The organism is Ewingella americana ATCC 33852 (genome assembly GCF_000735345.1).
Classification (GTDB): domain Bacteria; phylum Pseudomonadota; class Gammaproteobacteria; order Enterobacterales; family Enterobacteriaceae; genus Ewingella; species Ewingella americana.
Genome location: NZ_JMPJ01000037.1, coordinates 57672 through 106430 on the forward strand (window position 1 = coordinate 57672; position 48759 = coordinate 106430).

The 48759-nt window shown below is 53.7% G+C and carries 40 protein-coding genes and 2 tRNA genes (1 of these 42 cut by a window edge); 24 read left to right on the forward strand and 18 right to left on the reverse strand.

Translation table 11 applies throughout. The annotated features are described in order from the left end of the window. The 7 genes from GEAM_RS05900 to GEAM_RS05930 all read left to right on the forward strand — a co-directional run. Positions 1-2174, forward strand: partial view of a type VI secretion system Vgr family protein gene (locus tag GEAM_RS05900; protein WP_156965798.1) — the 3' portion only. Its footprint begins 490 nt before the window's first position; only the last 2174 of its 2664 coding nucleotides appear in the window; its start codon lies off the left edge, out of view; its stop codon occupies positions 2172-2174. A 119-nt stretch (positions 2175-2293) separates the two neighbouring features. Continuing rightward, positions 2294-2554, forward strand: a complete 261-nt coding sequence (locus GEAM_RS05905; protein ID WP_034789455.1) for a PAAR domain-containing protein — start codon at positions 2294-2296, stop codon at positions 2552-2554. A 5-nt stretch (positions 2555-2559) separates the two neighbouring features. Beyond that, positions 2560-3402, forward strand: coding sequence for a TagK domain-containing protein (locus GEAM_RS05910; RefSeq protein ID WP_034789457.1), 843 nt, complete (start codon positions 2560-2562; stop codon positions 3400-3402). 23 nt (positions 3403-3425) lie between these two features. Next, positions 3426-4232 (forward strand): type VI secretion system accessory protein TagJ, encoded by an 807-nt coding sequence (locus GEAM_RS05915; RefSeq protein ID WP_034789516.1) that lies wholly within the window; start codon positions 3426-3428, stop codon positions 4230-4232. Then, positions 4232-4711, forward strand: a complete 480-nt coding sequence (locus GEAM_RS05920; RefSeq protein WP_034789459.1) for a type VI secretion system baseplate subunit TssE — start codon at positions 4232-4234, stop codon at positions 4709-4711. The genes GEAM_RS05915 and GEAM_RS05920 overlap by 1 nt, the downstream gene beginning before the upstream one ends. An 86-nt stretch (positions 4712-4797) precedes the next feature. Next, positions 4798-5319 (forward strand): hypothetical protein, encoded by a 522-nt coding sequence (locus GEAM_RS05925; protein ID WP_034789461.1) that lies wholly within the window; start codon positions 4798-4800, stop codon positions 5317-5319. An 11-nt stretch (positions 5320-5330) separates the two neighbouring features. Continuing rightward, complete coding sequence (locus GEAM_RS05930) at positions 5331-5738, forward strand: putative T6SS immunity periplasmic lipoprotein (RefSeq protein WP_034789465.1); 408 nt, start codon at positions 5331-5333, stop codon at positions 5736-5738. 258 nt (positions 5739-5996) lie between these two features. Here the strand turns inward: GEAM_RS05930 and GEAM_RS05935 are convergent, their stop codons facing one another. The 4 genes from GEAM_RS05935 to GEAM_RS05950 all read right to left on the reverse strand — a co-directional run bounded on the left by GEAM_RS05935 (position 5997) and on the right by GEAM_RS05950 (position 11299). Further along, positions 5997-6299 carry a DUF7716 domain-containing protein gene (locus tag GEAM_RS05935; RefSeq protein ID WP_034789466.1) on the reverse strand — a complete coding sequence of 101 codons (303 nt, stop codon included), beginning with the start codon at positions 6297-6299 and terminating at the stop codon, positions 5997-5999. A 10-nt stretch (positions 6300-6309) separates the two neighbouring features. Beyond that, positions 6310-10542 carry an RHS repeat-associated core domain-containing protein gene (locus GEAM_RS05940; RefSeq protein WP_034789467.1) on the reverse strand — a complete coding sequence of 1411 codons (4233 nt, stop codon included), beginning with the start codon at positions 10540-10542 and terminating at the stop codon, positions 6310-6312. Between the two features lie 18 nt (positions 10543-10560). Continuing rightward, entirely contained in the window at positions 10561-10998 is a 438-nt protein-coding gene (locus tag GEAM_RS05945; protein ID WP_034789468.1) for a DcrB-related protein, read from the reverse strand. 225 nt (positions 10999-11223) lie between these two features. Continuing rightward, positions 11224-11299: transfer RNA gene (locus GEAM_RS05950), tRNA-Asn, on the reverse strand. A 250-nt stretch (positions 11300-11549) separates the two neighbouring features. Here GEAM_RS05950 and GEAM_RS05955 point away from each other — a divergent pair. From GEAM_RS05955 to GEAM_RS05965, 3 genes are all read left to right on the forward strand, one after another. Continuing rightward, the gene (locus GEAM_RS05955) at positions 11550-12572 is read left to right on the forward strand and encodes an LLM class flavin-dependent oxidoreductase (RefSeq protein ID WP_034789470.1); all 1023 of its coding nucleotides are present in this window, start codon (positions 11550-11552) and stop codon (positions 12570-12572) included. 324 nt (positions 12573-12896) lie between these two features. Beyond that, positions 12897-13565, forward strand: coding sequence for a fimbrial biogenesis chaperone (locus GEAM_RS05960; RefSeq protein WP_051899421.1), 669 nt, complete (start codon positions 12897-12899; stop codon positions 13563-13565). A gap of 111 nt (positions 13566-13676) precedes the next feature. Then, positions 13677-14633, forward strand: a complete 957-nt coding sequence (locus tag GEAM_RS05965) for a fimbrial protein (RefSeq protein ID WP_034789471.1) — start codon at positions 13677-13679, stop codon at positions 14631-14633. Positions 14634-14813: 180 nt separating this feature from the next. Here the strand turns inward: GEAM_RS05965 and GEAM_RS05970 are convergent. The 3 genes from GEAM_RS05970 to GEAM_RS05980 all read right to left on the reverse strand — a co-directional run bounded on the left by GEAM_RS05970 (position 14814) and on the right by GEAM_RS05980 (position 17475). Beyond that, positions 14814-14889, reverse strand: a tRNA-Asn gene (locus GEAM_RS05970). A 144-nt stretch (positions 14890-15033) separates the two neighbouring features. Next, on the reverse strand, positions 15034-15810 hold the full coding sequence (mtfA, locus tag GEAM_RS05975; protein ID WP_034789519.1) for a DgsA anti-repressor MtfA: 777 nt from the start codon (positions 15808-15810) through the stop codon (positions 15034-15036). Positions 15811-15912: 102 nt separating this feature from the next. Continuing rightward, positions 15913-17475 carry an EAL domain-containing protein gene (locus GEAM_RS05980; RefSeq protein WP_128124538.1) on the reverse strand — a complete coding sequence of 521 codons (1563 nt, stop codon included), beginning with the start codon at positions 17473-17475 and terminating at the stop codon, positions 15913-15915. Between the two features lie 234 nt (positions 17476-17709). Between GEAM_RS05980 and GEAM_RS05985 the strand changes: the two genes are divergently transcribed. Further along, on the forward strand, positions 17710-18720 hold the full coding sequence (locus GEAM_RS05985; RefSeq protein WP_034789473.1) for an alpha/beta fold hydrolase: 1011 nt from the start codon (positions 17710-17712) through the stop codon (positions 18718-18720). A 47-nt stretch (positions 18721-18767) separates the two neighbouring features. On the opposite strand, the gene GEAM_RS05990 is transcribed toward GEAM_RS05985, so the two are convergent. Then, the gene (locus tag GEAM_RS05990; RefSeq protein ID WP_034789475.1) at positions 18768-20399 is read right to left on the reverse strand and encodes a phosphoethanolamine transferase; all 1632 of its coding nucleotides are present in this window, start codon (positions 20397-20399) and stop codon (positions 18768-18770) included. 343 nt (positions 20400-20742) lie between these two features. On the opposite strand from GEAM_RS05990, the gene lpxA reads away from it, so the two are divergent. Continuing rightward, positions 20743-21531 (forward strand): acyl-ACP--UDP-N-acetylglucosamine O-acyltransferase, encoded by a 789-nt coding sequence (gene lpxA, locus GEAM_RS05995; RefSeq protein WP_034789476.1) that lies wholly within the window; start codon positions 20743-20745, stop codon positions 21529-21531. A gap of 22 nt (positions 21532-21553) precedes the next feature. Here lpxA and GEAM_RS06000 read toward each other — a convergent pair whose 3' ends face one another. From GEAM_RS06000 to GEAM_RS06015, 4 genes are all read right to left on the reverse strand, one after another. After that, positions 21554-22558, reverse strand: a complete 1005-nt coding sequence (locus GEAM_RS06000; protein WP_419471225.1) for a DUF2891 domain-containing protein — start codon at positions 22556-22558, stop codon at positions 21554-21556. Positions 22559-22588: 30 nt separating this feature from the next. After that, the gene (locus GEAM_RS06005) at positions 22589-23539 is read right to left on the reverse strand and encodes a DUF979 domain-containing protein (protein ID WP_034789478.1); all 951 of its coding nucleotides are present in this window, start codon (positions 23537-23539) and stop codon (positions 22589-22591) included. Further along, positions 23536-24225: a DUF969 domain-containing protein gene (locus GEAM_RS06010; protein ID WP_034789479.1), complete on the reverse strand. Its 690-nt coding sequence runs from the start codon at positions 24223-24225 to the stop codon at positions 23536-23538. The genes GEAM_RS06005 and GEAM_RS06010 overlap by 4 nt, the downstream gene beginning before the upstream one ends. Before the next feature lie 363 nt (positions 24226-24588). Next, positions 24589-25248 carry an epoxyqueuosine reductase QueH gene (locus GEAM_RS06015; RefSeq protein WP_034789481.1) on the reverse strand — a complete coding sequence of 220 codons (660 nt, stop codon included), beginning with the start codon at positions 25246-25248 and terminating at the stop codon, positions 24589-24591. Positions 25249-25458: 210 nt separating this feature from the next. Here GEAM_RS06015 and GEAM_RS06020 point away from each other — a divergent pair, with 210 nt between their 5' ends. From GEAM_RS06020 to dsrB, 6 genes are all read left to right on the forward strand, one after another. Then, complete coding sequence (locus tag GEAM_RS06020) at positions 25459-26469, forward strand: AI-2E family transporter (protein WP_034789483.1); 1011 nt, start codon at positions 25459-25461, stop codon at positions 26467-26469. Between the two features lie 235 nt (positions 26470-26704). After that, complete coding sequence (locus GEAM_RS06025; RefSeq protein ID WP_034789486.1) at positions 26705-27763, forward strand: NAD(P)-dependent alcohol dehydrogenase; 1059 nt, start codon at positions 26705-26707, stop codon at positions 27761-27763. Between the two features lie 200 nt (positions 27764-27963). Continuing rightward, complete coding sequence (locus GEAM_RS06030) at positions 27964-28308, forward strand: hypothetical protein (RefSeq protein ID WP_034789488.1); 345 nt, start codon at positions 27964-27966, stop codon at positions 28306-28308. Between the two features lie 181 nt (positions 28309-28489). After that, positions 28490-29404, forward strand: coding sequence for an ion transporter (locus GEAM_RS06035; protein WP_051899423.1), 915 nt, complete (start codon positions 28490-28492; stop codon positions 29402-29404). A 259-nt stretch (positions 29405-29663) separates the two neighbouring features. Continuing rightward, positions 29664-29873, forward strand: a complete 210-nt coding sequence (gene cspE / locus GEAM_RS06040; protein ID WP_034789491.1) for a transcription antiterminator/RNA stability regulator CspE — start codon at positions 29664-29666, stop codon at positions 29871-29873. A gap of 200 nt (positions 29874-30073) precedes the next feature. Then, positions 30074-30274 carry a protein DsrB gene (gene dsrB / locus GEAM_RS06045; RefSeq protein WP_034789492.1) on the forward strand — a complete coding sequence of 67 codons (201 nt, stop codon included), beginning with the start codon at positions 30074-30076 and terminating at the stop codon, positions 30272-30274. A gap of 89 nt (positions 30275-30363) precedes the next feature. Here the strand turns inward: dsrB and GEAM_RS06050 are convergent, their stop codons facing one another. The 4 genes from GEAM_RS06050 to GEAM_RS06065 all read right to left on the reverse strand — a co-directional run bounded on the left by GEAM_RS06050 (position 30364) and on the right by GEAM_RS06065 (position 36713). Then, positions 30364-32073, reverse strand: coding sequence for a methyl-accepting chemotaxis protein (locus GEAM_RS06050; RefSeq protein ID WP_034789493.1), 1710 nt, complete (start codon positions 32071-32073; stop codon positions 30364-30366). 268 nt (positions 32074-32341) lie between these two features. Beyond that, entirely contained in the window at positions 32342-33532 is a 1191-nt protein-coding gene (locus GEAM_RS06055) for a glycoside hydrolase family 88 protein (protein WP_034789495.1), read from the reverse strand. 29 nt (positions 33533-33561) lie between these two features. Next, on the reverse strand, positions 33562-34854 hold the full coding sequence (locus GEAM_RS06060; protein WP_034789496.1) for an oligosaccharide MFS transporter: 1293 nt from the start codon (positions 34852-34854) through the stop codon (positions 33562-33564). 23 nt (positions 34855-34877) lie between these two features. After that, positions 34878-36713: a DUF2264 domain-containing protein gene (locus GEAM_RS06065; protein ID WP_034789497.1), complete on the reverse strand. Its 1836-nt coding sequence runs from the start codon at positions 36711-36713 to the stop codon at positions 34878-34880. A gap of 271 nt (positions 36714-36984) precedes the next feature. Here GEAM_RS06065 and GEAM_RS06070 point away from each other — a divergent pair, with 271 nt between their 5' ends. Further along, a complete protein-coding gene (locus GEAM_RS06070; RefSeq protein ID WP_034789498.1) occupies positions 36985-37836 on the forward strand; it encodes an AraC family transcriptional regulator in 852 nt (283 codons plus the stop codon). Between the two features lie 368 nt (positions 37837-38204). Next, complete coding sequence (locus GEAM_RS06075) at positions 38205-39860, forward strand: glucan biosynthesis protein D (protein WP_034789499.1); 1656 nt, start codon at positions 38205-38207, stop codon at positions 39858-39860. A 145-nt stretch (positions 39861-40005) separates the two neighbouring features. On the opposite strand, the gene GEAM_RS06080 is transcribed toward GEAM_RS06075, so the two are convergent. Beyond that, entirely contained in the window at positions 40006-40188 is a 183-nt protein-coding gene (locus tag GEAM_RS06080; protein ID WP_034789500.1) for a hypothetical protein, read from the reverse strand. A gap of 382 nt (positions 40189-40570) precedes the next feature. Between GEAM_RS06080 and GEAM_RS06085 the strand changes: the two genes are divergently transcribed. Next, complete coding sequence (locus GEAM_RS06085) at positions 40571-41668, forward strand: glycerol dehydrogenase (RefSeq protein WP_034789501.1); 1098 nt, start codon at positions 40571-40573, stop codon at positions 41666-41668. A 32-nt stretch (positions 41669-41700) separates the two neighbouring features. Here the strand turns inward: GEAM_RS06085 and GEAM_RS06090 are convergent, their stop codons facing one another. Then, positions 41701-42987, reverse strand: a complete 1287-nt coding sequence (locus tag GEAM_RS06090) for a DUF445 domain-containing protein (RefSeq protein WP_034789502.1) — start codon at positions 42985-42987, stop codon at positions 41701-41703. Positions 42988-43151: 164 nt separating this feature from the next. Here GEAM_RS06090 and GEAM_RS06095 point away from each other — a divergent pair, with 164 nt between their 5' ends. From GEAM_RS06095 to GEAM_RS06105, 3 genes are all read left to right on the forward strand, one after another. After that, complete coding sequence (locus tag GEAM_RS06095; protein WP_034789526.1) at positions 43152-44831, forward strand: multidrug ABC transporter permease/ATP-binding protein; 1680 nt, start codon at positions 43152-43154, stop codon at positions 44829-44831. Continuing rightward, positions 44818-45636 carry a hypothetical protein gene (locus GEAM_RS06100; RefSeq protein WP_034789503.1) on the forward strand — a complete coding sequence of 273 codons (819 nt, stop codon included), beginning with the start codon at positions 44818-44820 and terminating at the stop codon, positions 45634-45636. Before GEAM_RS06095 ends, GEAM_RS06100 begins: the two co-directional genes overlap by 14 nt. A gap of 181 nt (positions 45637-45817) precedes the next feature. Continuing rightward, complete coding sequence (locus tag GEAM_RS06105) at positions 45818-48256, forward strand: DUF3772 domain-containing protein (RefSeq protein WP_034789504.1); 2439 nt, start codon at positions 45818-45820, stop codon at positions 48254-48256. The last annotated feature ends 503 nt before the right edge of the window (positions 48257-48759 follow it).

Genomic DNA, 48759 nt, shown 5'->3' on the forward strand with positions numbered 1-48759 from the left:
TTCAGGTGCAGTACGGCGAGACTGACTTCAACTTTCTCCAGCGTTTAATGGAAGAGTGGGGCATCTACTGGTTCTTTGAGCACGATGACCACAAGCAAAAACTGATCTTGGTGGACCACGTGGGCGCCCATAAACGCTATTTCAGCGAAGCCTACCACACCATTGAATACCTCTCCGATGAGCCAAAAGCGGGCGAAGAGTACATCAGCCAGTTCCAGACGCAGGAAACCCTGACCACCGGGCGTTGGGTCTACAACGATTATGACTTCACCAAGTCCCGTGCAGATATTTTGAGCATGGACAGCAAGCCGCGCAAAACCAGCTTCAACGATCTCGAGATCTACCACTGGCCGGGGGATTACGACCAGCCGGATATCGGTGAGCATCTTGCTCGCGTGCGCATAGAGGAGCGCGGCGCGCTGGGCTCTCGCGCCACCGGCTCAGGTGAAGTGCGCGGTATTGTCTGCGGGGCAAACTTTGTTTTGCAGGGCTTCCCGGTGGACAAATCCAACCGCGAATACATGGTGATTTCCAGCCGCCTGTCGGTGTCAGAAGTCGCACAGCTGACCAATGGCGACGAGTTCCGCTACCAAACCAGCTTCTTGGTTCAGCCCACCACCAAAATCTACCGCCACCCACAACTGACCGTTAAGCCGAAAACCAGCGGCCCGCAGAACGCCATCGTGGTCGGCCCTGCGGGGGAAGAGGTGTGGACCGACGAATATGGCCGGGTCAAAGTGCGCTTTGTCTGGGACCGTTACGGCCAAAATACCGAGTCAGACTCATGCTGGCTGCGCGTCAGTCAGGCTTGGGCGGGCAACAGTTTTGGCGGCATCTACATTCCGCGTATCGGTCAGGAAGTGCTGGTCGACTGCATCAATGGCGACCCCGATCGGCCACTGGTTAGCGGTACTCTCTATAACAACATCACCCGTCCACCTTGGGATTTACCGGCCAACGCCACGCAAAGTGGCCTGATCAGTCGCACCATCGGCGGCGGTCAGAGCAACTACAACGGCGTGCGTTTCGAAGACAAGTCGGGCGAAGAGCAGTATTGGGAACAGGCCGAACGCGATATGTCGCGCCTGACCAAAAACGATGAAAAACAGGTGATTGGAGCCAATGCTGACCTGAGCGTGGGCAAAAACCGCACGGTGATTGTCGGCGCTAACCAAGACTCCACGGTGCTCGGCGCGGCGACGCAGTCTATCGCGGAAACCTCGGACATTCAGGTTGGCGCAAACCGAACCGTAGTAGTCGGCGCGGACCATAACCTCAGCGTTGCCTGCGCGCAATCGAGCATTATCGGTGCCGCCAACTCTACCGTGGTGGGGGCGCTGAACTCACTGGTGGTCGGTGCGGCCAACACCACCACCGTGGGCGCGGCTAACTCGCTGGTGGTCGGCGCGGCGAACTCTACTCAGGTCGGGGCGGCGAATATGCTGCTGGTCGGCGGCGCTAATCAAACGCAGGTGGGAGGCATTAACCAGACGATGGTTGGCGGCCTGAACTCGACTCTTGTAGGCGGAGCCAACCTGACGACCGTCGGCGGCTACGATTCACTGTTGGTCGGCGGCGCTCACCAGATGATGGCCGGTGGCGCGGCCACTTTCCAAGCTGGCGGCATCATGTCGATAGGGGCGGGTGGCGAGCTGATCATCAGTGCCAGCACCATTAAAATTATTGGTAAAAGCCAGGTGATCATTGAAGGCGGGCAAGTGTTGCTCAACCCAGGTTGCGGCGGTGGAGGCGGCGGGGCGGGTTCTGCTCTCGCCTTCGGCGGTGCCGTGGTTGCCGGAACCGGCGCGGCCTTACTGGCGCTTAAAGGTCTGGCCAAGATTGCACCGCTGGCGGGAGGCATGGCCTTGCCGTTGCCTCTACCGACCTTGCCGCTGGTGGTGATACCGCCGCCGGACCCATCAGGCAATCCAGACCCGACGCCGACCCCGACGGATACGCCAACACCGACGGATACGCCGACCCCGACGGATACGCCAACACCGACGGATACACCGACGCCGACGGATACGCCGACCCGACGGACTACGCCGACCCCGACGGACTACGCCGACCCCGACGGATACGCCGACCCCGACGGACACGCCGACCCCGACGGACACGCCGACCCCGACGGATACGCCGACCCCGACGGATACGCCGACCCCGACGGATGAGATCACCCCAGAACCTTAATCGGGTGAAATGAAAACCGCTCACCTCCTATTGATGTAACCCATTGATAGGGGGCGAGAATACCTACCTTGAGCGGCTAAGCCGCTAAGTGAGATGAAATATGTTTCCTGCTGCAAGAATAGGCGATGCCACCACCTACGGGGCCGTGACCAGTGGTTCATCTAATGTGCTGATTAACAATATCCCTGCCGGGGTGGCGAATATGAGCAATGCTTCGTCTTCATTGACTGGCACCACCACTGTCGTCAAAGGCTCGAGCACGGTATTTATCAACCAGCTCCCGGCGGCCCGGCAAAACGATGCGTGCGCGGACGGTGGCAATGTCACCTGCGGTTCCGGCAACGTTATAATTGGCGGTTAATCAACATGTTATTGGTGCTCACTTGGCCGCGCATGTCGCAACAGCTGCAACTCAATGAGTCTATCACGTGCGAAAAACCGGTCTGTTTCAACATCTTAAATGGGGAGTTCGCTCCCCACTCGATGGGCGACGGGCACGATGAAGTGCAGTTCTACTGGGATGTTTCTCAGCCGATGATGGTGAATCACAGCCATGACATGCTCTGTACCATCAATGGCACACAGCTCGCGCCGGGTGAGCACCATCCTCTGCCATTAGAGGCAGAGATTAAGTTTGGTTACTTTGTCATAACCACTAAACAGGCCAGCCAAGACGCCAATAGCCGTCAGTTTATCGACAACCTGACTTTGCTCGAACAACCCTCGGCGTTCGACGCGCCGGAGCTCCCGGCAATCGAAGATATTCTGACTCACGGCGGCTACTACGTTTCCTACCTTGATGATTTACATGCCGACCACGTCTACGGGCCTCAAGGGCCGGATATCTTAAAAAGTCTTGAGCTGGAGTACAAAAGGTTTTTGATGTGGGGCGAACAGGGCAAGCCGTTTTCCAGCAGCGCCGCGCCGCAAAAAAGCCAACTGTTGGCTAATGACGGCTTTCTGGAGAATGTCAGGGACAGCGTTAAAAACAAAACCGTTACCGAGTGCATTTTAGATTCCACCGGCCTCATCGATAAAGTGACCCGACAGCTCAATGTCATCGATGGGGTAGAAGAGTCTGCTCACGAAGAGCGTCAGGACATTTTAAAAGCGCTGGCACCAGAACATATTCTGACCAAAGAGCAAAATAGCGTCCCCGCACTGGTATTCCAAGAACTCTATAAATTAGGGCTGAACAGCCATCTATAACTTCAAATAGGGATATGAAAAAGATGAATGCGACCCATTTAAATGAATTATTAAAAACTCACTCGTTAACTGAAATACAGGCCGAGGTGATTGCAGCCCTCAAATCTAAACCAACGGATACCGAGGCTCGGGAATTATTATTCAAACTCTACAGCCTTGATGGCTTGTGGGAAAAAGCGCTATTTCAGCTGACCACGCTGATTCAATTTGCGCCCGATATGACCAAGCGCGCCGAGCTGTATAAAAATCTGATCCTGAGTGAAAAATTGCGCGAAGAGGTGCTGGCGGGCAACCGCACTCCGGGCAATCTCGGCGGCGAGCAGCCTGAGTGGGTGTTGCTGATGCAACAGGCTAACCAGTTTTTACAGCAGGGCGATCACCTGCAAAGTGAAGCCGTACGCCAGCAGGCATTTTCACAAGCCCCTGAAATATCAGGTGAGACTAACACCGGCGCTCACTTCACTTGGATTGCAGACAGCGATGGGCGAGTGGGGCCGGCCTGTGAGTTTATCAGCGCTGGCGGCTATCGCTGGGTGCCGTTCGCCGATATCCAGCTGCTCACCGTATCCAAACCGACCAGCATCACTGAGCTTATCTGGGCACCGGCGCAAATCACGGTGAATGACAAAATCTGGTACGGCTATCTGCCAGCACGCTATCCGCTGGCAGCCGACGCCGACAGCGACACTAAACTTGGCCGCAAAACCCAATGGGATCAGCCGTCTGAGTCTATTTATATTGGCTCAGGTCGAAAAATGTTTATGACCAATCAGGATGAATTCGCTTTATTTGATGTTGAAGAGTTTAGGTTCGATGAACAGGCGAAGTAATGGAAAAGAAAATTCAGTTTTTGCCGACTTTATTTGAACGTTTACTTGATGATGAGCCAAAAAAGAGTTCGGAGCCGCATGACAAGTTCTTTTATGACTCCAGAATGATGCGAAAACTGGTTCAGCTAAATATTGGTGAGATCCTCAACAATGCCAATATTGACAGTCAACTTGACGCCCAAAACCATAAATGGGTGGCCAAGTCAGTATTAAATTACGGCATTGCGCCGTTGGTGGGGAGTTATTCCACGCCTCACGGTTGGGCAAGTATTGAGCGAGTTATCCGCGAATCCATCATTCGTTTTGAACCTAGGATCATTGCGGAGTCGTTACTCGTCACCCAATTGCATAATGCCCGCAAAGGCATTGTGCAGTTTGAGATACGGGGGTTAATAAAGTGGAACCCTCATCCCATTGACCTCTGTGTAGAAGGTGCCTATGACGTGGAAACCGCTCACGCCGAATTACGCGCTCGCTAGTGGTTATAAGCATCAGGGCTGACTTGAGTGGCGCGAGGTTTTTAACGTCCCGTCAACTTTTGATATGATTAAAATAAAGGAATTCTATGGAAAGCGAAAACTCAGTTCGCCCCTTAACTACCGGGGAAATACGACTGGCCGAGAACATTTTCGGTAGCTCAATCGAATGGGGCAAAGTCTGGGTGCATTGTGAAAGCTATTTACCCTTCGGCTTGCAGGGTAAATATGTCGGAATGACGCCCAACGGAGAAATGTATTTCAGGAAAGAGACCTATCTTAAGGATTTCTCCATATCATCTAACTCCAATCAACACTTCTTTATTCATGAGATGGTCGATGTTTGGCAACAACAGCATGGGATGTGGGTAAAAACCAGAGGCCTATTCAGCTGGGCTTCAAGTTATAAATATACTCTGGATGAGAATAAAAAACTCAATGATTATGGCATGGAGCAGCAGGCTCAAATCATTGCCGACTATTTCTTATTAAAAACCTATGGCGTCAGAGGGTTAAAAAATGAAATCGGCAGAATGGCCGGGTTTCAGGGGACCTTAGATTCAAGTACAATGCCGCTTTATCGCAAGATATTGCCACCCTCTATCCTATAAGGAAGGCTACAATGAAGAATGTGATTCTATGTCTTCCCATTCTACTTATTACCGCCTGTCACGCGGGTGACCCTCGGCCTGCTAACCAGCGTTCTACAGTGAGCACGGTTGCCAATAAAATTTGTATTCTCGCCCCGGTATCCGAAAGCGAAGCAATACGCTCAATAAGTATCAGCGAAGTAGGCAATTACCAGAACCGCATGGAGAAGGCATTCACCACGGATAAAGCTCCAGAGTTGCGCTCAGATAAATGCGCTCCCAACTTTGATTTTAACTTTATCCCCGGGAAGTCCTATATTTCATCCATTCAATCAACGTACATCAACGGCAAAGACCGCGTACCCACCGGCAGCAATTACAGCGTAACCTTCTCCGTATGGATGGAAAAGGGCGCATTAAAGGCTGCAGATATTAATTAATGGATTATTACGAGCCCAAGAAGGGTTGTGCTTTGTTGGGCTTGTATTTTTAGCCGTAGAAATAGTCATAAAAGGCACTGAAGTTATGACTTCCTAATATCGGTGATACAGCATTACTTAATTCGTTAACGAAGGATTCTTTAATTTCATCATTATCGTCAGCAATGTCAAATACTAGTATAGATAATACATATTACTTTCTTTTACGGATCGATTTGACTAGCCAAATTTGTGGATTATTTGGCTAGTCAGAAGAAATCAGTCCAAGAAATCGTCCATTTCTAAATAGTAAATCACTGCCTCAAGCAGATCTTCGTTGGAGGAGGTAGGATGATGTTCTAGTTTATTCTCAATTATTGCCTTGAATGTTGGGTATTCGAGCCACGTGTCATAATCATCCTCCATATCCTCATCTTCTTCTTCAGATTCGGCAAGGTAATAGTCTGAATTTTTAATAACTGATCTTTCATTGGAAAATTCTTTATCGACAAAAAATCCTCCTACCTTAGGTAGTTGCTTATAAATGGCTAATAAACCCTCAAAACCTTTGATTGTTTTCATTCTATCCTCATTAGCGACATGTTTTTCCACCACCCCATTTATGGCGGCCACCGGAGCCATCTGGATGATAGATTTTATGATACGATTTATGGTCATTGTAATCGACCAAGCTTAATACTCCCGGCTGGTTTTCATGATGCCAAGTCATATCAGGAGGAGAATATTTGCTAAAATTTCCCCTTGAATTCGGCTGTACATGCTCTACAACGCCGGGATATTTCGTCTGCATTTCCTGCTTAAATACCGAATCTCTCTGCAACCGTTCATAGACAGACTGATTACCCCTTCTGAAATGCTCGCTGTCTTTTAAGTCATATTCCGAAAAATCAAGCGTATGTTCATGGAATACATGATATTTACCTAGCCCTCTCTCACCTTCGCCTTTGTAAAGGCCTAACGGATCAATCCACCCCAGCGGATTCGGCGCATACTGATAAAGATTCCAGCCTCCCAGCAATCCTATAGGGTCCTGAACGGTAAACCGTCCAACCTGCGGGTCGTAATACCTGAAAAGATTATAGTGTAGCCCCGTCTCACTGTCAGCGTACTGCCCGGCGTAACGCAGAGGCTGATGGTGCAGGGCGCTATGCCGGGCTAGGCGGTGAAAGCCTTCTGACTGCCGGGTGACCTCTCCAAAGCTGCCGTAGTGGCCACTCCAGCGCAGGTCGCCGTTTTCATCGGTAATATCCAGCGGTGCACCATTCAGGTCGGTGCTGAACCAGTAAATATCTCCCTGTTTATCCGCATCCAGATGGTCAACACGCGCCAACGGGCTATATGTCTCGTTCGGGTCGTAAATATATGTCTGGCACTGGCCGTTCTGTTGCTGTTCCTGCAACAGCCGGTAGCCCTGCCACAGGAAGCGGGTCGCGGTGGTGCCGCGCTGCGTGGTCACCGTTTTACGGATACGCCTGCCCAGCGCATCATAATGGTAGTGAGCCGTGAAGCGGCCTTCGGGCCCGGTGCCTTCGGCCCTTATCAGCCGGTTTTCCGCATCGTATTCGTAGTGCTGTTCATGCAGACCGCTGCGCCGGCTGACCAGATTGCCCCACCAGTCATATTTCATAAACAGGTTCTGCCACTGTGTGAGGCGGTTATCCGTCAGCGGCAGGGCGGGTAGGTAATCGTCCGGCAGCAGATTATCTGCTGCGTCGTAGCGAAACGCCCGAGTGTTGTGGCCCGGACGGGCTTCGTAATGCCTGAGAAGACGACCTTCTTCATCATAGCCATAAAGCGTGTTGCCACGCAGTGTGTCGCTGACGTCAGACAGTTCGCCCCGCCCGGTATAGTGGAAGGCGCGTTCAAGTATTGCCTGCTCTGGCAGTTCAGGCTGCGTGACGAACGAGGTTAGTTGCAGAGTACGGCGACCCAGTCTGTCATATTGCCGCGTCTGTTCACGTCTGCCCTGACTGCGGGACACTTCGCGGTGCAGGCGGTCGCGGGTGAATTCGCTGATCATCTGCTGATTAAAGCGGATGGCGCTGACATGACCGGAGCCATAGTGTAGCCAACTGACCTGCTGGCTACAGGGTAAGGTCAGTTCAGTGAGGTTATCGAGGGCATCGTACTGATAGTGCAGTTCACCATTAATGCCGGCTTCACTGATAACTCGGCCTGCAACGTCATGGCTGAACTTTATCTCATCCACTTCAATTCCCAGCGCCACTCCCTCTGCGGTTGGTGTGCGTACCAGTCCGGTGAGCTGACCGCTAATGTTGCGTTGGTAGCGGTATTCCACGTCTCGTGTGATGCGCCCGGTCAGCAGGCCGCTGTTGTCATAGCTGAACGTCTGAACACGCCGGGGAATGCCGCCGTCGTTGTCCGATCTGCCGCTTTCCAGCAGGGAACTGAGCAGCCCCCGTTCGTTCCATTCCATCTGCCGGGATGTCTCATCCGGGCGGACTTCACTCAACGGGCGTCCTGTGGGGTCATATGTAAACCGGTACTCGCCGCCGTTGCCGTTTTCCAGTCGCATTAGGTTGCCACGGGCATCATAGTACCAGCGGCGGGTGATACCGATGCGGTCGATTTGGCTCTCCGGCAATCCTAGTGCGTTGTACTGCCAGCGAGTCTCGCTTTCCAGTGGATCACGCCACGCCGTAAGCTGGCCACGCTCATTCCACATTAGCGTCTCTTGGCTACCGTCAGCGCGGATAACGGCAGCAAGCTGGCCGGTGCGATTCCACTCGCGGTGGGTGATGTTACCCTCGGCGTCCTCACTGCTGACAAGCTGACCGAACCGGTCATAGGAGAAGCGGGTCACGCTACCGGAGCAGTCAGTGCGCTTTATTAGTAGCCCCTGTCGGTTCCATGCCAGCAGAACATCACCGCCGTTCGCATCGGTAATAACCTCTGGCAGAGGCTCTTCCTCATCCGGATAGCGGTAAGTCGTTGAACGGTTAAGCGCGTCGATTTCGGCCAGCAAGCGACCTTTTAGGTCATAAGTGGCACGTGTGGCAGTTAGATCTGGATAAACCGTCTGCGCAATACGATCTGTATTACGGAACCAGTGATAATGCGTGGTGCGACCAGCCGGATCAGTTTCGCAGGTCATGCGACCAAAGCGATCCCATTGGCTCCGGCGCATGGCACCGTCAGACAGGATAACGTCGCACAGCTCTCCATTGCGGTAAACGAAGCTGGTTTGATGGCCATCGTAGTCGATGAAGCTCGCGACATTTTCATCGTCGTCAACCAGCCAGCTTGCCTGAGCGCCATCATCGCGTGTGGCGTAGCGCCTGCCGTTCTCAAAGTCATATTTGAAATTCAGCTGCTCACCAGCGCTATGGCGGAAGGCCACCACTCGAGGCAAACCATTCATTTCCTGCCACTGATATTCACTCAGCAGGCCGTTGCTGTCTTGATGACTGCGCAGTAAGTCCGTACCGTCGCCGTCGTCATACCAGCTGAAGCGTCGACGAACCAACCCACCGCGTCCGATGACGGTGTTTAGTCGTTCTTTATTGTCGTAATCGTAACTGACCAGACAGACTTCATCATCCAGCCAAGCACCTGCAAGGCGGACGTTTCCATTCAGGTTCTGGTACCGGCAGACCACTCGTTGCCCTGCGCTGTCAGTGAGGGCATGCAGCGTTTGTCGGTCATTCCACTCAAAGAGGATATCGTTGCCGCAGGGTTCGGTGAGCCGTAGGGGCAGGGAAGGGTTATCGCCTTTTAGTGGCTGGAAATGCCAACGCTCGCCGCTGATATCATAGACTGACCAAGTATCGTCCTGATGGTGCTCAAGCCAGCGCTTTTCCGGTTCACAGAAGGTCCTTTGACCTTTTGGTACCAGAGGGAATGAAATGTAGTCACCTGAAGGCGCTCGCCACACCAAGCCTTCCTGATATTTTTCGAGGCGTGTTTCCCAGAAAAGATTCCAGCCACGACCAAGTATGCTATCGCCTGGATTGCCGCTGCGCCAGTAACGTTGCCAGCGTATCGGCAGGCGTGAGGGGAGCACGAAGTCGAGCTCGTCTTCGCCGGAAAGAAATTTCTGGCCGCTAACAATATCCACCGGGCGGGCAATGATCCCCACGGCGGCGGCTCCGGTCATTAATACCCCGGCGCGACAGGCGATGCGTGCCAGTTTGTTGACTCCGGGGATCTTACTGAGCCATTTACCCAGCGCGCCGATTTTCCCTGCGGCACCGCCCCAGCCACCCGCCAGACCGGCAAAGAGCAGAGTGAGATCCGAGGCTTTATAGAGGAATTCAGGAACTTCAGAATGGATTGGGAGAGTCTGCTGTGGGTCACCACCGATGCGAACGTCGCCAGACCCTGTCATGACCTTCGCGCCACAAGTAGTCTGGTCACCGATACGGGTTGCAGGAAGACCGTTGATAAATACTCGAGATGAGCCCTCCGCCATCTGCTGTGAACCGTCGTCAGAGCAGTCCACCATACTATTAGTGGCAATAACCGCCGGTTTACCATTAATGAATACATCAGGCGAGCCGGTGATCAGAGTACCTTTCTTCGTCATGCTGGCGGCTCCAGCACCGGCGATGCTGTCTCTGGCGCCAGTTGCCAATTCGCCCGTCAGATAACCGACCGCCAAGCTGGCCCCCACAAGCAGCACGCCAATGCCGAGACATGAAGCACCAATACCGGCCACCATCAATGCCCCGGCAGCAATACCTCCAACTGCAGCAATGAGTCCGCCGACTATCGTTCCGGCAATCATCCCTGCAAGAGCATGGGAATGACCGATATCGTCCCCGACACGTGCTGCCTCAAACATAACAAAAGTCCTTAATTGTTAAGCGTCAAAACGAAAGCTGTTGAGCAGAGTATTGAAGACCTGACTGTCTGCATCAGTCAGGGTGGCAGTAGAGGTCATGGTGAAGACCAGAATATGATTTTCTGCTGTATTGAATACCGCCTGCTGCTGAAAGGTTCTTCTGCCGTCACGCAGGTAGCTGGCGTGTACGCATTCACCTTGTAACAGGTTATCGCCAAGTACTGCAGCTTCACGCAGCTGTTCTTTCCAGCCTTTAAGGTGCTTCTTCAACAGTGCGAGCTGCTTGTCGATGTAGTCAGAAAGTGTCTCACCGTCATTCAAGATGTCGCGAGAGATATTAAAGGCGGGCGTATTTTCACCAGAAAGAGTGAAAACATTAACCGTACGATCCTGATAATGGTCAGGAAGCTTGATACTCCCTTCGGTAAAGCGGCAGGTTGCTTGGCTCTCGGACATTGAGCGGAATTCCTGTTCTTTAGAAAAACTTAAGTTTGCCACAGGGTAAGTTAGATGGCTATCTGGCATTCAAAGCAAAAATGAACCTGCTTTATCCCATTTTATTTAGCTTAAGAATCTAGCTTCGAACGGTTTTTTCGTAGAAAAGTGTAGATGTTAGGAAGGGATAGTCGAACCATAAAAAGCAAAAAACCAGATGCTGTAAGGCATCTGGTTTCTCTAAATTGGCTCCTCTGACTGGACTCGAACCAGTGACATACGGATTAACAGTCCGCCGTTCTACCGACTGAACTACAGAGGAATCGTGTGAACGGGGCGAATAATAGCGAGTGAGATTGTTGATAGCAAAGGTTTTTTAGCTTGAACAATCTGATGGGAGACAATTTGTGCAGACTGCGCAAAAACGCGCGATATTCCGCCAATATTCATCAAATAAACTGAACCCTTAGGTTAAATAAATGAAATTTATTCTCATCCTGATAGGCGTAGAGTAAGGGTATCGCTGCGCCATATCCTCTCGGGATAGGCCGGAATCTGAGGATACTTTTACTATGAAAAAGATTGGCTTTTTATCGTTCGGCCACTGGACGCCATCACCACAGTCGGCCACCCGCTCGGCGTCTGACGTGCTGCTGCAGTCCATTGATCTCGCCGTAGCGGCTGAAGAGCTGGGCGCAGATGGTGCATATTTCCGCGTTCACCACTTTGCTCGCCAACTGAGTTCGCCTTTCCCTCTGCTGGCGGCCATCGGCGCAAAAACCAGCAAGATTGAGATTGGTACCGGCGTGATCGACATGCGCTATGAGAATCCGCTGTACATGGCTGAAAGCGCCAGCGCCGCAGATTTGATCTCCGGCGGGCGTTTGCAGCTGGGTATTAGCCGTGGTTCGCCCGAGCAGGTGATTGACGGCTGGCGTCACTTTGGTTTCCAACCTGCCGAGGGGGAAACCGACACCGATATGGCGCGTCGCCATACTGAAGAGTTTTTAGAAGTGATACGCGGGAAGGGGTTTGCCGAGCCGCATCCGCAGCCGATGTTCCCTAACCCACCGGGCTTACTGCGCCCAGAGCCTTATTCGGCTGGCCTGCGTGAGCGCATCTGGTGGGGGGCTGCAACCAATGCGACCTCAATTTGGGCCGCCAAGCTTGGGATGCATCTGCAAAGCTCGACCCTGAAATTTGATGAAACCGGCGAGCCGTTCCACATTCAGCAGGCGAAGCAGATTCGGGCTTACCGTGCTGCGTGGGCCGAAGCGGGGCATCAGCATGCGCCGAGAGTCTCCGTCAGCCGCAGTATTTTTGCGCTGATGAATGACCGTGACCGCGCCTACTTTGGTTCGAGCAGTAATGATGGCGACAAAATCGGTTATCTCGATGAGCAAACCCGCGCCATTTTCGGTCGCAGCTACGCCGCAGATCCCGAAACGCTGGTGAAACAGCTTAAACAAGATGAAGCCATCGCCGAAGCCGACACCCTTCTGCTGACTGTCCCCAACCAGTTGGGCGTGGATTACAACGTGCACGTGATCGAGTCGATCCTTAAGCATGTTGCACCAGCTATGGGCTGGCGTTAGGAATAGAGTGTTGGAATAGAGCGTTAAGAAGTTAAAAGCCTGCTCGGGGAACCTGGGCAGGCTTTTTTTTGAGCATCACAATAGTGCAAAAACTCATGATCACCCATACCCCTACATTATTGTCATATTTTTCCTACAAACCAAGGGGGGTGCGTCACCTAGATAGTGGGTGGTTTTCGTGGGATCATATGCGGCATAGAACAGAATGAATATGACTTTTTTCGGAAAAGTTGAATCTTTATTTTGTTGATCAGCATCACGTCTAGTCAGCAGAATATTTTCGCTGTTTCTCTCTAATACACTTTATTTAAATAGGAAATTAAAATGTGGAGTTTTCGTTATTTGGTACCACCAGTAATACTTTTGCTTGTGGCGGCAAATGCCATGGCGGGAGTGGAGTTTGGTGGTACCCGAGTAATCTATAACGGAGCTAAACGAGAGGCTGCGATATCGATTAAAAATTCGGAAAAAGAAACACCGTATCTTATTCAGTCTTGGCTTGATAATAACGATGAAAAAAATAGTAATAAAGTGCCTTTTATTGTCACTCCACCTCTATTTCGTTTAGATCCTCTTGGTGAGAATCAACTGCGCATTGTTAACACCGAGGCGATGCCGCAAGATCGCGAAAGTCTCTACTGGCTAAATGTGAAGTCGATTGCGGCCAGTCGCCGAGATACCAATCGCCTGCAAATATCTGTACGCACACGGATAAAAATGATCTATCGCCCTGCGGCATTAATGAAGAAAGCCGCCGATGCGTGGAAGCAATTACAGGTGGCTCGCAGCGCAGAACATATAACTTTCACTAATCCTAGTGCCTATTATATTTCATTCTTCAGCGTGAAGGTGGGGGAGAAAGAATTACCAAACCCATTAATGGTTGCCCCCTTCAGCACCTATTCAATGCGTGTTCCTGACTCAGCTGTTGGCAAAGTCAGCTGGAGCGCCATTAATGATTATGGCGGGCACACGGAAGAAGTATCCCAGTGACCCCCGATTTTAGCGAGAAAATAATTCAGAAATTGAACGGTATATCTAATTTTTAATTAATGGAGATGATCTCGGTTTTTTATTTTTCTGAGATTAACAAAAAGGGTTTATATGAAATCGTATCAGAAAATTATTGTTCTCATATCGCTACTCTTTATGAGTCTTGATGTGGCAGCGTATTGTACCAGAGCTGCGGGGACATCTGCTTTAGTCTGGACTGTCAGCCCTGGGACCGTGGTGGTAAAAGGCTCTGACCCTATAGGCACACCTGTATATACCAAGTCATTGTCGAGTAGTCAGGCAGGTAAAACTTTTATCCGTTGCAGTGAAGGTGAAACTTTTTACATTAATATGTTAACCGGCTCGCCTGTCGCAGGTATGACTAACGTGTTTTCATCCAATGTTCCAGGGATCGGAATAAAAGTGACCGATGCCAAAGGACGAGCCGTTGCACAGCCAGGAATAGCATTTCCGACTCAACCTGACGTATTTACCGTGCTTGATTTTACGCCATTTACTTTTGAGTTGATTAAAACGGCCATTATTTCACAGGGGGGAACTCTGGATAGTGGGATGTTTATGGGACTTGTTGGCCCGGGGCTTGCTGACGGGGATTCTCTTAAGGCATTAATGGGTACAGCTACGATTCAACCTAGTAATGTTTGTACGGTTAATAACCCGGTTATTCAAACCGATATGGGAAGTGATGTCTCAAGATATGACTTTAAGGGAGTAGGGAAAACACTCCAAGAAAAAGATATTACTATTGGATTAACCTGTGACCAATTTGCCAAAGTCAGTATTCAATTTGATGCAACCTCCGTACCTAATAACCCAGATATTATTGCGTTAAATTCATCCAGCAAAAGTGCAAGCGGATTTGGGATTCAATTGCTTGATAAGCGTAATAATAATCCGATCCAGTTGGCTACACCGCTGTTGATTACGGACAACGCAGATCAAGGGGGATTGGATATGCAATTTATCGCCCGTTACTACCAAACTGAGGATCGCGTTGAAGGCGGCGAAGTGAACGCGACTGCCAGTTTCACAATGACCTATCAGTAAGGGAATCACCTACTGATGTGAAAAGCCTGCTCAGGGGAAACTTGGTTGGGCTTTTTTACGTTTAGAACATAGGCTCAAGATGTTATCCCCCGAGTCATGTCTTTGCGAATTCGCAGGGCAGATAAACCCACAAAAACCAAAAAGCCCGCTTAAGTTTCCTTAAGCGGGCTTTTCTAAATTTGGCTCCTCTGACTGGACTCGAACCAGTGACATACGGATTAACAGTCCGCCGTTCTACCGACTGAACTACAGAGGAATCGTGTGAACGGGGCGCATGATATCTAGAGCCCTGCGAGGTGTCAACGGCAAATTGGCGCTATTTGACTGACTGTTCAGCAACTGAGCAAAAAGGCCCGAAAAGTGCAAAAAAGGTGTCCCGAGGTCACAGTTTTAGCGCTGATTAAGCGTCACACGGCTGGTTGCGAAGCAGCCTTGCCAGCGGGTCTTGTTTGTAAAAACGGCTAAAATGGCCGTAAACCAGCGGGAAGCGGCTCGAAAGCAGTTCTGGCGCACTGAAGAAGTACTCGGAAAGCACCGCGAAGCACTCAGCCGGGTCGCTGGCGGCGTAGGCGTCCATGCTGGCGGCTTCTTCGCCCACCATATCGATTTCATCCTGCAAGTTTTCCATTGCCGCGTGCAGGTCATGCTCCCAAGCCACCACGTCGCGCAGAGGAATAGGGGGAATGCCGCTGACTTCGCCGCCGTTGCGCAGGTCGAGTTTATGCGCGGCTTCGTGGATGATCAGGTTGAAGCCCGAGGTGTCGAAGGAGTCCTCGATATCCTGCCAGTTGAGCACAATCGGCCCCTGATCCCAGCTCTGGCCGGAGTGTACTTGCGAACCCGCGTGGACCAGCCCGTTGTCATCTTGCCACGGGGTATCCACCACAAAGGGTTCGGGGTAGAGCAAGATCTCGTGGAAGCCGTCGAGCCACTCCGCGCCAAGTTCCATCACCGGCAGGGCGAACAGTAGGGCGATACGCGCCTGCATCTGCTCGTTCAGCTCGATGCCTTGTAGCGGCACCAGCCGTTTTTGGCTCAATAGCTGACCGGCGACTTTCACCAGACGCTGGCGCTCTGGCTCGTCTAGCGAGGCAAACAGCGGAATATCCAGCGCGTCTTGCCACTGTTGCCACTTGTCGGTCTGAAGCTCATTCGATTTCCACGGCCACTTGATCATCGTCTTGCTCGCAAAGTGAACATTTAAATTCATACCCAATTTCAGTCTGTCCACCGAGTATTCAATCAGTTACGGCGGCAAATGTCTGTGACTAAAACCACGTTACGCCTTGCCAAGGGTTATCGGCGCAGGAGATTCGGACTGCAACCACTGTTTGGAGAACGCTTCCGGCGGCACGGGTTTACCGAAGAAGTAGCCCTGGAAGAACTCCAAATGATACGGCGTTAAGTAATCGACTTGCTCCTGCGTCTCAATCCCTTCCGCCACTATCACCATATCTAGCCTTTTGGCTAAATCAATCACGTTATCGACGATATGCCCGGAAAGCGCGTCAGTGCCGATGCGGCCGATGAAACTCTGGTCAATCTTCAAAAAGTCGATATGGAATTTTTGTAAGTAGGTCAGGCTGGAGTGCCCAGTGCCGAAATCATCCAGCGCGATAGACACCCCAAGGCGACGCAGAGCTTTGAACAGGCTGTCGGTGATGTCGCTCGGCTCAATCAGTTCGCGCTCGGTCAACTCCAGCACCAGATTAATCTTTTTGCCTTTGAAGGCGTCGAGGAAGGTTTTGCAGTCCTCAATCAGGCTCAGGTCTTTGAAATGGCTGGCACAAATGTTAAAGCCAAAATGGAAGCCGTCCGGCAGTGTCGACAGGCGCGGGGCGAAATACTCGTGAGTCTGAGTCATCAACTGGCGCGTCATCTCGACAATCATCCCGCTTCCTTCGGCCAGCGGAATAAACTGATAAGGCGGCACCAGCCCGGCCTGCGGATGCTGCCAGCGCATTAACACTTCACAACCTGTGAGCTGGTAATGGGTGCCATCGACTACTGGCTGGAAGTAGGGGACAAACTCGCGGTTGGCGACACTGGCTTTGAGGATAGCCAGAGGCGTGCCGACGCGCCCCAGCAGCATATAGGTCATCAGCCCCATAAATATGCCGAGCAGCGGGAACAGCAGCAGGCTGAATGGCGAGTAGTCGAGCACATAACGCCAGTGATTAGCATGTTGCACTAACAGGGCGAGTTGATAGGGATAGCGGGCGGAATCGACATGCAGGCGCGTGCCTTTAAGGTTGTCGTTGCCGGAATGCACCTTGCCGAGATGGTCCATCCACTGGTCGCCGATGCGAATAATCAGCGAGGAGCGGGTGCTAAGCAGGTCGAGGATGTTATGCATATAGTAGCCATCCACGCCAATCAGAATGCTGTTGTCGCCATGTTGCTGGCGGTAGGCAATCAGCGGGTGCTGCGGGGTGACCGCGTTGCCGGTCATCAGGAATAGCTTGCCGCCGACATATTGCTGGTCATTAATCGCCCCCTGTTGCGGGCCGAACAGCGCGGTGCAATAGATGGTGTCGCCGCTCGCCAGATTAACTGTTCGCACGTTGGGGACAATCGCAATCTGGCGGCGCATCTCCAGCACCACGTCGCGGCTACAGACTTGCCCCAGATAGGGCTGTAAGGCGGTGGCGGCCTGATCGGCGTTATCGAACATCTTATCAATCTGTTTTAGGGCCTGCTCCAAACGCTGCTGCCCGTCTTGTTGCAGCCCCTGCGAGGTCTGCCACGACACGGAAGCCACGCCAAGCGCGACGATCAGCAGGAAAATCAACACTGACGCGGCGATGCGGATATAGGGTCGAATGATTTTGGCTCTTAGCAAAATGAAGAGTCCCGTGGTGAAAATGGAGCGGCGAAGTAATAGGCTAAATATAACCTATTACGTTTAAAACTGTTTTTAAAAACAGACAAATATGGTGTTTCTGCACACACATCGGGTTTAGATCAAGGGTCTGTTACACGAGGGTTTACATTCTTAAGATTTCTTTGGTGGCTTATACTTTGTAGGATTTGTTTTTAGGCGGCTGCTTGGCCGCGATGATTTAAGGATTGAGTGATGCCTTCCCGATTGAAACTTCTTCTTCCTGCCGCGTTTTGTTCTCTGTTATTCAGCCCGCTGGCGATGGCCGATACCCCCTCTTATGGCCCGCAGCTCGAGGGTTTTACCTATCCTTATCCGTTGAAGCACTTCTCCTTTAACTCGCAGGGCGAAACCCTGCAAATGGGTTATATGGATGTCGCGCCGGTCGGCCATAAAAATGGTCAGACGGTAGTGCTGATGCACGGCAAGAATTTCTGCGGTGCGACCTGGGATGACACCATTAAGGCGCTGGCAGGCAAGGGCTACCGAGTCATTGCCCCGGACCAGATTGGTTTTTGTAGCTCCACCAAGCCGGGCGATTACCAGTACAGCTTCCAGCAATTGGCGACCAATACCCATGAGCTACTGGAAAGACTGAATATCAAGAAAGCGGTGATTGTCGGCCACTCCACCGGCGGCATGCTGGCGACGCGCTACAGCCTGATGTTCCCGAGTGAAGTCTCAAAGCTGGTGATGGTCAACCCGATTGGGCTGGAAGATTGGAAAGCCAAGGGCGTGCCTTATCGCACGGTGGATCAGTGGTATGACCGCGAGCTAAAACTCTCGGCCGACAGCATTCATCAATATGAATTGACTACCTATTACGTCAATAAATGGAAGCCGGAGTACGATCGCTGGGTGGACATGCTGGCGGGGCTGAACAACGGGCCGGGGCATAAGCTGGTGGCATGGAACTCGGCGCTAATTTACGACATGATTTTCACCCAGCCGGTGGTCTACGAGTTTAAAGACCTGAAGGTGCCAACCACGCTGATGATTGGTACGTCTGACACTACGGCGATTGGCAGTGATATCGCGCCGCCTGCGGTGAAAGCCAAACTTGGCCATTACAATGTGCTGGGCAAGCAAACCGCCAAGCTTATCCCCCACGCCAAGCTGATTGAGTTTAAAGGGCTGGGCCACGCGCCGCAGATGGAAGAGCCGGAGAAATTTAACGCCGCGCTGCTGAAAACCCTAGCGCAATAAAGAAGTCGCGCGGCGAAGCTGAAGCCTACGCCGCGCGACTTCATCTTCTAATTAGCCGCCTTGCACTCACCTAAAATATTCAACTGCGGGTCCAGCTCGTGGGTCTGCACGTTCATCGCGTCCAGCACGGTGTGGAATAAATTATCCTGCGACACCTCGGCATTTTTGCCTTTCGCCTGTAAACACGGCAGGTTGATGCGATTGGCGCTGGCGTAGCCCGGCGACAGCCAGAACAGCATCGGCACGTGGGTCTGTTCCGCCGGCGCCACGCTGTAAGGCGTGCCGTGCAGATAGAGGCCATTTTCCCCCAGCGACTCGCCGTGGTCCGACAGATAAATCACCGCCACGTTGTAGCTATCCTGATACTGCTTGGCCTTTTCAATCACCTGAGACACCACGTAATCGGTGTAGCGCAGCGTGTTGTCATAAGTGTTGATCAGCTGCTCGCGCGAGCAGTTTTCAATATCGCTGCGCGGGCAGTCGGGTTTGAACACCGCAAACTCCGGCGGGTAGCGTTTGAAGTAGGTCGGCCCGTGGCTGCCAATCAGGTGCAGGCCAATCAGCCGGTTTTTGCCGTCGCGCTTGATGTCGGCGTCGAGGTTATCCAGCAGCGCCATGTCGTAGCAGGTGTCGCCGTCGCACTGTTTGTTGTCTTTGGCGGTGCTGATAATGACGTTTGGCACCCGGTCGCACACCCCTTTGCAGCCTTCATCGTTGTCTTTCCATGACACGGACACCCCGGCGCGTTGCAGGATATCCAGCAGCCCCTCGCTGTTGCGCGCTTTATTATTGTTGAAGTCGACGCGCTTCATATTGGAGAACATGCAGGGCACCGAAACCGCCGTGGCGGTGCCGCAGGAACTGGTATGGTTGAAGTAAATCACGTCAGGGATTTTCTGCGTGAAGGCGTTGGTCGGCTGGCTATAGCCGCCGGAAGACTGATTCTGCTCGCGCGCCGTCTCGCCAATCACCAGGAACATCAGCGTCGGCTTTTGCGCCGGTTGCTGCACCAGCTTGGCATCCTCGCCAATTTTCTCAAACGGCCCTTCGTGAGTGAAGTAGCGATGGTTGTAATACTGGAAGGCGCTGTAGAGGTAGTTAGTCGGCACTATCTCCAGATTCAGCGTGCGGTTGCTGCGGCCCACCGAGGCATAATCTTTGTAATACACCCCGGCCACGGCGGCGACCACCAACAGTGACAGCAGCATGGAGAGCAGGCGCACGCCGAGGCGGCGCAGCGCAGATTTCGGGTAGCTCACCTGCGTGAAGAACAGCAGCACGGCGGGCAGCAGGCCGGTGAACAGCACCCACAGCACCACGGAGAGGTTGAGGTAAGAAGAGGCTTCGCTCTGCTGCGTCTCAACAATGTTCTCAATCATCCCACGGTCAAACACCACCTGATACTTGAGCATGGCGTAGCTGGCCAGGGCGCTTATCGGCAGAATGACAATAAAGAAAGGTTTAAGTAATGGCCGAAAGCTAAACGGCGTGAAGACGAAATTCAGCGCGACAAACAGCACCAACGGAATGGTGAGAGCAAAGCCCAGATTGTAAGCTGGCAGCGCGTTAAGTATCCGGTAGAAGTGCAATAAAATGGGGAAGTTAACGACAAAGGTAAAATAAAGACTCAATAACAAAGTCAGCCAAAGATAACTGACTTTTGGAATAAAATTACGCAAGAAGTGCTCCAACGAAAAGGGTCGATGCCGGGGAAATTCAACAACTGAATGTCTCATCCTGACATCACCTTAACGATCCAAGCTTAAGAAAGCCTTAACCTGCCTGCGCAGTCACTCCGTGGGCCTAAAGTTCATAAAATAAATAAAATATATAACCGTCTTTTGGCGGCGTAAGCCCGTATGCTCATTGGCTCGTACGGCCTGTAAATCTCAGCCGCCGTGCCACCTGCGTGCTTTCTGAATGCCTTCTGTTTTTTCAGCGCGACATCAATTTATGTCAGTTTTCTTGCTTAAGAAAGCATGTCTCAGAGGCCCGTTTTATCGGCCTCTGAAGGAGTAAGCGTTGATTTCAAATTCTGCGATTGTGGCGACTCAAGCCATTATTTTCCCCGGCGCGGTGATTGGCGCGGGAGTACGCATCGGCCCCTTTTGCCTGATTGGCGAACACGTCGAGATAGGCGAGGGGACGGTGGTAGACTCCCACTCGGTAATAAACGGCCATACGCGCATTGGCCGCAATAACCACATAGGGCGCTTTTGCTCGATTGGCGAAGTGAATCAGGATTTGAAATATCGCGGCGAGCCGACGCGAGTAGAGATCGGCGACGATAACCAGATTGGCCGCAACGCCACTATTCATCGCGGCACCCAGCAGGGGACGCAGGTCACCATTATCGGCAACCGAAATCGACTGCTCTCCAATGTTCACGTCGGCCACGATTGCCTGATTGGTAGCAGCACCGAGATTGGCAATAACACCGCCCTTGCCGGGCACGTGGTGCTGCGAGACTTTGCGCAGGTTGGCTCAATGTGCGCCATTCACCAGTTTTGCATTATCGGCTTTTCGGCGCTGATTGCCGATCAATCGTGCGTGGTGCAGGACATCCCGCCGTTCGTCTGCGCCAGCGGCAACCGCGCCGTGCCGCAGGGGCTGAACCTGTTGGCGGAAGCCTATTTATCCATTGATAAACAGCAGCAGGCGGTGATGCGCCGGGTGTATGAGCAGCTCTATCACTGCGGTATGGCGATTGAAGTGTTGAAGGTTGAAGTGCAGCGCCTGAGCCAAACTCACCCCGCGCTGCATTGTTTTGAGGATTTCTTCGCGCTGTCCACTCGCGGCATCATTCGCTGAAGCCGCGAGGGAACAAAAGCTATCAGGCTTCCAGCGCCAGCAGGGCGAAGGTTGCCAGCCAGTGTTGGCCCATGTAGTCGGTATCGAGATGGTCCAGCGCGCTGTCTAAATGTTGCTGGGCGCTTTCACGCAGCGGCGCGATACGCGAGTCACCCGAGGGCAGGGCCGCCGCCAGCGAGCGTTGGCACCATGCGCGGCTGAGGTTCAGCCCGTCCAAATGACCAATCTTACCGTCAGTTCGGTCAGTGACCGTGGCGGGCACGAATAGCGTTTGCGGCTGGCGCTGGGCCAAATCCGGCAAGAAGTCGCTAAACCACTGGGTAAATTCGGCCTGCGGCAACACCCGGCGCATCAATTCGGCTTCCATCAAAGACGGCGATAAGAACTCGTCGCCGCCCGGTTCCCACGCCTGACAGTTCACATCTTGCAAATGCCAGCGTTTTGCCGCCTCTTTGATTTGCGCGGTTAAGCCGTGATTCCCCACGCTGCGTGAATACTCAAGGGCCAGCGACAGGGCAAACGCGGTGTTGAAATGGCTGCCGACGCGCAGTGGATAGGTCGCTTTTGGCAGGAATTCACAGAAGGCTTGCTCGAAGAACTGGGTCATCGGCGCGAGGGTTTTCGCCCAACCGGCGGCCTGTGGCAGCTTCATTGCATTCAACTGCTGCACCAGTCGCAGGAACCACGCCCAGCCGTAAGGGCGCTCGAAGCCTTTATGCTGCGGCTGCTGTAGATAGGCCATCTCTCCGGTGACGTTTTCCGCCGTTAAGTGCTGCTCAACAATGGCAATAATCTGCCCGGCCTGCGGCAGTTCTGGGTATTTGTCGATTAAGCGCAGCAGCAGCCAGTAGCCGTGAACGCAGGAGTGCCAGTCATAGCTGCCGTAGAAAATCGGGTGCAGCTGGCGCGGAGTTTTGGCATCTTCTGGCCCGCTCATGGCGTGCATCAGCTTATTGGGGAACTCGCGGTTCAGGTGGTCCAGCGCCATCAGGGCAAAGCGGGACGCCATTTCTGGCGTCAGTTGCATGGTCATTTTAGGTCTCTCCGTGGTGGGCGGTTAGAAGCGGAACACGAAAAAATACATCAGCGCGGTGTTCACCAGCAGCAACAGTGCGCCGGTCAGCCACTGCGCCTTAATGACGCCGTTTTTATCCTGAAGCTCGAGCAGCGCGGCGGGCACGATGTTGAAGTTGGCGGCCATTGGCGTCATTAGCGTGCCGCAGAAGCCGGACAGCATGCCGATAGCGCCCATAATCGCCGGATTCCCACCCAACTGATTGACGATCAGCGGCAGGCCGATACCCGCGGTCATTACCGGGAAGGCCGCGAAGCCGTTACCCATGATCATGGTAAACAGCGCCATGCCGAAGGTGTAAGCCACGATAATCGCCAGCGGCGAACCCAGTGGAATAATGCTTTTCACCAAGTCGGCTACCACGCCGCCGACGCCCGCCAGAGCAAACAGCGCGCCCAGCGCGGCGAGCATTTGCGGTAAAATCGCCGCCCAGCCCACGGTGTCCATGGTCTGCCCACCGGCCTTAATAGCTTTTAGCGGCGAGTCGCGCAGCATCACCAGCGCCACGATAAAGGCGACCAGCGTGCCAAGCACCAGTGAGATAAGCGTGACGTTTTTAGCTTCCACCAGACCGCTATTTTTTAGCGTCAGGGTGCCGACTAGCGTCACGATAGGGATCAGTAGGGCAGGAATGAACAGCTTATTGCCAAAGTGCTTGGCTCCGGCTTCGCGTCTGGCGGTGGCTTCCGGCTGATCGTTGTCCGACTTGCCTTTGCCTAGCTTGCCGGTCCCGGCAATCACCGCCAGCAGGATAGCCATACAGCCGGTGACGAAGTGCGGCAGCTCGCCGCCGAACAGGAAGGTTATGCCATAAACTCCCCAAAACAGGGCGTTGACTAGACGGCGGTTATTGGTTTTGTCGTACAGATTGAAAATGGCGTAGGCGCAGAACATCAGGCCCGCGAGGATGTAAACCGATTCTAATTTGATCATTTGGCCACACCTCCGTGCTGGGCATCAAAACGCTTGGCCAGCGAGCGATCCAGCAGCCACAGGCGAATAAAGTGAATGATCAGCGCGGCAATGGCGGTCGGGATGGCCCACACCGACAGGTGCAGCGGCTCGACGAAGATGCCGTTTTGATCCAAGAAGCCTTTGATCAGCAAGATAGATTGCACGGCGATGAAGATATCTTCGCCGAAGAATACCGCGACGTTATCCACGGCGGCGGCGTTCGCGCGGATTTTCTGCCGCACGTCGTTGGGTAAATCGCCGTACTTGGTGACCGCGGCGGCTTCTGCCATCGGCGCAATCAGCGGGCGCACCATCTGCGCGTGACCGCCCAGCGAGTTCAGGCCCAGCGCGGCGGTGACTTGGCGCAGGAAGAAGTAGAGCATTAACACGCGCCCGGTGGTGGCGGCGTGAATTTTAGAGATAAGGTCGCGCGCGCGCTCTTTCAGCCCGCTGCGCTCGAGGATGGCGATCACCGGCAGCGTCAACCAAATCAGCCCCATATAGCGGTTCTCGGTAAAAGCTTTACCGAAGGCGCTGATGATATCTACCGTGTGCATGCCGCCCGCCGCGCCGGTGGCGATCCCGGCAATGGTCACCACTAAAAGTGGATTGAAGCGCAACGCAAAGCCCAGCACCACGATCGGGATGCCTATTAATACCCACATATTTTCTACCCCTGTTGTCTGTAATCTGTGATTGAACTCGACGTCCTGTCTTTATATTTTTTAAGCTGCGCGTCGCTGTCTAAATAACCACAAAATAACCTTGAGTTATAAAGTAGACCAGTGAGGAATAACGCTCAGCTTTGTTCGGAAAGTACCAAGCAGTTCGGCGCAGCGCAAGACTGTGAATTAAGAACAGGCAGGACAACAGGGAGGAAAATAAGTGAGCCTAAGACAAAGCGCAGGCTAATTAACTGGGTGTTTTATTTAGCGTGGAATATTGTGCGGAGTGAGAAGTTTAGATTAGTGAATTAACCCCGCGCGACAGGTTGCGGGGTTAATGAACAATAAGCTGATAGCTAAGGCTTATTCGTCGTCTTCGTCGCCGTAATATTTCACGCCGAGCTTAATCAGGTCGCGGCCCTGAGCCTTGCGGTGCAAGTTGCTGTCGCGCAGCGAGTAAACGCAGCCACAATACTCTTGCTGATAGAAGCGTTCGCGCTTGCTGATTTCAATCATGCGCGCCGAGCCGCCTTTCTTACGCCAGTTATAGTCCCAGTAGACCATGCCCGGATAAGGTGCCGCCGCGCGTTCGCCGCAGCCGTTAATCTGCTTCATGTCTTTCCAGCGGGAGATACCCAGCGAGCTGGAAATGGCGCTGAAACCATGTTCGAAGGCGTACAGCGCGGTGCGCTCGAAACGCATATCAAAACACATGGTGCAGCGAATGCCGCGTTCAGGCTCGTTTTCCATGCCGCGCGCGCGTTCAAACCAATTATCGGTGTCGTAGTCGGCATCAATAAAAGGAATGCCGTGCTGTTCGGCAAAGCGCATATTCTCTTCTTTGCGCAGGGTATATTCTTTTTGCGGGTGAATATTCGGGTTATAGAAGAAAATGGTGTATTCAATGCCAGAGGCTTGAATGGCTTCCATCACTTCACCGGAGCAGGGCGCGCAACAGGAGTGAAGCAGTAATTTGTCATGCCCGTTAGGCAGGGACAGTTTTTCTCGGATCAGTTCGGACATTTCTTCGCCTGTTACTAAGATTTTCTTTATCGAAATAGAATCATCATGATGATTGATGCCTATGATAAAAGACAGTGCGCCACTGTCAAAAATTTCTTATTGATATTTCGAACGCCGACTTGAGTCATAAATAACGATGTTATGCTAAAAGCAGGGACGTTGGCCGAGCACGGCGCAATGCCCAGCAATTGAATGTTAAGGACGCAGACAATGCAGTTAATGAAATCACACCATATCCGCTGGCTAAGTCTCTTTATCGTGATGGGGGGGCTGCTGTTGATCCTGCCTTTGCACCTGTTGGCATGCTTTATCGCCGGATTCGTGGTGTATGAACTGGTTAATGGATTAACGCCGCATTTCCAAAAAATTATCAGTGGCGACCGCGCCCGCTGGCTGGTGGTGGCGCTGATTAGCACCATCGTGGTGAGCGTATTAATCCTCGCAATCGCCGGGATTATCGACTTCTTGATGGATGATATTAAGAACCCGGTGGCCTTCAACGCCATGGTTTCGCGCCTGCTGAGTGATGCTCAGGGCCGCATTTCGCCGGTCATGTTGCATTATCTGCCCGCCAATATTGAAGAACTACAGCGCCAGTTCCTGCAATGGGTGCGCGAGCACGTCGCCATGATCCAGACGGTCGGCAAAAACGCGGCACACGCCTTTGTCACTATGCTGATTGGTATGATTCTGGGCGCGATTATCTCCCTGCAACGCCCTGACAAAGAGAGCCAAGACGCCCCGCTGAAAAACGAGCTGTTGCAGCGCGTTCGCTTGCTGGCCAAGGCGTTTCGCAACGTAGTCTTCGCCCAGTTCCAAATCTCACTGATTAACACCGTGCTCTCCGGCGTGTTCCTGTTCGGCATTCTGCCACTGTTTGGCATTCACCTGCCGCTGGCAAAAACGCTGGTGGCTTTCACCTTTATCTGCGGCCTGCTGCCGGTTATTGGCAACCTGATTTCCAACACGGTGATTTTCATCGTCGGTCTTTCTGTGTCGCTGTGGGTGGGCGTCGGGGTGCTGGCATACCTGATAGTGATTCACAAAGTGGAGTACTTCCTCAATGCGCGTATTGTCGGCACGCGCATTAATGCCAAGTCGTGGGAAGTGCTGCTGGCGATGCTTATCTTTGAATCCGCCTTTGGCCTGCCGGGCGTGGTGGCAGCGCCGATTTACTACGCGTATTTGAAGAGCGAACTGAAACAAGCCGAGCTGATTTAACGCCTTACGGCATTATTTCTCTCAGAACCAAAACTTGTCATATTTCCCCAAGGGTGTGGTGTTAGTACCGCACCCTTGCTGTTTACCTAGTCAAAAATCCTGAAAAAAACAGATTCGGGCAAGTAATAGCGAGGATCGTTATACGAAATTCCCCGTCCTGAGGTCCATACTTAATATCGTTAGCGCAATTTGCGCTGGCATTTTCGTCTAACGATAACCCCTCAGGAGAGAACTCATGACCCTTAACGTCCGAGGTTTTGCTGCAACGTCAGCCACTGCGCCATTGGCACCCCACAATTTTGAGCGCCGCTCGCCGCGCGATACTGACGTAGTTATCGACATTATGTACTGCGGCGTCTGCCACTCAGACATCCACCAGGCGCGTAATGAATGGCACCAGAGCATCTATCCGCTGGTTCCAGGACACGAAATCATTGGCCGCATCACTCAGGTTGGCGCCAAAGTGAAAGGCTTCAGCGTCGGTGATACTGTCGGCGTGGGTTGTATGGTCGATTCTTGTCAGCACTGTGATTCCTGCGCCGAAAGCCTGGAACAGTACTGTGAAGAAGGCGCTACCATGACCTACAACAGCTACGATCGTCATGACAACATGATGACATACGGCGGCTACTCAGAGCAGATCGTGGTCTCTGAGAAGTTTGTGCTGCGCGTATCGGAAAAGCTGGATATTAAATCTGCTGCCCCTCTGCTGTGTGCCGGCATCACGACCTATTCTCCGCTGCGTCACTGGAAAGTCGGTAAAGGCCATAAAGTAGCCGTTGTCGGTCTGGGCGGTTTGGGCCACATGGGCCTGAAATTTGCCAAAGCGCTGGGCGCGGACGTCACGCTGTTCACCCGTTCCGCAGGTAAAGAGCAGGAAGCTTACCGTCTGGGTGCTGACCACGTTGTGATTTCTACTGATGAGAAGCAGATGGACGCGGTGAAAAACCACTTCGACTTCATCCTCGATACCGTGCCAAACCAGCACGACCTGAACCCGTACCTGACCACGCTGAAACGCGACGGTACCCATATTCTGGTCGGCCTGATTGAGCCAATCGAACCTGCAATCCACAGCGGCAAGCTGGTGGGTGGCCGTAAAACCGTTGCCGGTTCACTGATTGGCGGTATCGCTGAGACTCAGGAAATGTTGGATTTCTGCGCCGAGCACAACATTGGTTGTGATGTGGAAATGATCGACATGCAGGACATTAACGGGGCTTATGAACGTATGCTGAAAAGCGACGTGAAATACCGTTTCGTGGTGGATATGGCGTCTCTTAAAAACGCCTAATCCTCAGCGATTTGCCTGATAGCAGTCTGACTAAAACGCCCGCAAACTTCGGATTGTGGGCGTTTTTTTATGACTGTTTGCTCCAAAAAGGGGCTAGATCAATCATTGCGTGCTGAAATTTCATTTTTCCCTATCTTGCTGACTTCTCGCTTTGTGACGGCGGTGGTATTCTTCGGCTTTCGCCGAGCGAAGGAAAATCAGTGGCAAAGAATTTTGATGAATTGATCAGAGATATTGATCTGATGATTGAACACGTGGACGGTCTGAAAAACCTTCCACCGCGCGCAAAAATTGTAGACGCAGTGCCCGCTGATAAGCCTGCCTACGACTCTTTTTGTGAAATCTATGCGCTAAAAGCGGTGATGCGGGCCTTTATTTCCTCGGTCGATACCATCGTAAAAGTTCAGATTGCTAAAAAAGTCGAGCAGGATATCGGCCATCTGGAAAACACCGTGCGTTCTATTGGTGGCGGCAATGCTGACCCCGAGGATTTGGCACAAATTACCGCCTACGTGCGCCATGCCGTGTCGGAATTAATGGACTAATCAGGTTAGGGTCTGAAGTCAGAGCGTGATCTGAAAACAAAAACGTCGTTTATCTATTGGGATAACCGGCGTTTTTTTATGTTTGAATTTGGCTAAATAAGCCGGGCAGGGCGCGAGAATAGGTTTTCTAGCCAGAAAATAGCTATTCTTGAGCCATTATCTTCTCAGGATGAGCATTGTTATGGCACATCGGTTTCGTTCTATCGCGTTGCTGCGCAGGAGCTGCTACCAGCTGCTGTTTGATAACTATACGCACAGCGGGCGGCGCATGGAGGCGTTTTGGGTTCTGACCGCCATTCTCAGCGTGATTGCGCTGTTTTTTGAATCCAGCGCGCACACTCTTTTCCCCCATACGCCCAACATCATGCAGTTCTTCGGCCTGATCGAGCTGGGCTTCACCGCGATTTTCACCGTGGAATACGTGCTACGCATTTTTGCCACTCCCAGCAAAGAGCGCTACCCGCTGAGCTTCTTCGGGCTGGTGGATCTGTTGACCATTCTGCCGCTCTATATTCTCTGGCTGTTCCCGTCGCTGGTCAGCACCGGCGATATGGTGGTGCTGATTCGCCTGATGCGAATTTTGCGCGTGCTGAGGGTGCTCAAGCTGCTGCGCTATATGAATGAGGCGGGCGTGCTGTGGCGCAGCATGATGCGCGCGCGGCACAAGCTAACCCTGTTCTTCGGCTTCGTGGCTATTATCCTCTGTCTGTTCGGCGGATTGATGTTTGCTATAGAAGGAGGGCGCGACGGCTTTACCTCGCTGGGGACCTCGGTCTACTGGGCGGTGGTCACTCTTACTACAGTGGGGTATGGCGACATTACCCCGCACACGCCGCTCGGCCGCGTACTGGCTTCTATTTTGATTTTGCTGGGTTATTCGATTATTGCGGTTCCTACCGGGATATTAACGGCTTATATGTCACAGGAACTGCAAAAAGGGCGCGAGCAGCGTTCTTGTCGCCATTGTCATCACATCGGCCATGAATTAGATGCCCGTTTTTGCGACCATTGTGGCACGCAGTTACCTACGCTTCGATCTCAACTTATTGATAAAAAACCAAATAATCGTATGCAGAACGAGCGTATTGATGATTAATGCGCCATTTTGGTTACTTTAGGCAGGTTATTAGATAAAAAGAGTTGCTATTAGGGGGCAGTCATGAGTAAATACGTTCCGGCCTGTGGTACAGACCTATTTATGCACGACATCCTGAGTAAAGTGGTTCAAATTTAAAGCGTTATCCTCGATAACCCTGATCTGACGAATTTCCTTCTTAGTGCCTCCATAAGTAACGACTGAAATCCGGCTATAACATGCCCATGGTGGCTAAATTTATTTTTTAAAGGTAATTCCTATGTCTATGATGAAAGGTCAGGTTAAGTGGTTTAACGAGTCTAAAGGCTTTGGCTTCATCACTCCTGCTGATGGTAGCAAAGACGTGTTCGTACACTTCTCTGCAATCCAGGATCAAGGTTTCAAGACCCTGGCTGAAGGCCAGAATGTACAGTTCTCTATCGAGAACGGTGCTAAAGGTCCGTCTGCGGCTAACGTTACCGCTATCTAATCTCGCTTTTGCGCTGTTTACAGCACATTAACGAAGATTACAAAAACCCGCATATGCGGGTTTTTTTACGTCTGGACTTTGCCAAAGCCTTTACCCGTCGCGAGTTATTCGCGTTAAAAGCTTCGCCAAAGTTTATGCCGCATGCCTTTTAAGGCGCTCTGTACTACAATCAACAACATGGAAAATAACGGGGTAACTCGATGAAAGTTAACGATCTGGTGACAGTTAAGACCGACGGCGGCCCGCGCCGTGAAGGCAAGGTTCTGGAAATTGAAGAGTTTTACGAAGGCGTGATGTATCTGGTTTCTCTGGAAGATTACCCAGCCGGGATCTGGTTCTTCAACGAAACCGACAGCAAAGACGGTACCTTCGTTGAGCCTCGCGTATCCAGCAAAGAATAATTCGCTTTAGCTTCAGGCTAAAAATAAAAAACACCGGAGCAGGAGACTGCATCCGGTGTTTTTGTTTATGGCGCTAAGCGAAATGATGCTTAGAAGGTTTCCCAGTTCTGGTTATCAGTCGCCAGCTTGCTCTCTTTCAGCGGCTCCACCAAGGCCAGCGTTGGGCGGCGGGGCGCGGTGGCAGCCACTTTGCTATCCAGACGGAACACTGCGACGGCCTGCGTCAGGCGCTCTGCTTGCTCTTCAAGCGATGCCGCCGCCGCAGAGGCTTGCTGCACCAATGAAGCATTCTGCTGGGTGACGCCATCCATCTCCGATACCGCCTGACTCACCTGACTGATGCCACGGCTCTGCTCATCCGAGGCGGAGGCGATTTCATCCATAATATCAGTCACATGGCTGACGGCGGTGACAATTTCATACATTGTGTCGCCCGCGTCGCCGACCAGCAGGCTGCCTTCACCCACGTGGTCCACCGACTCTTCAATCAGCTGTTCAATCTCTTTGGCGGCCTGCGCGCTGCGCTGTGCCAGATTACGTACTTCACTTGCCACCACCGCAAAGCCGCGACCCTGCTCACCGGCGCGGGCTGCCTCAACCGCAGCGTTCAGCGCCAGAATGTTGGTTTGGAAGGCAATGCTATTGATAACGTTGGTGATTTCGGCAATTTTGGTCGAGCTGCGCGAGATGTTTTCCATGGTGCTGACCACGCTGGCGACGATATCTCCGCCTTTCTGCGCTTTCTCGGAGGCGTCGGCGGCCAGTTTGCTGGCGTGATGGGCGTTTTCCGAATTGAGTTTTACCGTGGCGGTGAGCTGCTCCATGCTGGCGGCGGTCTGTTCCAAGGCCGCGGCCTGCTGCTCGGTGCGCGAGGAGAGGTCAGTGTTGCCGCTGGCAATCTCGGTAGAGCCTTGGTAAATCGAGGTCGCGCCTTCGCGCACGGTCAGCACCGTGCTGGCGAGCGAACTCTGCATATGGTCAACGTTGATGCTCAACACGCCAATTTCATTGCGGCCCGCGATGTCGGAAGGCTGTGTGAGATCTCCCTGCGCGATGTGCTGAATGCGCTTCACTAGGCGATTAATCGGCGTGATGATCACTTTGCGCATGATGAAGTAGGTGATAACCGTCAGCAGCAGCGCCAGAGCAAATGCGCCTGCCATCAGGGCGTAACCCAGCTTGGCGTCGGCGTGGGCGCGCTGGTTAATCTGATTGGCGGTGTCGGTGCGGTAAGTAATGGCTGCCAGCAGCGGCGCGTTGTTGGCCTGATCCAGCCCGCGCAGGGTTTCGGCTTCTTGTGAAATCACTTCTTCAAAATGGGACTGGCGGGCCGACTCCAGCATCGGCGCCATGCCCAGCTTGAGATAATTGTCATAAGATTTTTTTAGCGGCTCGTCGAGGGCATGGTCAGTCTCGGTCTGATGCGGGCGGCTAATGTACTGTTTGAAGGCATCTTGTGACTGCTTAATGCGGGCTTGCGCCTCGGCAATGTTCTTCTCAAAGGTGTCCTGATCGCTGACGCGCGCGGCGGCGGCGGCCTGAATCAACAGTAAACGCGCTGTGCGCAGATGGTTTGAGCTGTTGGACAGCGCCAAACGAATCTGTAGCTCTTGCGTGGCGTTCTCCAGCGCGTCGTTACTCTGTTTGAGGAAGTAACTCGAGGTGCCGATGGAAAGAGCAAACAGAATGAGGATCCCGGCGAGAATGGTGCTGACCAAGGTGATCAGGCGAATATTGCTGATAAAAGAGGTGGCTGGCTTCTCGGTTGTACCGGGAAGCGCCGTGGTAAAGGTATCCATATTATTCCGCTCTGTTAGTCCTGCATGTGCGACAACTCTGGGCGCATAGGGTACAGGCCACGCACGCTAGGTCTTCTTTGCACACTTCAACAATCAGGGGTGGCCAGCGGCTAACCCTGCCGTGACGAAAAAACGCCATCTATAGTCATCGGCATTTGGCGGGTGAGGTTGAATTTATAAGTGAGATCCGGCTCGCATTTCTGGCATAAGAGGTGGGGATCAGGCAGAAGTAAGGCGGCCTCAGCCGCCTCGAGGTGTTGCGCAGAGTTTACCAGTAAGGTTTCCAGCACTGTGTCAGGCGCACCAGTGCTTCGACATAGAAGTAGTCGCCCCAGCTTGAGCACTGATCTACTCCTTTGCCACTCGCCATGTGGTAGACAGAATGCTTGAGCAAGCCGTCACAATCCTCTTCATCGGCAGCCAGATAATTGGCGGTCAGCGACGCCATAATGCGCAGCGCCATCTCCTCATAGTAGGCGCGGGTTTCATCCGTGGCGGGCAGGGCCTGCGTCAAATCCAGCAGTCCACACACGGCGATGGCGGCGGCCGAGCTGTCGCGCGGCTGGTCAGTGCCAAGCAGCGCCAAATCCCAGTGGCAGACGTCATCTTCCGGCAGGCGATTGAGGAAGTAGTGGGCCAGTCGCCGCGACAACTCCACCATGTCTTTATCGCCGGTATAGCGATAACTGAGCAGGAAGCCGTAAATCCCCCAAGCCTGCCCGCGAGACCAGCAGGAGTCGTCGGCATAGCCTTGGTGAGTATTGCCAAAGCGCGGCTCGCCGCTCACGGTGTCCATATAATAGGTGTGGAAGGTCGAGGCGTCCGGCCTGACAATATAGTTGGCGGCCTGCTGGGCATGGCGGCGCGCGGCCTCGGCGTAGCGCGGTTCGCCGGTTTGCTCCGTGGCCCAATAGAGCAGCGGCAGGTTCATATTGCAGTCAATGATCATCCGGCCAGCCTGTTCCGGGTCGCGCAGATCGCCCCACGCCTGAATGATCCCCGACTGTGGGTTGAAGCGTTCCATCAGGGCGTCGGCTGCCAGCAGGGCGAAACCTCGCGCCTCACGGTTGCCGGTGAGTCGCCACGCGCTGACGCAGGAGAGGGTATAGAGAAAGCCCAAGTCGTGAGTGGCGGTGTCGATGCGATTCGCAATGCGGTTGCCGAAGGACTGGATATGCTGCTCCGCCGCCAGCCGATATTTCTCCTCGCCGGTCATCTCCCACGCCAGCCACAGCTGCCCGCTCCAGAAGCTGGTGGTCCATTCGACGTTTTCGGTCAAGGAAAAGTGGTTGTTTTCACAGGTTTCTGCCGGGAATTTACCAGCAAATTTCACCCTATTGCGGTCGATTTTCTTCAGCACCCGCTGGCGGGCTTCGGCCAACTGCTGGCGAAGAGCAATCTTGTCCAACTGGTTCAGCTCAACCGGCAGCAGCTTCTCTTTGGTTATGGTTACGGTCATCATTTCTCCCTTAGCAATCGAGTCGCAGATTAGTGTTTTACCGGAGTTAAAGGCGCGGCGGCGTTAACCTCCGGGGGCGTCGGAGCCTGAACCACGCCATTGCGGCGGCTGTGGCAGGCTGACAGGGTAAAGGCGGAAATCAGGGTGAAGCACAGCGCGATGCCGCCCATGATCAGGTAGGTATGGGCGAAGCCGATGCGGTCATAGAAGTAGCCCGCGGGCGGCGCGACCACAATCGAGCCGACATAAATCATCGCCTGATAACCCAGCAGGTACATGGTGGCGTTGACCCGCTTATGGAAATGCTCGGCGATGTATTTGAAAACTGAGACCAGAATCAGGGCGATTTCCAGCCCATAGAAGGGTTTGATAATCGAAATAATCAGCGGGTCATTGGTCAACCCAGAAGCAATCAGCCGCACGCCGACCACCACGCCCACCATCAACAAGCCTTTTTTAGCGCCGAAATAGTTCACCAAGAAAGGGATCACCATCATCATCAGGAACTCAGTGCCGGACTGCACGGTGCTGAGGTAGCCGTACATGGCGTTGCCTTGCTCTTTGGTCGGGAAGAAGGTGACGAAATAGCGCGAGAACTGTTGTTCGGCGACAAACATCACCCAAGCCACACCGGCGACGTAGAGTGAAAACATCCAGAATTTGCGATTTTTTAGCAGCAGAATCACATCGCTGAAAACGATTTTGTCTTGCGAAATCACATTGTTATTGCGCATCTCGGCGTCGCCAATTTTGAGCGACAGCAGCACGCCGAGCATCAGCAGCGAACTCAGGCTGCTCAGGCTAAAGTTCCACGCCGGAGAGAGGTTAAACAGCAGGCCGGAAAACGACGCGGCCACTGCCCAGCCGAGCGATCCCCACATGCGGATCTGCCCGAACTCCATGCTGTACAGGCGGCTAAAGCGATCGGCGTAGGATTCCGACGCCGCGACACCAGCGTACCAGCCAAGGCTTAAATAGAGCGCGCCAATAATAATGCCGGTCATTAAATGGGATTCCAGCAGCGGCTGGTAAACATAAATAAAGAAGGGAGCCATCATGGCGGAGACAATCACCACGAAATAAAGCAGGCTTTTGCTCATGCCTATTTTATCCATGATGTAGCCATAGACCGGTTTCATGACCACGGCGAAGACGCCGTTAATCGCAAATACCGCGCCGATATCCATACTGTCTAATCCGGCCTTTTGTCCCAGCCATAACGCATATAAGCCAAAGCTAGAGGACCACGTAAAAAAATAGAGGAAGATGAAACTGCTCATTTTGTAATAAGCAGACTTACTGGCTGTTTTTATTGTTTTCATACTGACTCCTGACAACCGAATAATTAAAGGATGACGGTCCAGTGACGGCCCTGATAGTGGATCTCAATCTCGCTTTCACCGCGAATTACGCGGGGTAGGACTTTTGGCATAGCTGATACATCGGCAGAGGCAAACACGGCGGAGATCAGCCAGTGCGAGCCGGGGGAAAGGGCGGTTTTGAGCAGCGGAATGGCCGCCGTTTCGGCAAACATAATGCTGCTATTGGGCGGCGTTACCACGCTTGTCGCCTCGCGCGACGTGGCCACGCCGACGTCGGCGATTTGGCTGTAGCCGTTGCAGGCGACTATCCGGCTCGAGGAGCTATTTTCATCTAGTTGCACCTGCGTCTGGCGGTCATGGATCACCGCGAAGCCGCCTTCGACGGCGTCGAGTGCGCGGGCGCTGGTCAGATGGTGCAAACGCAGATGGCCCTCGCCGCAGGGGAACAGCCAGCTTTTCACTTCCACGTCGTGCCATGGTTTCCAGCGCGAGTAGATCACCTCTTGGCGGGTAACCGTCTCTTCGCAGCCACGGCGTCCGCGGTAGTAGCCATCGCCTTCTGACAGCACCAGCATCGAGTCGCAGGCCGCGTGATTAAGGCCAAAACGGCCACGGTCGAGGGTGAAACCAAACTGGCTGGAGTAGGCAAACTTGGTGTATTTCGCCTCGGTATTGACGAAGTTATTCAGCTCCAGCTGACCTGACGTCAGCATCACCACGTGCTGTTGCGCCGCGTCGCGCAGCAATATTTGATTGGCGTGAGGAATACAGTGCGGGCTGTTGAGCTGAGGCAAAGGCAGCTCTTCCGCCTGCCAAAAAGCATGGCTTTCGGGCAACGCCAGCACCAGAAACAGCTTGCATGCCCAGTAAGGGGAGCCGGGCGCGTTGTAATCCTCGGCCATCACCAGATTTGGCGTGTGATAACCAATACTCAGCACGCCGTCGCGGTCAAAAATCGGCTGTTTCAGCCAGCTGCGCAGGTGGCGCAGGACAATGCCTTTGATCACGCCGGGGGAATACACCTCCAGCCCGCTAAAGGCGGCGGCGCTCCAGAATGCGGCTTCGGCAAAGCGATAGGTCATGCTGCGGCCAAAGGGTACGGCGGCTCCTTCGGCGGAAAACAGCGTGATGAAATCTCCGGCGAACTGGGTCGCGCGCTGGTGCAATTCGGCGCAGCGGTTGGGGTCGACATCCGCCATATGGTTGGCATAGAGCAGGCCGTAGTAGTGAAACGCCATCGACACATAGTAGTCACGCGGGCGGCCCGGCCCGTCGGAATACCAGCCGTCGCCGAGGTAATAGGCTTCCATCAGTGCGAAACGGGCCTCGACGGCCTCGCGGTCCCACGGCAAACCGGCCTGTTTGCAGCCCATTTGCACCATAATCGGGAAGTAGTTCCAGTTGTTATTAGGGATGGTGGCGTCTTTGCCTTGGTTGAGCCAGGCAATCAGGTTGCGCTGTTCGGCGTCACTGAAATAGGCCAGCAGCCTTTTGTCCAGCAGCGCCAAGCCAACGCCAAAGGCGGCCATTTCTACACAGCGCTGGTCGAAGTCGTGGATCTCGCCCCAATATTCGGCGTGCTCGGGGTTGGTGCCGTTGCGAATGGCGGTGAGGTAAAACGACAGGTTTTCACACTCGTCGCCATTGGCGAGCAGGGGAAAGATGCCCCACAGCATGCGCGACAGGGCTTCCATCTTCGCTATCTGTTTACCGTAATGGGTGGTGGAGTGACCGAGGTCAATGCCGCTTTTGCCTTCTTCGGTATAAGGCGCGACGGCAGACAGCATATCGCCCAGCAGATCTTTCACCTGTTGGCGAGTACGCAGCGGATTTTCACTCATGATTTTCACCTGATTCATTCGATATTCCTTTCCCCCGAAAGGGCTTAGCAAATAATGGCGTTAAGTATATGAAACATTATTTCAATTCTATTTTTACGCTATTTCAGTCACGGCGTTTGGCGCGTTGGTTGCCATTGGAATATAGAGAATCTGGTTTGGCCGATTGTTATGTGAGTCGCAGAACAGTGCATTTTTTTAAATTGAGATTGTTCTTCAGGCCGCAAATAGGCCTAAATTATAAAAATCGACTTAAAAATTTTAATTTCTTGTCATCGGGAGGGAGAGGGTTATGGCGGTAACAGACTTTCTCGAACGCATTGCGTTAAATGATCGGCAGATTTCCTTTAATCGAATGAGCATTGGCAGCGCCAATTACTTTCATTGGCACCAATGTCTGGAAATGCTGTTTATCAGTCAGGGCTACGGGATTGTGATTGTTGATAATCAACAGTACACGCTGCGCCCCGGCAGGCTGTTTGTCTTCCCGCCTTTTAAGCTGCACAAAGTGTTTGTCGAGCAGAGTGAGAAAAACCACTACATCAGAACCACCGTGCATCTTGACCACCAGTTGCTGGACGGCTTTTTAAGCTGTTTCCCCCAGCGCCGTGCGCACTTCTCGCGGCTGTGGGGCGCAGAGAGCGACGCGCATATCTTTGATTTAGCAGACAACGCTCAGCATATCGAAACCATACTCGAGAGCTTCCAGCGGCTGCAGCTGGCCGCCACGCCGCAGTGGGAAGATATCGCCATGATGATATTGCAACTGATGGAGTTCATGCCCGAGCAGCAGGTGAAACGCAAAACCGTCAGCCGCACCACGGCGTCCAAAGTGATGCAGTGGATAGAAGAGAATTACGTGATGAAGTTTTCGCTTGCCGAGCTGTCGACGGCAATTGGCCTGTCGCAAAGCTATATTTCGCGAGTATTTAGCCAAGAAACCGGCGGCTCGGTGGTGGACTATCTGGCGACGCGGCGCATCAAACGGGCCTGTGAGCTGCTGCGCTCCACCGATATGCGCATAGAAGAGGTGGGGAACCAGTGCGGCTTTACCGATACTCCCTATTTTATTACCTGTTTTCGTAAGCTGATTGGCCGTACGCCGCTGCAATATCGCAAGGCGGCGTTTCGTCTTGAGCTTTAGGCAATAATTCATTAATTCATAACGTTTTGTTAACTTGAGTGGTCACGGAATCTTCTTAAAAAGCCGCTTTTTGCTGCTTTTATGAACGTTAAAAAGGGGCCGCATCTTTGGCGAGATCAAAACGCTCAAATTATCGCTCATCCCCCGTATGGCGCAGCTTTGGCATGCCGCAAGCCCGCGTTCTGTGCAAGCTATTTTTAGCTGAAAGCATTCAATTTTGTGGTACTCGCCATGTGAATTTTACGTTAGCCTTAAGGTCGTATTTTTACATCCCGCAGATGCCCTTATGTGCCACTTCCGGCAACATGCCTTTCGGTGCGACGGCGCTGCGGATAACTTGACTTGCCCGGCACAGGAAACCCTCTGGCATGGAACGAAGAGCATTTATTAAAGCGTCAATGGCGTTTGCCGCCTACTGCGGGGTGCCAGCAATGGCATCAGTGTTCACGCGATCTGCTGAGGCAGCACAGGGGAATGTCGCGGACGGTGGTGCAACGTCTTTTGACTTCTCCGTGTTGCAAAAGATGGCGAGCTCCCTTGCGTCGAAGCCTTACGGTGGCGCGCCGCAACCTCTACCAAAAACCTTGGCAGAGCTGACGCCGCAGGCGTACAACGCCATTGAATACGATCACGCGCACTCCCTGTGGCATGACTTGCCAAACCGTCAGCTTGACGTTGAGCTGTTCCACGTCGGCATGGGCTTTAAGCGCCGTGTGCAGATGTACTCCGTTGATGCCGACAAAAAACAGGCGCGTGAGATCCACTTCCGCCCTGAATTGTTCCAGTATCACAACGCCGGGGTCGACACCAAGCAACTGGAGGGGATCACCAACCTCGGGTTCGCTGGTTTCAAAGTCAACAAAGCTCCTGAACTGACCCGCCGCGACGTGGTGTCATTCTTGGGCGCGAGTTATTTCCGCGCGGTAGATGACACTTATCAGTATGGTTTATCCGCCCGAGGCGTGGCCGTCGACACCTTTGTCGGCCAGCCGGAAGAGTTCCCGGACTTCACCGCCTTCTGGTTCGAGACGCCAAAATCTGGCGACACCACCTTCACGGTTTACGCCCTGTTGGATGGCCCAAGCGTCACCGGCGCTTACCGTTTCATCATTCACTGCGAGCCAACGCGCGTAGTGATGGAAATCGAAAAGCACCTCAATGCGCGTCAGGACATCAAGCAGCTCGGCATCTCGCCAATGACCAGCATGTACAGCTGCGGCACCAGCGAGCGCGGCCGCTGCGACACCATTCACCCGCAAATCCATGACTCGGATCGTCTGGCCATGTGGCGCGGCAACGGCGAATGGGTTTGTCGTCCGCTGAATAACCCGCAGAAGCTGCAGTTCAACGCCTTTGCCGATGAAAACCCGAAAGGCTTTGGCCTGTTGCAGCTCGACCACGACTTCAACAACTATCAGGATGTGATTGGCTGGTACAACAAGCGTCCGAGCCTGTGGGTTGAGCCGGTCGGCAACTGGGGGAAAGGGGCGATTAACCTGCTGGAGATCCCAACCACCGGTGAGACGCTGGATAACATCGTCTGCTTCTGGCAGCCGGAGAAGCCGGTCAAGGCCGGGGATAATTTCACCTTCAGCTACAAGCTTTACTGGAGCAGCGAGCCGCCAGAGCGCAGTCCGCTGTCCAACGTGCTTGCCACCCGCACCGGCATGGGCGGCTTCCCAGAAGGTTGGGCGCCGGGCGAGCACTATCCTGATGTCTGGGCGCGCCGTTTCGCGGTGGATTTCATCGGTGGCGAGCTGAAAGCCTATGCCGATAAAGGCATCGAACCGGTGATTAATGTCTCTGCCGGTAAGATTAAAAACATCGAAATCCTCTACGTGCAGCCGTTCGATGGTTACCGCATCCTGTTCGACTGGTATCCGGATAGCGATTCTGTCGCGCCGGTTGAGCTGCGCATGTTCCTGCGCTCGGGCAATACCGCGCTGTCGGAAACTTGGCTGTACCAGTATTTCCCACCGGCCCCGGATAAGCGTAAGTACATTGATGACCGCCAGATGAGCTAAGTTTCTGGCGATGCAGAAATAAGAAAGCCCCGTCTCTCGCGAGCGGGGCTTCTTTTTTTACTTCTATTTTTTACTTCTATATTCGCAGGTGAATCAGAAGCTTATCTTGCTGGTAACCCGACACAGGAGACCCACGCAATGATTCTTAGAACGCTTTCACCAGAACTTCTCTTTGAGAAGGCTCTTGGCCGGTTCTCAACAGGCTGTCGAAGGATTTCTCCATCTTTTTCACTTGCTGCAAAAATTCTTGTGGCGAGAAATCGTGTGATTTGCCGCTCATGTAGGCGAGTGCCAATTCTTTAGCCTGGTAGCGCTGGAAGTTATACATGTTATCCCCCAATTCCTGCATGTCTGGCGCAATATCTCGATTGGCGCACCAGTAAATTCGGAATTTATTAAATTTAAAATGAAAAGTTAAACAGGATGGCTAACAGCGAGCTGACCTTGTGCAACTGCTTACATCGTGCTGCCAATGCGATGCATTCTACGGCATCCATTGATAAGTGAAAGCCGCTTTAATTGATGGATTCGATAGTTGAAACTTTATAAAAAGAGTTGAAGTTGCCTCATTTCTCGCGTGCAGAAAAGAACGCGTTTTCTGCCCGAAATTCTTAGCTTCCCATGCGATCGTTATTAGATTTAATAATGTGACTTTGGCGCAGAACCGACTAGGCTCAGGGTAGGTTTTTCAATGGAAAGAGGTTTTTATCATGAGTAAATTTATCTTCTCTTCACCTCGAAAATACGTACAAGGCAGTGGCGTACTGGACGAACTTGGCGGCTATCTCCCGGCGCTGGGTGGAAAATCCTTCCTGATAGCTGATGACTTGGTTTGGGGGCTGATCGGCGAGCGCGTCAAAAGCTCGTTGAAGCAGGCCGAAGTCGAATTTCACTTCGAAAAATTTAATGGTGAAGCCTCGGCGAATGAGATAAGCCGGCTGACCGCCATTGCGCGCAAAGCAGGGACGCAGGTAGTGGTCGGGCTGGGCGGCGGTAAAACGCTGGACACGGTCAAAGCCATTGCCGATGAGTTGAAGCAAAACGTGGTGATTGTGCCCACCGTGGCTTCCACCGATGCCCCGTGCAGCGCGCTGTCGGTGATTTACACTGACGAAGGGGTGTTCGACACTTATCGTTTCTACAATAAGAACCCTGACTTGGTACTGGTGGATACCCACGTCTGCGCGCAGGCCCCGGTGCGGCTGTTTGCATCAGGGATTGCCGACGGCTTGGCGACCTTCGTCGAAGCGCAGGCCGTGCTGCGTTCCCACTCGCACTCCATGGTCGGCGGGGACCCGACGATTGCGGGTATGGCGATTGCCGAAGCCTGTGAGAAGACGCTGCTGACCTACGGCTACAGTGCCTATACCGCCGTCGAGCAGAAGCTGGTCACTCCGGCGGTGGAAGCCGTGGTGGAGGCCAACACCTTGCTCTCCGGGTTGGGTTTTGAAAACGCCGGGCTGGCCGGGGCTCACGCCATTCACAACGGTTTTACCGCGGTTTCCGGCGACATCCACCACCTGACCCATGGCGAGAAAGTGGCCTACGGCACTCTGACCCAGATGGTGCTGGAGCAGCGCCCGGATGAAGAGATTGCCCGCTACATTCGCTTCTATCGCTCCATTAATATGCCGACCACCCTCAAAGAGATGCATCTTGAGAAAGAGTCTTACGAGAATCTGGTGAAAGTCGGCAAGCTGGCGGGAGGCGAGGGCGATACCCTCGGCAACTTGAATCGTAATCTGTCGGCGGAAGATGTGGCAAACGCCATTTTGGCAGTGGACGCCTTCAGTAAAACGGTGAAATAAACCGGCTCACTCCCCCTGTTCAGGGGGAGTTTTTACAGCCTCGCCAGCACCCATGGCATCACCACCGGCAGCTGCGACAGCAGGTACAGAATCAGGCCAATAAAGGCGCCCACCAGCGTGCCATTAATACGAATAAACTGTAAATCCTTGCCGATATTCAGCTCAATCTGCCGCGACATATCCCGCGCATCCCAGCTTTTCACCGTGTCACTGATATGGCGAGTGAGAAACTCTGCGAAGTCAGGCGCCATGCGCGCCGCCACGGTTTCCATCTGCAGATTCAGTGAGGCGCGCAGCTTCTCATCCTGCTCCAGAGCCTGCCCCAGCCACTGTCCCGACTCGGTAATTTTCAGCCGCACCCGCGAGTTAGGGCTGTCCAAATCCTCTTTCAGCCAGCCGCGCATGTCGCTCCATAGCTGCATCAAGTAATCATTCAGTTTTTCGTCATTCTTCAAATACTGCTTAATCTCCTCGGCCTTTTGCGCGGCGGCGGGGTCGTTTTGCAGCGTCCAGATGAATTTCTGCACCGAACGGTCGAAGCCTTTGCGGAAGGCGTGGCTCTGGTCATTGCCCATGTCATCAAGCACCGAATTGACGGCGTTCGACACCATATCCGCGCCGTTGCGCCCCAGCCAGCCGGTGGGCAGCAGCTTGGCGGTCAGCGGGTGTTCGCGCTTCATCCAGTTAACAATTTGAGTCGAGATAAAGCTGCGCGTGCTCTCCTTGGCGAGCAGGGCTTCCAGCTGGTCCATCGCCTGATCCAGCAAAGCTTGATGCCGCCCGTCTTTGGTCAGGCTCTCTAAAATGGTGGCTACCGACTGCGACAGGTCAATTTTGTCGATCACCCGAAACAGCGCGCGTTTGATCAACTGGGCGATGCGCTGGTCGTCGGTGAACTCGAGAAAGCCGCGCATCATCTTGACCAGATAATGGGCGAAGCGCGGGGCGTTGTCCGGGGCATTCAGCCAGTCAGAAATCATCCGCGCCGGATCATGCTTGCGGATCAGCTCGACAATCGACTCCGGTGCCAGAAACTTCTCCTGTACGAAAATCGCCAAATTATCGGCAATTTTGTCTTTGTTCTTGGGGATGATCGCCGTGTGTCCGGCAATAAACGGCACCGGCACGCGGCGAAACAGCGCCACCACCGCAAACCAGTCAGCCAGCGCGCCGACCATCGCCGCCTCGGCAATGGCCTTCAGCCCAAGTATCCAGAAATTGGGCGGCAAAAAGAGGGTGACAACAAACAGGGCGGCGGCCGTCAGCAGCAGCCCCAGCGCATTACGTTTACTTCGGCGAAGTTCATGTTCTTTATCCATTACAGAAGTTTAGGAACTGCGCGCAGGGCTGTCAGCTTTTTTCTTTTTCTTCGAGGCTTGCTGGAATAATGAGAATTATTCTTGATATCGATTCACTGCTGATTAAACTGCCCAGCTATTCATATCTTTGCTGTATTGGTCGACTTTCTGGGAAACAAGATTTTATGGAGTTGTTACGCGTAGTGTTTAAGCAGTATCGCTGGCCGTTTCTGGCGGTAATGGCACTGAGCCTGGCCAGTGCGGCGCTGGGGATTGGCCTGATTGCCTTTATCAATCTGAAATTAATTGAAACCACTGAAGCCTCCCTTGCCGTGCTGCCGGAATTCCTCGGTTTCTTGCTGCTACTGATGGTGGTGACCCTTGGCTCCCAGCTGGCGCTCACCACGCTCGGCCACCACTTCATCTACCGCCTGCGCGGGCAATTTATCAAACGCATTCTGGATACTGACATCGAGCGCATTGAGCAGATTGGCAACGCGCAGCTGCTCGCCAGCCTGAGCAGCGATATCCGCGCCATTACGCTGGCCTTTGTGCGCCTGCCGGAGCTGGTGCAGGGCATTATCTTGACTCTCGGCTGCGCGGCTTATCTGGCGTTTCTCTCGCCGAAAATGCTGCTGGTCACCGTGGTGTGGCTGGTGGTGACCATTTTGGTCGGCTTCTCGCTGGTTTCGCGGGTTTACCGCCATTTGAGCCACGTGCGCGAAGCGGAAGACCGTTTGCAAAAGGATTACCAGATGGTGATCGACGGGCGCAAAGAGCTGGCGCTCAACCGCGAGCGCGCCCGCAAACTGTATGACGAAGAGTATGTGCAGGACGCCACCAGCTACCGTCACCACATCGTGCGTGCCGACACCTTCCACCTTAGCGCGGTGAACTGGTCGAACATTATGATGCTCGGCGCGATTGGGCTGGTGTTCTTTATGGCCAATACGCTGGGCTGGTCTGATACCAACGTCGCCGCCACTTACTCCCTGACGCTGCTGTTCCTGCGCACGCCGCTGCTGCAAGCAGTGGGGGCTTTGCCGACCTTACTCAGCGCACAGGTGGCATTCCGCAAGCTCAACGGCCTGCGCTTAACGCCTTACCAGCCTGAGTTTGCCGCCACGCCAAAAACCCAGAGCTGGCAGACGCTGGAGCTGCGTGACCTGACCTTCAACTATGGCGACAAAGAGCAGGAGGCCGGGTTTGGCGTGGGTCCGCTGAACCTGACCATTAAACGCGGCGAGCTGGTGTTCCTGATTGGCGGCAACGGCAGCGGCAAGTCGACCATGGCGATGCTGCTGACCGGGCTGTATCAGCCGCGCTCGGGGCAGATCCTGCTCGACGGCGTGCCCGTCAGCGAGCCGGAGCAGTATCGCCAGCTGTTTTCCGCCGTGTTCACCGACTTCCACCTGTTTGGTCGCCTGATGTCCGCCGACGGCAACACGCCTGATCCCGAGCTGGTGGAGGTGTGGTTGCAGCGCCTGAATATGAAAGAGAAGCTACAATTTGACGGCGACAGAGTCACCAACTTGCAGCTATCGCAGGGGCAGCGTAAACGCGTCGCGCTGCTGCTGGCGGCCTGCGAGGGGCGTGACTTCCTACTGCTCGACGAATGGGCGGCGGACCAAGATCCACAGTTCCGCCGGACTTTCTATCGCGAGCTGCTGCCGTTGCTGCGCGATATGGGCAAAACCGTACTGGCGATCAGCCATGACGACCACTATTTCGAACATGCCGATCGCCTGTTGGAAATGCGTTCTGGTAAATTGAGCGAATTACACGGCGAAGCCCGAGCCGACGCCAGCCGCGACGCCGTGGCGCAAATTGACCAAAAAAAGGAAACCATTGATGAACTGGAATGAAGTGATGGTGTGGGGAGTGAGCGGAGTGGTGATTGCCGCAATACTTGCCGCGCTGCACAAGAAGGGCAAGTTGGGTAAAACGCCCGCCATTATCCTATTTTTGGTGTTGGTTATTGGCGGCAACGCACTCTACGCGGGGCTGATTAAACCGCGCATGCAGGCTTCCAGTCAGACGGCGGAAATTGACCACGCGCTGGGCGAACTGCCTATCTTCAAGACCATCAATGAGCAAGAGCCAGAACTGTACCAGCAGATCCGCAGTAATATTCTGCGCTTGAGAGAAGAGGGGAAAACCCAGCAAGAGGCGATTGATACTGTCAAACCGATGGTGTCGGCCTTAATCTCCCAGCGAATGAATACCGCGCCCGACGCCAACGTGTTGGCGGCGATGCGGGTCAGTCTGCAAGAGATGCAGGAGCTACAGGCGCGCCATGACGGCACCTGCTTTAAATTCTTGTATCCACAAATCAGCGGCGGGGTGAACACGGCGCAGGTGCTGTCGCCTGAGTTGTTCAAAAAAGACCTCGACACCATGAATGACCTGCTTCAGGCCAGTGGCAGCGGGCAGAAAACCCAGCCAACTACAGTGAGCGCCGAGAAAGCTCAGGCGCTAATGGTGCCAGTGCGCGAGAAGCTGCATCAGGATTACGGCGACCAGTTGCAGATGTTTAACGATTTAGGCGCGGCGAGCGTTGATCGCGCCAAGGTGTGTGACATCTCCATCAGCCTCTACTCCAACATTTTGGCCTTGCCGGAGGCTGACGCTGTCGGCCTGCTGCGCCTGATGCTGGGCAAGCAGGGGTGATCTAAACGATCTTTGCCTCCAGCGTTACAAACCGCTGGAGGCCGCTCTTTTTGGCATTCTGGGTGATTTTTCTTCCTTCTCGTTGCGATCCAGAAAAAACCTGATATTTTCCGCATCAATAATCGCTATTATCACTATTCTAAAAAATAATAATTCCCCCGAGTGTCGGATAGATTCCTTTATGCATAAATTCTTTAAAGCGCCCGTGGTGTGGGCACTGTTAGCCACGCTGTTTATGGCACCAATGGCGACATGGGCGGCCAACAACGGTGATGCGGCCGATATCAGCGCATCGGCGGCGGATCCCAACGCGGCTCCCGAGCCGGTAAAAATCAACGTGCCCGCCACGTTGACCGCGCTGCAAAAACGCTTGGATACCACCAAACAGCAGGTTTCGTCGGCCAAAACCGAGAAAAAGCTCAACGGCTTAAATGACGATGCGCTGGCGATTGTGGATGACGCCGACAAGCTGATTGCCGCGCTTGGGCCAATGCGTGCTCAGGTGCAGGCCCAGCTTGATGTCCTCGGCCCGGCCCCTGCGGCGGGAGCTTTGCCTGAAACCGGTGAAGTGGTGCGCCAGCGTAATAAGCTGAACACCAGCAAAACTCAGCTCGATGCGCAAAATGAGCAGGCCACGGCCATTCGCACCAGCGCGCAGAACCTCTCTAGTCAGATTGGCGGGCTGCGCCGCGACACGTTGAAAACCCAAATCGCCCTGAACACAGGCAGCGTTCTGAGCAAGAACTTCTGGATGGCGCTGTTAGAGCCGCAGGACAATGACCGCGCGCGCTTCGCCGATTTTGGCTCGCAGATCAGCGCCGCCTGGGACCAAGCTTGGCAGCCTGAGTTCCGCGTAGGTTCTGCGTTCTATCTGCTGCTGGCGCTGGGGATTGGTCTGTTGGGGCGTCGCCTACTGGATAAGCCGCTGAACTGGATCCTTCAGCGCTGGCTTCCCGGTGGCCGTCTGCGCCGCAGCCTGCTGGCGACCATTGTGACGCTGGTGGTGGTCATCACCCAATGGCTAAGCATCACCTCGCTGTTCCAGTTCTTTGTGCGCCTGCCGGACACCTCTGAGGCGTTGCTGGAGTTCGCCAACTCGCTGATCGGCCTCGTGGTTTTCTCCGCGCTGGTGGCCGGTTTAGGCTCGGCACTGCTCTCGACCAAGCATCCTTCGTGGCGTCTGCCGGGGTTGGCGGACCCTATCGCCAATACGCTGGCCTCCTTCCCGATAACACTCAGCGCCTTCATCCTTATCTTCGGCGTGGTCGAAGAGGTGAACAATCTGGTGGGTGCCAGCGTTTCAGCCACGCTGTTCGGTAATGGCCTTTCAGCTTTTCTGGTTGCAGCCAGCTGTCTTGTCACGCCAATGCGTGTTAACAGCGTTCGCCGCCACCTGCTAGCACGCGGCGAGCAGCCCGAAGCCCGTTCGACGCTGGCCGGTCTGATCCACATGGCTATTAGCATCACCGCCATTGCCATCCTCGCGGCGCTGCTGATTGGTTATATTCCGCTGGCCCGTTTCCTAACCTATGAATTGTTGTGGGTGGGTTTGGTTCTGACCGGCCTGTACTTGATGATTCATCTGGTGGTGGACTTTAGCGAGAGCTTCTTCTCGCCAAATACCTCCACCGGCAAGTTGCTGAAAAGCAGCCTGAGCGTCAATGAGCGCCATCTGTCGCTGGCCGCCACGCTGTTCGCCGCCGTGGGCAAAACCCTGCTGATCCTGTTTGCTGCCGTGGCCTTGCTCAATGGCACCTTCGGGACCACCACGCCGATAGAGCTGCTGAGCAAAGTGGTGGATATCTGGGGCGGAAAAGGGCTGGAAGGGATGAATATCATTCCTGCTCACGCCGTTAACGCTTTCCTCTGTCTGGCGGTTGGCCTGTATGTGCTGCGCTCGGCCAAACGCTGGTTAGATAACGACTTCCTGCCAAAAACCGCCATGGATCGCGGCATGCGCGCCTCGCTGGTGACGCTGTTCACCAACGTCGGCTATGTGCTGATCATTCTGCTGACGCTCTCCACGTTAGGCATTGAGTGGAACCGTCTGGCATGGATTGTCAGTGCGCTGTCGGTAGGTATCGGTTTTGGCTTGCAGGAGATCGTGAAGAACTTTATCTCCGGTTTGATTTTGCTGACCGAGCGCCCAGTGAAAGTAGGGGACTTGGTGACCATTAGCGGCGTCGAGGGGGATATCCGCCGGATCAACGTGCGTGCGACTGAGATCCAACTGAGTGACCGTTCAACGGTGATTGTGCCGAACTCGCAGTTCATCTCGCAAAACGTGCGTAACGCCACCATGGGCAACGCGCAGGGCGTAGCCACCATCGCGCTGACCTTCCCGCTAGACATCGACCCCGAGCAGGTGCGCTCGCTGCTGTTGCAGTGCTACGAGCTGCACGAGTCGATTCTCGACACGCCAGCGCCTTCCGTCAGCTTCAAAGAGCTGGGCCCGAATGGCATTGTGCTGAGTGTTACCGGCTATGTCGCCAGCCCGCGTATGGTCAGCGGCACCAAGAGTGACCTGCTGTATGAGATCCTCAAGGCACTGAGGAATGCGGATATTAGTCTGAGTCAGACGCAGACCATGGTGTTGGAGCAACCGTTCGAAAAACGGTGATGTTTTTGCCTCGGCGGCAGGCCTAGACCTTGGGCCTGCAGCCCAAACCTGCTTTAAATCTTTAAATTCAAATTCAAAACCGTGGGCGTCGGCCCACACCGACCAAGGGAGGCGTAAACGCGCCTCCCTTGGAACCCTGCGTTTTTATTGCTGTGAGATCGAGGCTTCGCAGGTTTGGAATGGACGTGTTCCAGCGGCCACGGTGTTCGCCGCGAAGTGCCGCCGCTTAGGCGGTTCCCTCGCTGCGGGATTCCAACCCGCGCAAACTACCGCGCGGTTTTCCACCTCTTGCTCAGCGTCACTTCTGAATGCGGTCTACTGGCATTTACGCCGTGCCGTTTCAGGGAAGTGCTGTTCTGCTCCTCCCCCTGATAAGGGGGGGGCTGGGAGGGGGTATTGCATAATAATCAGTGAGTTAGGTTGGGTGAGGGCTGGGTTTGCTCCTTCTCCTCTCAGAGGAGAAGGCAGGGATGAGGAGTGGTTTAAAATCATGCTCAATGCAG

What these genes read in the sequence shown, in the direction of transcription:
- GEAM_RS05905 (WP_034789455.1), top strand. Translation starts at nt 2,294, where the DNA reads ATGTTTCCTGCTGCAAGAATAGGCGATGCCACCACCTACGGGGCCGTG.
- GEAM_RS05910 (WP_034789457.1), top strand. Translation starts at nt 2,560, where the DNA reads ATGTTATTGGTGCTCACTTGGCCGCGCATGTCGCAACAGCTGCAACTC.
- GEAM_RS05915 (WP_034789516.1), top strand. Translation starts at nt 3,426, where the DNA reads ATGAATGCGACCCATTTAAATGAATTATTAAAAACTCACTCGTTAACT.
- GEAM_RS05920 (WP_034789459.1), top strand. Translation starts at nt 4,232, where the DNA reads ATGGAAAAGAAAATTCAGTTTTTGCCGACTTTATTTGAACGTTTACTT.
- GEAM_RS05925 (WP_034789461.1), top strand. Translation starts at nt 4,798, where the DNA reads ATGGAAAGCGAAAACTCAGTTCGCCCCTTAACTACCGGGGAAATACGA.
- GEAM_RS05930 (WP_034789465.1), top strand. Translation starts at nt 5,331, where the DNA reads ATGAAGAATGTGATTCTATGTCTTCCCATTCTACTTATTACCGCCTGT.
- GEAM_RS05935 (WP_034789466.1), bottom strand. Translation starts at nt 6,299, where the DNA reads ATGAAAACAATCAAAGGTTTTGAGGGTTTATTAGCCATTTATAAGCAA.
- GEAM_RS05940 (WP_034789467.1), bottom strand. Translation starts at nt 10,542, where the DNA reads ATGTTTGAGGCAGCACGTGTCGGGGACGATATCGGTCATTCCCATGCT.
- GEAM_RS05945 (WP_034789468.1), bottom strand. Translation starts at nt 10,998, where the DNA reads ATGTCCGAGAGCCAAGCAACCTGCCGCTTTACCGAAGGGAGTATCAAG.
- GEAM_RS05955 (WP_034789470.1), top strand. Translation starts at nt 11,550, where the DNA reads ATGAAAAAGATTGGCTTTTTATCGTTCGGCCACTGGACGCCATCACCA.
- GEAM_RS05960 (WP_051899421.1), top strand. Translation starts at nt 12,897, where the DNA reads ATGTGGAGTTTTCGTTATTTGGTACCACCAGTAATACTTTTGCTTGTG.
- GEAM_RS05965 (WP_034789471.1), top strand. Translation starts at nt 13,677, where the DNA reads ATGAAATCGTATCAGAAAATTATTGTTCTCATATCGCTACTCTTTATG.
- mtfA (WP_034789519.1), bottom strand. Translation starts at nt 15,810, where the DNA reads ATGATCAAGTGGCCGTGGAAATCGAATGAGCTTCAGACCGACAAGTGG.
- GEAM_RS05985 (WP_034789473.1), top strand. Translation starts at nt 17,710, where the DNA reads ATGCCTTCCCGATTGAAACTTCTTCTTCCTGCCGCGTTTTGTTCTCTG.
- GEAM_RS06000 (WP_419471225.1), bottom strand. Translation starts at nt 22,558, where the DNA reads ATGCAACTGACGCCAGAAATGGCGTCCCGCTTTGCCCTGATGGCGCTG.
- GEAM_RS06005 (WP_034789478.1), bottom strand. Translation starts at nt 23,539, where the DNA reads ATGATCAAATTAGAATCGGTTTACATCCTCGCGGGCCTGATGTTCTGC.
- GEAM_RS06010 (WP_034789479.1), bottom strand. Translation starts at nt 24,225, where the DNA reads ATGTGGGTATTAATAGGCATCCCGATCGTGGTGCTGGGCTTTGCGTTG.
- GEAM_RS06015 (WP_034789481.1), bottom strand. Translation starts at nt 25,248, where the DNA reads ATGTCCGAACTGATCCGAGAAAAACTGTCCCTGCCTAACGGGCATGAC.
- GEAM_RS06020 (WP_034789483.1), top strand. Translation starts at nt 25,459, where the DNA reads ATGCAGTTAATGAAATCACACCATATCCGCTGGCTAAGTCTCTTTATC.
- GEAM_RS06025 (WP_034789486.1), top strand. Translation starts at nt 26,705, where the DNA reads ATGACCCTTAACGTCCGAGGTTTTGCTGCAACGTCAGCCACTGCGCCA.
- GEAM_RS06035 (WP_051899423.1), top strand. Translation starts at nt 28,490, where the DNA reads ATGGCACATCGGTTTCGTTCTATCGCGTTGCTGCGCAGGAGCTGCTAC.
- cspE (WP_034789491.1), top strand. Translation starts at nt 29,664, where the DNA reads ATGTCTATGATGAAAGGTCAGGTTAAGTGGTTTAACGAGTCTAAAGGC.
- dsrB (WP_034789492.1), top strand. Translation starts at nt 30,074, where the DNA reads ATGAAAGTTAACGATCTGGTGACAGTTAAGACCGACGGCGGCCCGCGC.
- GEAM_RS06050 (WP_034789493.1), bottom strand. Translation starts at nt 32,073, where the DNA reads ATGGATACCTTTACCACGGCGCTTCCCGGTACAACCGAGAAGCCAGCC.
- GEAM_RS06055 (WP_034789495.1), bottom strand. Translation starts at nt 33,532, where the DNA reads ATGACCGTAACCATAACCAAAGAGAAGCTGCTGCCGGTTGAGCTGAAC.
- GEAM_RS06060 (WP_034789496.1), bottom strand. Translation starts at nt 34,854, where the DNA reads ATGAAAACAATAAAAACAGCCAGTAAGTCTGCTTATTACAAAATGAGC.
- GEAM_RS06065 (WP_034789497.1), bottom strand. Translation starts at nt 36,713, where the DNA reads ATGAATCAGGTGAAAATCATGAGTGAAAATCCGCTGCGTACTCGCCAA.
- GEAM_RS06070 (WP_034789498.1), top strand. Translation starts at nt 36,985, where the DNA reads ATGGCGGTAACAGACTTTCTCGAACGCATTGCGTTAAATGATCGGCAG.
- GEAM_RS06075 (WP_034789499.1), top strand. Translation starts at nt 38,205, where the DNA reads ATGGAACGAAGAGCATTTATTAAAGCGTCAATGGCGTTTGCCGCCTAC.
- GEAM_RS06080 (WP_034789500.1), bottom strand. Translation starts at nt 40,188, where the DNA reads ATGTATAACTTCCAGCGCTACCAGGCTAAAGAATTGGCACTCGCCTAC.
- GEAM_RS06085 (WP_034789501.1), top strand. Translation starts at nt 40,571, where the DNA reads ATGAGTAAATTTATCTTCTCTTCACCTCGAAAATACGTACAAGGCAGT.
- GEAM_RS06090 (WP_034789502.1), bottom strand. Translation starts at nt 42,987, where the DNA reads ATGGATAAAGAACATGAACTTCGCCGAAGTAAACGTAATGCGCTGGGG.
- GEAM_RS06095 (WP_034789526.1), top strand. Translation starts at nt 43,152, where the DNA reads ATGGAGTTGTTACGCGTAGTGTTTAAGCAGTATCGCTGGCCGTTTCTG.
- GEAM_RS06100 (WP_034789503.1), top strand. Translation starts at nt 44,818, where the DNA reads ATGAACTGGAATGAAGTGATGGTGTGGGGAGTGAGCGGAGTGGTGATT.
- GEAM_RS06105 (WP_034789504.1), top strand. Translation starts at nt 45,818, where the DNA reads ATGCATAAATTCTTTAAAGCGCCCGTGGTGTGGGCACTGTTAGCCACG.